The sequence below is a fragment of the Streptomyces sp. NRRL S-378 genome (assembly GCF_000720645.1).
Classification (GTDB): domain Bacteria; phylum Actinomycetota; class Actinomycetes; order Streptomycetales; family Streptomycetaceae; genus Streptomyces.
In genome coordinates this window covers 1-56,369 of the sequence record NZ_JOBX01000033.1, presented here as the reverse complement: position 1 = coordinate 56,369, position 56,369 = coordinate 1, and the positions used below count along the sequence as shown (strand labels likewise).

48 protein-coding genes, 1 tRNA gene, 1 pseudogene and 1 riboswitch (1 of these 51 running past the window's edge) are annotated in these 56,369 nt (G+C 74.2%); of the genes and pseudogenes, 25 read left to right on the top strand and 25 right to left on the bottom strand.

The features are described 5' to 3' along the window. Both IH80_RS0122840 and IH80_RS46155 read left to right on the top strand, forming a co-directional pair. Positions 1-278, top strand: partial view of a sigma-70 family RNA polymerase sigma factor gene (locus tag IH80_RS0122840; RefSeq protein WP_234432349.1) — the end only. It extends 352 nt beyond the left edge of the window; only the last 278 of its 630 coding nucleotides appear in the window; the start codon falls outside the window, past its left edge; the stop codon is at positions 276-278. Between the two features lie 797 nt (positions 279-1,075). After that, positions 1,076-1,795 (top strand): annotated as a pseudogene (locus tag IH80_RS46155) (IclR family transcriptional regulator domain-containing protein); the annotation flags it as partial. A 399-nt stretch (positions 1,796-2,194) separates the two neighbouring features. On the opposite strand, the gene IH80_RS0122830 reads toward IH80_RS46155, so the two are convergent. Further along, a tRNA-Leu gene (locus tag IH80_RS0122830) sits at positions 2,195-2,279 on the bottom strand. A 243-nt stretch (positions 2,280-2,522) separates the two neighbouring features. On the opposite strand from IH80_RS0122830, the gene IH80_RS0122825 reads away from it, so the two are divergent. Further along, entirely contained in the window at positions 2,523-3,707 is a 1,185-nt protein-coding gene (locus tag IH80_RS0122825) for a low temperature requirement protein A (RefSeq protein WP_051809779.1), read from the top strand. On the opposite strand, the gene IH80_RS0122820 is transcribed toward IH80_RS0122825, so the two are convergent. Further along, positions 3,694-4,635, bottom strand: coding sequence for a beta-ketoacyl-ACP synthase III (locus IH80_RS0122820; RefSeq protein ID WP_030962898.1), 942 nt, complete (start codon positions 4,633-4,635; stop codon positions 3,694-3,696). The genes IH80_RS0122825 and IH80_RS0122820 overlap by 14 nt on opposite strands. A gap of 206 nt (positions 4,636-4,841) precedes the next feature. Here IH80_RS0122820 and fdhD point away from each other — a divergent pair, with 206 nt between their 5' ends. Then, positions 4,842-5,669, top strand: a complete 828-nt coding sequence (gene fdhD, locus IH80_RS0122815) for a formate dehydrogenase accessory sulfurtransferase FdhD (RefSeq protein WP_030962896.1) — start codon at positions 4,842-4,844, stop codon at positions 5,667-5,669. Here fdhD and IH80_RS0122810 read toward each other — a convergent pair. Genes IH80_RS0122810 through IH80_RS0122800 form a run of 3 tightly spaced genes read right to left on the bottom strand, consistent with a single transcriptional unit; the run spans position 5,659 to position 7,612 of the window. Beyond that, positions 5,659-6,129: a hypothetical protein gene (locus IH80_RS0122810; protein ID WP_030962895.1), complete on the bottom strand. Its 471-nt coding sequence runs from the start codon at positions 6,127-6,129 to the stop codon at positions 5,659-5,661. The genes fdhD and IH80_RS0122810 overlap by 11 nt on opposite strands. Position 6,130: 1 nt before the next feature. After that, positions 6,131-6,562, bottom strand: coding sequence for a (2Fe-2S) ferredoxin domain-containing protein (locus IH80_RS0122805; RefSeq protein WP_199819294.1), 432 nt, complete (start codon positions 6,560-6,562; stop codon positions 6,131-6,133). 9 nt (positions 6,563-6,571) lie between these two features. Further along, on the bottom strand, positions 6,572-7,612 hold the full coding sequence (locus tag IH80_RS0122800) for a bile acid:sodium symporter family protein (protein WP_030962892.1): 1,041 nt from the start codon (positions 7,610-7,612) through the stop codon (positions 6,572-6,574). 157 nt (positions 7,613-7,769) lie between these two features. Here IH80_RS0122800 and IH80_RS0122795 point away from each other — a divergent pair, with 157 nt between their 5' ends. The 7 genes from IH80_RS0122795 (at position 7,770) to IH80_RS0122765 (ending at position 17,209) form a co-directional block, all read left to right on the top strand. Continuing rightward, positions 7,770-8,621 carry a LysR substrate-binding domain-containing protein gene (locus tag IH80_RS0122795; protein WP_030962890.1) on the top strand — a complete coding sequence of 284 codons (852 nt, stop codon included), beginning with the start codon at positions 7,770-7,772 and terminating at the stop codon, positions 8,619-8,621. A 380-nt stretch (positions 8,622-9,001) separates the two neighbouring features. Continuing rightward, the gene (locus IH80_RS0122790; protein WP_030962889.1) at positions 9,002-10,825 is read left to right on the top strand and encodes an AMP-dependent synthetase/ligase; all 1,824 of its coding nucleotides are present in this window, start codon (positions 9,002-9,004) and stop codon (positions 10,823-10,825) included. 183 nt (positions 10,826-11,008) lie between these two features. Further along, entirely contained in the window at positions 11,009-12,277 is a 1,269-nt protein-coding gene (locus IH80_RS0122785; RefSeq protein WP_030962888.1) for an ABC transporter substrate-binding protein, read from the top strand. Positions 12,278-12,286: 9 nt separating this feature from the next. Then, positions 12,287-14,977 carry an ABC transporter permease subunit gene (locus tag IH80_RS0122780; protein WP_030962886.1) on the top strand — a complete coding sequence of 897 codons (2,691 nt, stop codon included), beginning with the start codon at positions 12,287-12,289 and terminating at the stop codon, positions 14,975-14,977. After that, positions 14,974-15,774, top strand: coding sequence for an ABC transporter ATP-binding protein (locus tag IH80_RS0122775; RefSeq protein WP_420708833.1), 801 nt, complete (start codon positions 14,974-14,976; stop codon positions 15,772-15,774). The genes IH80_RS0122780 and IH80_RS0122775 overlap by 4 nt, the downstream gene beginning before the upstream one ends. Positions 15,775-15,924: 150 nt before the next feature. Then, on the top strand, positions 15,925-16,773 hold the full coding sequence (locus IH80_RS0122770; protein ID WP_030962884.1) for an aldo/keto reductase: 849 nt from the start codon (positions 15,925-15,927) through the stop codon (positions 16,771-16,773). Positions 16,774-16,783: 10 nt separating this feature from the next. Continuing rightward, complete coding sequence (locus IH80_RS0122765; RefSeq protein WP_030962882.1) at positions 16,784-17,209, top strand: RICIN domain-containing protein; 426 nt, start codon at positions 16,784-16,786, stop codon at positions 17,207-17,209. Between the two features lie 27 nt (positions 17,210-17,236). Here IH80_RS0122765 and IH80_RS0122760 read toward each other — a convergent pair whose 3' ends face one another. Then, positions 17,237-18,001: a class I SAM-dependent methyltransferase gene (locus IH80_RS0122760; RefSeq protein ID WP_234432348.1), complete on the bottom strand. Its 765-nt coding sequence runs from the start codon at positions 17,999-18,001 to the stop codon at positions 17,237-17,239. Next, positions 18,001-18,306 (bottom strand): 4a-hydroxytetrahydrobiopterin dehydratase, encoded by a 306-nt coding sequence (locus tag IH80_RS0122755; protein WP_030962879.1) that lies wholly within the window; start codon positions 18,304-18,306, stop codon positions 18,001-18,003. The genes IH80_RS0122760 and IH80_RS0122755 overlap by 1 nt, the downstream gene beginning before the upstream one ends. A gap of 173 nt (positions 18,307-18,479) precedes the next feature. Between IH80_RS0122755 and IH80_RS0122750 the strand changes: the two genes are divergently transcribed. Together IH80_RS0122750 and IH80_RS0122745 are read left to right on the top strand one after the other, a co-directional pair. Continuing rightward, a complete protein-coding gene (locus tag IH80_RS0122750) occupies positions 18,480-20,282 on the top strand; it encodes a hydroxysqualene dehydroxylase (protein ID WP_030962878.1) in 1,803 nt (600 codons plus the stop codon). A 47-nt stretch (positions 20,283-20,329) separates the two neighbouring features. Then, a complete protein-coding gene (locus IH80_RS0122745; RefSeq protein WP_030962876.1) occupies positions 20,330-21,124 on the top strand; it encodes a helix-turn-helix domain-containing protein in 795 nt (264 codons plus the stop codon). Here IH80_RS0122745 and IH80_RS0122740 read toward each other — a convergent pair. Beyond that, positions 21,110-21,526 carry a hypothetical protein gene (locus tag IH80_RS0122740; protein ID WP_030962875.1) on the bottom strand — a complete coding sequence of 139 codons (417 nt, stop codon included), beginning with the start codon at positions 21,524-21,526 and terminating at the stop codon, positions 21,110-21,112. The genes IH80_RS0122745 and IH80_RS0122740 overlap by 15 nt on opposite strands. Positions 21,527-21,784: 258 nt before the next feature. On the opposite strand from IH80_RS0122740, the gene IH80_RS0122735 reads away from it, so the two are divergent. The 4 genes from IH80_RS0122735 to IH80_RS0122720 are packed head-to-tail and all read left to right on the top strand — an operon-like array spanning position 21,785 to position 26,193. Then, positions 21,785-22,807 carry a hypothetical protein gene (locus IH80_RS0122735; protein WP_158943583.1) on the top strand — a complete coding sequence of 341 codons (1,023 nt, stop codon included), beginning with the start codon at positions 21,785-21,787 and terminating at the stop codon, positions 22,805-22,807. Further along, positions 22,804-23,445: a toxin-antitoxin system, toxin component gene (locus tag IH80_RS0122730; protein ID WP_158943581.1), complete on the top strand. Its 642-nt coding sequence runs from the start codon at positions 22,804-22,806 to the stop codon at positions 23,443-23,445. The genes IH80_RS0122735 and IH80_RS0122730 overlap by 4 nt, the downstream gene beginning before the upstream one ends. 16 nt (positions 23,446-23,461) lie before the next feature. Beyond that, the gene (locus IH80_RS0122725; protein WP_107056876.1) at positions 23,462-24,970 is read left to right on the top strand and encodes an NAD(P)/FAD-dependent oxidoreductase; all 1,509 of its coding nucleotides are present in this window, start codon (positions 23,462-23,464) and stop codon (positions 24,968-24,970) included. Further along, entirely contained in the window at positions 24,967-26,193 is a 1,227-nt protein-coding gene (locus IH80_RS0122720) for an MAB_1171c family putative transporter (protein WP_051809775.1), read from the top strand. Before IH80_RS0122725 ends, IH80_RS0122720 begins: the two co-directional genes overlap by 4 nt. A gap of 57 nt (positions 26,194-26,250) precedes the next feature. Here the strand turns inward: IH80_RS0122720 and IH80_RS0122715 are convergent, their stop codons facing one another. After that, positions 26,251-27,096, bottom strand: coding sequence for a bifunctional 5,10-methylenetetrahydrofolate dehydrogenase/5,10-methenyltetrahydrofolate cyclohydrolase (locus IH80_RS0122715; RefSeq protein ID WP_030962867.1), 846 nt, complete (start codon positions 27,094-27,096; stop codon positions 26,251-26,253). A 90-nt stretch (positions 27,097-27,186) separates the two neighbouring features. Next, positions 27,187-27,289, bottom strand: a riboswitch (ZMP/ZTP riboswitch). A gap of 57 nt (positions 27,290-27,346) precedes the next feature. Here IH80_RS0122715 and IH80_RS0122710 point away from each other — a divergent pair. Beyond that, positions 27,347-28,108: a methyltransferase domain-containing protein gene (locus IH80_RS0122710; RefSeq protein ID WP_030962866.1), complete on the top strand. Its 762-nt coding sequence runs from the start codon at positions 27,347-27,349 to the stop codon at positions 28,106-28,108. Between the two features lie 216 nt (positions 28,109-28,324). Beyond that, positions 28,325-29,923, top strand: a complete 1,599-nt coding sequence (locus tag IH80_RS0122705; RefSeq protein WP_030962865.1) for an RNA polymerase sigma factor — start codon at positions 28,325-28,327, stop codon at positions 29,921-29,923. Positions 29,924-29,988: 65 nt separating this feature from the next. Here the strand turns inward: IH80_RS0122705 and IH80_RS0122700 are convergent, their stop codons facing one another. The 5 genes from IH80_RS0122700 to IH80_RS0122680 form a co-directional block, all read right to left on the bottom strand. Beyond that, complete coding sequence (locus IH80_RS0122700; protein WP_030962863.1) at positions 29,989-31,806, bottom strand: DUF2201 family putative metallopeptidase; 1,818 nt, start codon at positions 31,804-31,806, stop codon at positions 29,989-29,991. After that, positions 31,803-32,864, bottom strand: coding sequence for an ATP-binding protein (locus IH80_RS0122695; RefSeq protein ID WP_030962861.1), 1,062 nt, complete (start codon positions 32,862-32,864; stop codon positions 31,803-31,805). Before IH80_RS0122695 ends, IH80_RS0122700 begins: the two co-directional genes overlap by 4 nt. Before the next feature lie 126 nt (positions 32,865-32,990). Beyond that, the gene (locus tag IH80_RS0122690; protein WP_030962860.1) at positions 32,991-34,382 is read right to left on the bottom strand and encodes an amino acid permease; all 1,392 of its coding nucleotides are present in this window, start codon (positions 34,380-34,382) and stop codon (positions 32,991-32,993) included. A 75-nt stretch (positions 34,383-34,457) separates the two neighbouring features. Beyond that, positions 34,458-36,857 carry a phage holin family protein gene (locus IH80_RS0122685; protein WP_234432347.1) on the bottom strand — a complete coding sequence of 800 codons (2,400 nt, stop codon included), beginning with the start codon at positions 36,855-36,857 and terminating at the stop codon, positions 34,458-34,460. 160 nt (positions 36,858-37,017) lie between these two features. Then, positions 37,018-37,422 carry a hypothetical protein gene (locus IH80_RS0122680; protein ID WP_030962857.1) on the bottom strand — a complete coding sequence of 135 codons (405 nt, stop codon included), beginning with the start codon at positions 37,420-37,422 and terminating at the stop codon, positions 37,018-37,020. A gap of 141 nt (positions 37,423-37,563) precedes the next feature. Here IH80_RS0122680 and IH80_RS0122675 point away from each other — a divergent pair, with 141 nt between their 5' ends. Further along, complete coding sequence (locus IH80_RS0122675; RefSeq protein WP_030962855.1) at positions 37,564-38,340, top strand: MBL fold metallo-hydrolase; 777 nt, start codon at positions 37,564-37,566, stop codon at positions 38,338-38,340. A 2-nt stretch (positions 38,341-38,342) separates the two neighbouring features. Beyond that, positions 38,343-38,987, top strand: coding sequence for a DedA family protein (locus IH80_RS0122670; protein WP_051809784.1), 645 nt, complete (start codon positions 38,343-38,345; stop codon positions 38,985-38,987). Here IH80_RS0122670 and IH80_RS0122665 read toward each other — a convergent pair. The 4 genes from IH80_RS0122665 to IH80_RS0122650 form a co-directional block, all read right to left on the bottom strand. Next, positions 38,984-39,952 carry an SMP-30/gluconolactonase/LRE family protein gene (locus IH80_RS0122665; RefSeq protein WP_030962853.1) on the bottom strand — a complete coding sequence of 323 codons (969 nt, stop codon included), beginning with the start codon at positions 39,950-39,952 and terminating at the stop codon, positions 38,984-38,986. The genes IH80_RS0122670 and IH80_RS0122665 overlap by 4 nt on opposite strands. A 347-nt stretch (positions 39,953-40,299) precedes the next feature. Further along, positions 40,300-41,475 (bottom strand): MBL fold metallo-hydrolase, encoded by a 1,176-nt coding sequence (locus IH80_RS0122660; protein WP_078906696.1) that lies wholly within the window; start codon positions 41,473-41,475, stop codon positions 40,300-40,302. 103 nt (positions 41,476-41,578) lie between these two features. After that, positions 41,579-42,796 carry an aminotransferase class I/II-fold pyridoxal phosphate-dependent enzyme gene (locus tag IH80_RS0122655; protein ID WP_030962851.1) on the bottom strand — a complete coding sequence of 406 codons (1,218 nt, stop codon included), beginning with the start codon at positions 42,794-42,796 and terminating at the stop codon, positions 41,579-41,581. Between the two features lie 91 nt (positions 42,797-42,887). Further along, positions 42,888-43,496, bottom strand: a complete 609-nt coding sequence (locus IH80_RS0122650; protein ID WP_051809773.1) for a TIGR03086 family metal-binding protein — start codon at positions 43,494-43,496, stop codon at positions 42,888-42,890. Positions 43,497-43,690: 194 nt separating this feature from the next. Between IH80_RS0122650 and IH80_RS0122645 the strand changes: the two genes are divergently transcribed. Then, positions 43,691-44,521 carry a methyltransferase domain-containing protein gene (locus tag IH80_RS0122645; RefSeq protein ID WP_030962847.1) on the top strand — a complete coding sequence of 277 codons (831 nt, stop codon included), beginning with the start codon at positions 43,691-43,693 and terminating at the stop codon, positions 44,519-44,521. Positions 44,522-44,579: 58 nt separating this feature from the next. Here the strand turns inward: IH80_RS0122645 and IH80_RS0122640 are convergent, their stop codons facing one another. From IH80_RS0122640 to IH80_RS0122630, 3 genes are all read right to left on the bottom strand, one after another. Then, on the bottom strand, positions 44,580-46,550 hold the full coding sequence (locus IH80_RS0122640) for a DUF5107 domain-containing protein (protein ID WP_030962846.1): 1,971 nt from the start codon (positions 46,548-46,550) through the stop codon (positions 44,580-44,582). 58 nt (positions 46,551-46,608) lie between these two features. After that, on the bottom strand, positions 46,609-47,514 hold the full coding sequence (locus IH80_RS0122635) for an arginase family protein (RefSeq protein WP_030962845.1): 906 nt from the start codon (positions 47,512-47,514) through the stop codon (positions 46,609-46,611). Positions 47,515-47,670: 156 nt separating this feature from the next. Next, positions 47,671-47,937 carry a hypothetical protein gene (locus IH80_RS0122630; protein ID WP_030962843.1) on the bottom strand — a complete coding sequence of 89 codons (267 nt, stop codon included), beginning with the start codon at positions 47,935-47,937 and terminating at the stop codon, positions 47,671-47,673. 180 nt (positions 47,938-48,117) lie between these two features. Between IH80_RS0122630 and IH80_RS0122625 the strand changes: the two genes are divergently transcribed. Continuing rightward, the gene (locus IH80_RS0122625) at positions 48,118-49,209 is read left to right on the top strand and encodes a winged helix-turn-helix domain-containing protein (RefSeq protein WP_234432346.1); all 1,092 of its coding nucleotides are present in this window, start codon (positions 48,118-48,120) and stop codon (positions 49,207-49,209) included. Here the strand turns inward: IH80_RS0122625 and IH80_RS0122620 are convergent. Continuing rightward, on the bottom strand, positions 49,181-49,738 hold the full coding sequence (locus tag IH80_RS0122620) for a GNAT family N-acetyltransferase (RefSeq protein WP_030962840.1): 558 nt from the start codon (positions 49,736-49,738) through the stop codon (positions 49,181-49,183). The genes IH80_RS0122625 and IH80_RS0122620 overlap by 29 nt on opposite strands. Before the next feature lie 247 nt (positions 49,739-49,985). On the opposite strand from IH80_RS0122620, the gene IH80_RS0122615 reads away from it, so the two are divergent. Together IH80_RS0122615 and IH80_RS0122610 are read left to right on the top strand one after the other, a co-directional pair. After that, positions 49,986-50,702: a hypothetical protein gene (locus IH80_RS0122615; protein WP_030962838.1), complete on the top strand. Its 717-nt coding sequence runs from the start codon at positions 49,986-49,988 to the stop codon at positions 50,700-50,702. Positions 50,703-50,812: 110 nt separating this feature from the next. Then, positions 50,813-51,871: a vWA domain-containing protein gene (locus tag IH80_RS0122610; protein ID WP_030962837.1), complete on the top strand. Its 1,059-nt coding sequence runs from the start codon at positions 50,813-50,815 to the stop codon at positions 51,869-51,871. 3 nt (positions 51,872-51,874) lie between these two features. Here the strand turns inward: IH80_RS0122610 and IH80_RS0122605 are convergent, their stop codons facing one another. From IH80_RS0122605 to IH80_RS0122595, 3 genes are read right to left on the bottom strand one after another with little or no spacing between them, the layout of a single operon-like run. Beyond that, a complete protein-coding gene (locus IH80_RS0122605; protein WP_030962836.1) occupies positions 51,875-53,878 on the bottom strand; it encodes a prolyl oligopeptidase family serine peptidase in 2,004 nt (667 codons plus the stop codon). Between the two features lie 13 nt (positions 53,879-53,891). After that, the gene (locus IH80_RS0122600) at positions 53,892-55,304 is read right to left on the bottom strand and encodes a M20/M25/M40 family metallo-hydrolase (protein ID WP_420708832.1); all 1,413 of its coding nucleotides are present in this window, start codon (positions 55,302-55,304) and stop codon (positions 53,892-53,894) included. 1 nt (position 55,305) lies between these two features. Continuing rightward, a complete protein-coding gene (locus tag IH80_RS0122595; RefSeq protein ID WP_030962832.1) occupies positions 55,306-56,139 on the bottom strand; it encodes a M55 family metallopeptidase in 834 nt (277 codons plus the stop codon). Between the last annotated feature and the right edge of the window lie 230 nt (positions 56,140-56,369).

Below are 56,369 nucleotides of genomic sequence, written 5' to 3'. Positions count from 1 at the left end.
CCTTCGAGGCGGCCCTCAAGGAGGCGCACGCCGACCAGTACGAGGTGCTGACCGACACCATCCGCTTCTACTCCGCCGTCTCCCGGCTCGCCGAGCGCCAGCGCGACGCCGTGCTCCTGCGGTACGGACTGCAGTGCACCCCGGGTGAGGCCGCCTCCGTGATGGGCGTCGACGAGGCCACGGTCCGCTCCCAGCTCGGCCAGGCCCACCGGCGCCTCGCCCGGCTGCTCGACGCCTCCGCCGATCCGGCGGAACCGGCCGAACCAGCCGGGTCATGAGGCGCCGCGACCGGCTGGAGCGGCCGGACGGCGACCCGGCGCCCCGCTCCCTGGCCGAGTTCCTCGCCCGGGCCGGCGTCCGCGACCGCTACCGCCACTACGACCTCGGCGCGGCCGAGGCCCGGCTGCTGCGCGCCACACCGCACCCGGCCGCCCCGCACCGTGCCCGGCGCCGGGCGGCCCACGGCTGGAGCGACCCGGTCCGGGACCGGCCGCTCGACTCCGAGCGGGCCCGGCGCGACCTCAAGGCGATCTGCCTGGCCTCCGTGTGCGCGCCGGACGCCGCCACGCACCTCGACGCCTTCACCGGACTGCGCACCGACCTGAGCGGCGCCGTCGTCTTCGGCTGCCTGCTGCACCTCGCCGGGATGCGCGAAGGCGCCCGGTTCTGGTGGCAGTTCGCCGCCGCGTCCGGCAGCGCGCGGGCCGCCGCGGCCGCCTACTGCCTCTTCCTCGACCACTCCCGGCGCGGCGAGCACCACGATGCCCGGCACTGGGCGCGCGAGCTGGGCCACCGCGGCTTCCGGCCGAGCGGCCGGCGCGACCTGCGCGAGATCCGGCTGTGCGCGCAGGCCGCCGTGCTTCGCTACGTCGAGCAGTGCGACGACCCCGATCTGGGGCCCGTGCCGTTGCCGAGGGCCGGGCTGTCGGGGGCGCTGGGCGCGTTCCTGCCGCCGCCGCCCGTCACGGTCGTGGCGCCGGTGGCAGCGGTCCGGCCGGCCGCCGGGCCGCTGCGCCACCCCGCGCTGACGGCCGCGGCCCGCGGGACCGTCGTCCAGGGCGGTACGGGCGAGGCACTGGCGGAGGCCCGCCGCGCCCTGGCCGTCGTACGCGTCCTGGAGCGGCACCCGCTGGGAGTCCGGGCGGCCCAGCTCGCACGGGAGTCGGGCCTCGCGGAGGCGGAGCTGCCCGCGCTCCTGGCGATGCTGTGCGAGGAGGAGTACGCGTACCGGCCGGGGGCGGGGGTGTACGGGCGCGGCCCGGCCCTGGACCGGCTCGCCGCCCCCGGCGGCCAGGGTCTGGCCGGGCAGCTCCAGCGCACCCTCGCCCTGGCCCGGGACAGCGCGGGCGCCGCAGTGTACCTCAGCCGGTACGCGGGGGGCGAGGTGCACATCACGCAGATGGCGGCCGGACCGGCGACCCCGCCGGTCCGGGAGTGGGTCGACTTCCGGGACGCCGCGCACGCCAGCGCGGTCGGCAAGTGCCTGCTGACGCAGCTCGACCACGACCGCCGCGCCGATCACGTGGCCCGGCACCGGCCCGCCCGGCTCACCCCGCAGACCATCACCGACAGCCGGGCCCTGTTCTCGGCGCTGGACGCGGTGGCCCCGGGCTCTCCCGTCTTCGACCTGCTCGAATACGCCCCCGGGGTGGTCTGCTCGGCCGTTCCCATCGCCGCGGGCGGCGCCGCGGGGAGCCTCGCGCTGTCCCTGCCGGCGTCCCATGCGCACCGGCTGCGCGCGGCCACGGGGACGCTGCGCCGCAAGGCCGTTCCGGTCCTCCTCGCGCTGCTCCTGACCGGTGCGATCCCCCCGGACCCGCCGGAGGCTGCGGCCGCCCCCGCCGCCGAGCCCGGCTCGGCACCCGAGGGGCAGCCCGAGCCGCAGCCGCTGCGGGCCCCGGTCACCCCGGAAACCCTGCGCCACCTCCGGCGGCTCTTCCGCACCCCGCTCGCCGAGGCCGCGGCGGCGCCCCAGGGCCCGCACCTGGTCAGCGACACCACGTCCGGGGCGGCCTACCTCTTCGACGCCTCCCCCGACGGCGCCGTCCCCCGCCTGTCCCTCCCCCACACCTTCACCTCGGTCACCCCGGGCAGCCTGACCCGCCCCTCGGGCCTGGTGGTCCTGGGCACGTGAGGGAGCGGGGCCGGGGCAACACGAAGAAGAGCCCCACACGATGTGTGGGGCTCCCGCTTGTGTCCGAGGGGGGACTTGAACCCCCACGCCCGATAAAGGGCACTAGCACCTCAAGCTAGCGCGTCTGCCATTCCGCCACCCGGACCGGTGGTCGGCCCCGGTTTCCCGCGGCGACATGGACAACAATAGCAAAGGATCGGCGGGGCTCCGACCACTTATCCGGGCGGCCGTGGTCCGCCACGCCGGGCTGACCTGCGGGCATGTCCGAACGAGAGGTGGCGGGACGGTACGTCTCGCCGCGGCCCGGGCGGCGGATGTGGGGATCCGGGTGGACAGCAGTGGGCCAGGGGCGGTCGGATGGCTGCGCACACATCCGGGGGAGCCGCGCATGGAAACCGAGCACCGCGTCAGCACGCTGGAGCTGTTCTTCGACCTCGTCTTCGTCTTCACCATCACGCAGTTGACGGTGCTGCTGGCGGACGACCTGACCCCGCGGGGCGCCGGGCAGGTCCTGCTCATCTTCACCGTGCTGTTCTGGATGTACGGGGGCTACGCGCACCTGACCAACCAGGTGCCGCCCGACCGCACCGTCCGGCGCGTGCTCCTGATGCTCGCCATGGGCGCGTTCATGGTGTGCGCGCTGGCCGTGCCCACCGCCTTCGGCGCGGGCGGTGTCGCCTTCGGCCTGGGCTACCTGCTGGTCGTCCTGGTGCACGGCGCGCTGTTCACACAGGCGCACGGCCGCGGGGTGCTGTGGTTCGCGCTGCCCAACGTGCTGTGCGCGCTGGCGGTGACGGCCGCCGGGTTCTTCGACGGACTGCCGGCCTGGGGGCTGTGGCTGCTGGCGCTGCTGCTCCAGTTCGTGACACCGATGGTCGTGCAGCGGGTCGCGGCGAGCGGGGCCGCCGCGGAGCCGGAGGTGCCCGAGCAGACGGTCGGCGACCAGCTCGGCGGGATGAACGCCGCGCACCTGGTGGAGCGGCACGGCCTGCTGCTGATCATCGTCTTCGGCGAGTCGGTGATCGCGATCGGCATCGGAGTGGGCTCGCTGCCGCTGTCCGCCGGGATCGCGGGCGGTACGTTCCTGGCGCTGACGATCGCGTCGGCGATGTGGTGGATGTACTTCGTGCGCGACGAGGGCCGGGCCGAGGAGGTCTTCGCGCAGATGCCGCCGGACCGGCGTTTCAAGCTGGCGATGGCGGCGTACTACTACGCCTTCCTGCCCGTGCTGCTGGGCATCGCCGTCTTCGCGGCCGGGGTGAAGAAGACGATCGGGCACCTCGGGGAGCACCTGCACAGCGGTCCGGCGGTGGCGCTGGCCGGCGGGGTGGCCCTGTACCTGGCCGGGAACCTGGTCTTCCGTGCGGCGCTGGGCATCGGTCCGGCCCGCTACCGCGCCACGGCCCTGGTCCTCGCGCTCGCCACGGTGGCCGTGGGGACCCGGTGGACGGGAGCGGGCCAGCTGGTGGCCCTGGCGGTCGTCCTGGTCGGCGCGGTGATCGCCGAGGGCGCCCGCTCCCCCGCCGCGGGGGCGTCGCGGGGAGCGGTCGCGGAAGGCGTCACGGGCAGCTGATGACCTGGCCCGCGTAGGAGAGGTTGCCGCCGAAGCCGAAGAGCAGGACCGGGGCGCCGGAGGGGATCTCGCCGCGCTGGACCAGCTTCGACAGGGCCATCGGGATGCTCGCCGCCGAGGTGTTGCCGGAGTCCACGACGTCGCGGGCGACGACGGCGTTGACCGCCCCGATCCTGGCGGCGAGCGGCTCGATGATGCGCAGGTTCGCCTGGTGGAGGACGACCGCGGCCAGGTCTTCGGGTGCGATGCCCGCCTTCTCGCACACCTTGCGGGCGAGCGGCGGGAGCTGGCTGGTGGTCCAGCGGTAGACGGACTGGCCTTCCTGGGCGAAGACCGGCGGCGAGCCCTCGATGCGGACGGCGTTGCCCATCTCCGGGACCGAACCCCACAGCACCGGGCCGATACCGGCCTCGTCGCAGGCCTCGACGACGGCCGCGCCCGCGCCGTCGCCGGTGAGGACGCAGGTGGTGCGGTCGGCCCAGTCGGTGATCTCGGTCATCTTGTCGGCGCCGATGACCAGCGCGCGGGTGGCGGAGCCGGCCCGGATGGCGTGGTCGGCCGTGGCCAGGGCGTGGGTGAAGCCCGAGCAGACGACGTTGATGTCCATGACGGCGGGGCTGCCGCCCATGCCCAGCTTGGCGGCGACGCGCGCGGCCATGTTGGGCGAACGGTCGATCGCGGTGGAGGTGGCGACCAGGACGAGGTCGATGTCGTCCGGGGTCAGTCCGGCGCCGGCCAGTGCCTTACCGGCCGCGTGGAAGGCCAGCTCGTCGACCGGCTCGTCCGGGCCGGCCATGTGGCGGGTACGGATGCCGACGCGGGAGCGGATCCACTCGTCGGTGGTGTCGACCATGGCCGCGAGGTCCTCGTTGGTGAGCACTTTCGCGGGCTGGTAGTGCCCTAGCGCCACCACGCGTGAACCGGTCATGGGCGGGGTCCCCCCTCGTAGGCAAGTCAGGATCACCCAGCTTTGCCTGCTACCGATGGGTACATATGCGCGTGACCCGACAGGATTCCGGCCCCTGATTTTGGAGCTTCCCGAGGAGCTCCCTGCCCGGGACCAGGTCGGATGCGGAACCGGGAGAATGAGTACGTCGGACTTCGGCGAGAAACAGAAGGGGTGGGCTGATCACCATGGGACGGGTCACCGAGCGCCGTCGCGTCGTCCGGATCCGGAGCGGCGGGGCGGGTGTCCGCCCGGACACCCTGGTGGCCGAGGAGCCGCTGGAGATACGCCTCAACGGCCGACCGCTGGCCATCACCATGCGGACGCCGGGCGACGACTTCGCCCTGGCGGTGGGCTTCCTGGTGAGCGAGGGCGTGCTCGCCGGCGCGTCGGACGTGCAGGCGGTCACGTACTGCGAGGGGGCGACGGCGGACGGCTCCAACACCTACAACGTGGTGAACGTCCAGCTGGCCGCCGGGGTCCCGGTGCCGGACATCACGCTGGAGCGGAACGTCTACACCACCTCGTCCTGCGGCCTGTGCGGGAAGGCCAGTCTCGACGCGGTCCGGACGGCGACCCGGTTCCCGGGGGTCGCCACCGATCCGGTACGTGTGCCCGTGGAGGTCCTGACCGGGCTCCCGGACCGGCTGCGGGCGGCCCAGAAGGTCTTCGACCGTACGGGCGGCCTGCACGCGGCGGGGCTGTTCACGGCGCAGGGCGAACTGCTCGACCTGCGTGAGGACGTGGGCCGGCACAACGCGGTGGACAAGATCGTCGGCAGGGCACTGCAGGCGGGACGGCTCCCGCTGGCGGGCGCGGTGCTGCTGGTGTCGGGCCGGGCCTCCTTCGAGCTCGCGCAGAAGGCCGTGATGGCGGGGATTCCGGTGCTGGCGGCGGTCTCCGCGCCGTCCTCGCTGGCGGTGGACCTGGCGGTGGAGTCGGGCATGACCCTGGTCGGCTTCCTGCGGGGCCCGGACATGAACATCTACGCGGGCGAGGAGCGGATCACCCTGTAGCGACGCGCCGGAACAGCTCCCTGCTGCCGCGTTCGTAGCCCAGGAACGAGGCCCGCACGTCGCTGCCGTCGCCGGTCGTGCCCTCCTTGCCGGTGCCGTGGAGCGTGAACCAGTCGTCGCAGACCTGCACGGCGGGGGTTCCGTAGACCGCGGACTTGATCAGGATCAGGATCCCCGGGTCCTCGTCGGAGTGCCGGTCGATGGTCCAGGTGCCCTCGCCGGTGAATACTGCCGACTGCCGGTCCCGGGCGCATCGCCAGCCTGAGACGTCCGTGAGACGGACCCGGCCGCCCGCCAGCACCTCGAGCCGGCCTCCGCGGTCCCCCTGCCACGTGCCGGTGACGTCCTGCGCCGTCAGCGGCACAGAGGGCTTGCTGCCCTCGATCGAGAAGGCCAGGTCCACGGTGACCGGGACCAGCAGACCGAACAGCACGAGCACCGCGCGGGCCAGGTTCTGCACGTCAGCGCCGTCGGCGGGAGCGGCGGCCGGCGTCGGCCGGGGGTTTCGGGGCCGGCGGGTCGATGCGGTGGAGGTCCAGGGTGGCCGGGAGCGGGGTGGCGCCCGGGCCGCCGGACTCGGCCCAGGCGATGATCTCGTCGGTGGCGGTGTCGTCGAGGGCCCAGCCGAACCAGACCGCGCGGGCGCCGCGGCGGCGGGCCTCGCTGGTGGGCTGGACCACGATGACGTTGGCCTGGGCGCAGGGGCCGAGGCAGTCGCTGGTACGGACGGCCAGGCGGCCCCCGGAGGCGGCCGCGGCCTCGCGCAGCCGGGCGAGCTGGCCCGCGTGGTCGGAGCCGGGGTTCTTGCGGGGGTCGCCGCAGCAGCAGCCGCGGCAGACCACCAGGGTGCAGGGGCGTGGGGCGTGGGCACCGAGCGGGCGTATCCAGGTCACCACCGTACGTTACCGGTGCGGAGAGGACGTCGGTCGGGCCGGGCGGGAGACCTCCGCCACACGGTCGGCGGGGAGTTCGGGCCTCGTGTCCTGGGCGCGGCGCCGGGCGAGTACCGCGCAGACCATCAGCTGCATCTGGTGGAACAGCATCAGCGGGAGCACGGCGAGGCCGGCCTGGGCCCCGAACAGGACGCTGGCCATGGGGAGTCCGGCGGCCAGGCTCTTCTTCGACCCGGCGAACTGGATGGCGATGCGGTCCTCGCGGCCGAAACCGAGGCGGGCAGCGCCGTACCAGGTGACGAGCAGCATGACCGTGAGGAGTACGGCTTCCAGCAGCATCAGCGCGCCCAGGCGCAGCGGGCTCACCTGCTGCCAGATGCCGGCGGCCATGCCCGCGCTGAAGGCCGTGTAGACCACGAGCAGGATCGAGCCGCGGTCGACGTACCCGAGGGTCTTCTTGTGGCGGGTGACGAAGCCGCCGACCCAGCGGCGCAGGGCCTGGCCCAGGAGGAAGGGCAGCAGGAGCTGGAGGGTGATCTTGAGGATGGCGTCGGCGGAGAAGCCGCCCGTGCGGCCGCCGAGCAGGACCGCCGCGAGCAGAGGGGTGAGCACGATGCCGGCCATGCTGGAGAAGGAGCCGGCACAGATCGCGGCGGGGACGTTGCCGCGGGCGATCGAGGTGAAGGCGATCGAGGACTGGACGGTCGAGGGGACCAGGCAGAGGAAGAGCAGTCCGCTCCGGAGCGCGGGCGGCAGGAGGCCGGGGGCGAGGGCGCACAGGGCCAGGCCGAGGACCGGGAAGAGCAGGAAGGTGCAGGCGAGCACGGTGAGGTGCAGCCGCCAGTGGCGCAGGCCGTCGAGCGCCTCGCGGGTGGAGAGCCGGGCGCCGTAGAGGAAGAAGAGCAGGGCCACGGCGGCGGTGGAGGCGACGCCGGCGGCTGCGGCGGCCGCGCCGCGGGCGGGGAGCAGGGCGGCGAGGCCGACGGTGCCGAGCAGGGCCAGGACGTACGGGTCCACGGGGAGCCGGGCGGGGAGGTACGGGCGGCGCATGCGCAGGGTGCTCACTTGCTGTCGGGGCGGTGGGACCGGATGCTCTTCGTCCCTTTCTCGGTGCCCCTTCATGGTCGGCCCCCGCCGGTGATCGGGAAACCCGTACACCGCTCTCACTGTCATCACGGATCGAGATGAGCCGACCTACGATGGGGGCATGTACGACCCGGTGCAGTTGCGGACGTTCCTCACGGTGGCCCAGACGCTGAGCTTCACGCAGGCCGCGGGGCGTCTCGGCGTACGGCAGTCCACCGTGAGCCAGCACGTGCGGCGGCTGGAGGAGGCGACGGGGCGGCCGCTGTTCCTGCGGGACACGCACAGCGTGGAGCTGACGGAGGACGGCGAGGCGATGCTCGGCTTCGCGCGGACGATCCTGGAGGCGCACGAGCGGGCGGCAGCCTTCTTCACGGGGACGCGGCTGCGGGGGCGGCTGCGGTTCGGTGCCTCGGAGGACTTCGTGCTGTCGCGGCTGCCGGAGATCCTCGAGGGGTTCCGGCACGAGCACCCCGAGGTGGACCTGGAGCTGTCGGTGGAGCTGTCGGGCACGCTGCACGAGCGGCTGGACGCGGGCCGCCTCGACCTGGTGCTGGCGAAGCGGCGGGGTCCGGGGGACGAGCGGGGCCGGCTGGTCTGGCGGGACAGGATGGTGTGGATCGGCGCGGAGGGGCTACGGGTGGATCCCGAGCGCCCGGTTCCGTTGATCGTCTTCCCGCCGCCCGGTATCACCCGGGCGCGGGCGCTGGAGGTGCTCGAACGGGACGGGCGGGCGTGGCGGATCGCGTGCACGAGCGGCAGCCTGAGCGGTCTGGTCGCGGCGGCCCGGGCCGGGCTGGGCGTGATGGCGCACACGCGGGGGCTGATCCCGCCCGGGCTGGTGCGGGTCGGCGGGCTGCCCGAGCTGGGGCCGGTGGAGTTCGCCCTGCTGCGCGGCCCGCGTGCGTCGCCCGCGGCCGAGGCACTGGCGGCGGCGGTCCTCTCGGGCGCGGACCGGCTGACCCGCTCCGGCTGACCGTCGCGCACCGCCGGACCGGACGTCGGCCGCTCGCCGGACCGCTCGCCGGACCGTCGAATCACCGGCGGACCGTCTGCGGCCGGCCCCGGCGGACCGTGTCCCCGGCCGCCCGGCAGGGGGCCGTCGCACCACCCGGCGCCCCGGCCCGTGGACGGCATCGGCCCGGCGCCCGGCGGACCGCCCGGCGCATCGGCCCGGCGCCCGGCGCACGGGGGTGGCCACAGGGCGCACGGGGACCGGCCCGCGCCCTGCGAGCCGCACGTCAGCAGCGTGAACGGCGTGATCACTGGGGAGGTCTTGTGGAAGTGTCCGAACGCCCATCAACCCCCCTTGACACTGAGGTACGTTCACCGCGGCGCGCGGAGAGGAGCGGGGCCTTGCGTGAGATCACCGTCCCACCGGTCGTCACGGGCGCGCCCGTCGGCGGCCTGGCCGACGCCGTCTTCCAGCACGCCCGGGAAGAACCGGACCGGGTGGTCCTCGGCCGGAAGACCGACGGGGTGTGGCGGGACGTGACGTCCGGTGAGCTGGCGGCCGAGGTGCTGGCGCTCGCCAAGGGACTGCTGGCCCAGGGGGTGCGCTTCGGCGACCGGGTGGCCGTCATGTCCCGCACCCGCTACGAGTTCACGCTGTTCGACTTCGCCCTGTGGGCGATCGGCGCGCAGCCCGTCCCCGTCTATCCGACGTCGTCCACCGAGCAGGTGCACTGGATCCTCCACGACACCGCCTGCACCGCCTGCGTCGTGGAGAACGAGGACCAGGCCATGACGGTGGGCTCGGTCATCGACCGGCTCCCCCACCTGCGACGGCTGTGGCAGCTGGACGCCGGGGCGGTGGACGACCTCGTCGCGGCCGGCCGCTCGGTGGCCGAGGACGTCGTGCACCGCCACCGCGGCGCGGTGACGCCCGATGCGACGGCCACCGTCATCTACACCTCGGGGACCACCGGCCGGCCCAAGGGGTGCGTGCTCACGCACGCCAATTTCATGTACGAGACGGACACCCTGGTGGCCCGCTGGGAGTCCGTGTTCCAGGGCAGGCAGGGCGACCGGCCGTCGACCCTGCTGTTCCTGCCGCTGGCCCACGTCTTCGGGCGGATGGTGGAGGTGGCGGCGGTCCGGGCGCGGGTCAAGCTCGGGCACCAGCCGGTGCTGGCGGCGGCCGAGCTGATGCCGGACCTCGCGGCGTTCCGGCCGACCTTCGTGCTCGGCGTCCCGTACGTCTTCGAGAAGGTCTTCGCGACCGCCCGCCGCAAGGCGGAGGCGGAGGGGCGCACGGGACCCTTCGACCGGGCCGTGGAGACGGCCGTGCGGTATGCGGAGGCGCGCGAGCGGAAGGCGTTCGGCACCGGTCCGGGCCCCTCGGCGACGCTGCGGATGGAGCACCGGCTCTTCGAGAAGCTCGTCTACGGCAAGGTCCGCGAGGCGATGGGCGGGCGGGTGCGGTACGCCATGTCCGGCGGGTCGGCGATGTCCCGCCGTCTCGGGCTGTTCTTCGACGGCGCGGGGATCACGGTGTTCGAGGGGTACGGGCTGACCGAGTCCTGCGCGGCGGCCACCGCGAACCCTCCGGAGGCAACGAAGTACGGCACGGTGGGCCGGCCGATCCCGGGGAGCACGGTGCACATCGCGGACGACGGGGAGGTCTGGCTGCACGGCGGGCACGTCTTCTCCGGGTACCTGGGCGATCCGCGCGCCACGGAGGCGGTGCTGCGCGGCGGCTGGCTGGCGACCGGGGACCTGGGGCGGCTGGACGAGGACGGCTACCTGGTCATCACCGGACGCAAGAAGGACATCCTGGTGACGTCCAACGGCAAGAGCGTCGCCCCGGCTGCGCTGGAGGAGCGGGTCCGTTCGCATCCGCTGGTGGCGCAGTGCGTGCTGGTGGGCAACGACCGGCCGTACATCGCGGCGCTGCTCACCCTGGACACGGAGGGCATAGCGCACTGGCTGTCGATGCGCGGCAGACCGCAGATGCCGGCCGCGGACCTCGTGAGCGATCCGGAGCTGACGGCGGAGGTCCGCCGGGCGGTGGTGGCCGCCAACACCCTGGTCTCGCAGGCGGAGGCGATCCGCACCTTCCGGGTGCTGGCCGAGCAGTTCACCGAGGAGCGGGGCTTGCTGACCCCTTCGCTGAAGCTCAAGCGCCGGGCGATCGAGAAGGCGTACGCGAAGGAGGTCGCCGAGCTCTACCGGACGTGATCCAGGAATCCGGAGCCGGATCGGGAGCCGGGAGCCGGATCGGGAGTCGGGAGTCGGGAGTCGGGAGTCGAGCACGGGAACCAGCGCATCTGACGGTTCGTCACTTCAGCGCGTCATCGATATTGACCATCCGTCAGGTCGCGCACAGAATGCGGGGATTCCGACCGGAGGGGGATCCCCGACATGTTGCGTCCGATCCGCACCCTGGCCGCCGCGGCAGCGGCCGTCGCGCTCGTCTCCGCCTGCAACTCCGCCTCCACCAACGGCACCTCTCCGGGCGGCTCCGGCGACGCGCCCGCCACCACGCGCGGGGTGACCGCCGACTCCATCAAGGTCGGCGGCATCGTCTCGATGACCACCGCCAGCGGCTACAGCAAGAAGGACACCGACCTCGGCGCCAGGGCCCGCTACCTGAGAGCCAACGCCGAGGGCGGCGTCCACGGCCGCAAGATCGAATACCTCGGCGCGGAGGACGACGGGCAGGACCCCGCGAAGAACATGGCCGCCGCCCGCAAACTCGTCCAGCAGGACAAGGTCTTCGCGGTCTCCCCCATGAGTTCGGTGACCTTCTCCGGCGCCGACTTCCTGGAGCAGGAGAAGGTCCCCACCTTCGGCTGGGGCACCCTGCCCGCCTTCTGCGGGCCCCAGCACATCTACGGCTTCAACGGCTGCCTGGTCCCCACCCCCGGCGGCACCCTGAACCAGACCTGGCCCGAGGGCATCGGCCGGATCCTCGGCGGCGCCCGCGGCAAGTCGGTCGCGGTCATCGCCAACGACAGCGACGCGGGCAAGTTCGGCATCCGGACCTTCCAGCAGGGCTTCACCAGCGCCGGCTTCACGGTCTCCTACGCCAAGGCCTCCGTGCCGGCCACCGCCGTCCCCAGCGACTGGTCCGCCTACGTGAAGGAGATCCTCTCCAGCAACGACGGCAGGGCCCCGGACGCCGTGGTCTCCGTCATGCAGACCCCCAACAACATCGGGCTGTTCACCGCGCTCAAGCGCAGCGGCTACAAGGGCCTGCTCTCCGACCCCACCGACTACGACCCCGGGCTGCTCGCCCAGGACGCCACCCGGCAGGCCCTCGACGGGGTGCACGTGCTGCTGCAGTTCCAGCCGTTCGAGTCGGACGATCCGAACATGGCGCGGTTCAAGGCCGACATCAAGGCGGCTGCGGGCGGCAAGGACGTCCCCCTGAGCATGCACATGCTCACCGGGTACATGTCGGCCGACCTGTTCCTGTCCATCGCGCAGAAGGCCGGCAAGGACCTGACCGTCGAGTCCTTCCAGGCCGCCGCGCAGAGCTTCTCCGACACCGGCACGCTCGTCGGCGACCGCGCGCTGCCCAAGGGGCAGAAGGACAGCTTCGGCTGTGGGGCGCTCGTCCAGCTGAAGAACGGCGCGTACGAGGTCTCCGTCCCGTTCAAGTGCTACGAGCCCATCCCCTTCAAGTAGGACCACGGCATGGGGGATCTGCTCGTCTTCGTCCTGAGCGGTCTGGTCTCCGGCGCCCTGTACGCACTGCTCGCCACCGGGCTGGTGCTCTCGTACTCGGCGTCCGGGCTGTTCAACTTCGCGCACGGGGCCACCGCCTACCTGTGCGCGCTCACCTTCTACGAACTGCACTCCGGGCTGGGCTGGCCGGCGGTCCCGGCGGCGCTGCTCGTGGTGTTCGTCCTCGCCCCCGGTCTCGGCTGGGGACTGGACCGGCTGATGTTCCGGCGGCTGGCGCAGGTCGGTGAGACGGCGCAGATCGTGGCGACCATCGGGCTCCTGGTGGCCCTGCCCGCCGCCGGGCTGTGGGCGGTCGAGCTGCTGGCGGACGCGGGCGCCCCGGTGAAACCGGCCGAGAACCGGTTCGGGCTGCCGGGCGTGGGGCCGAGCCCGGCGAAGTCCTGGCAGCTCATGGAGGGGGTCGGCATCGACTCCGACCAGCTCATCACCTGGCTGGTCACCGCGCTGGTGGCGGTGGCCCTATGGGTGCTGATGCGGCACACGCGGATCGGGCTGCAGCTGCGTGCGGCCGTCGACAACCGCTCGCTGACCGAGCTGCGCGGGATCAGCGCCGACCGGCTGTCGTCGGTGGCGTGGATGACCGCGTCGGCGCTGGCCGGGCTGGCCGGGGTGCTGGCGACGCCGCTGCTGGGGCTGTCGGCGCACGACTTCACGCTGTTCCTGTTCGTGTCGGCCACGGCCGCGGTCATCGGCCGGTTCGCGTCCGTGCCGCTCGCCTTCGCGGGCGGGCTGGGGCTGGGGGTCCTGCAGAACCTGGTGGCGGGGTACGCGTCCTTCGCCGAGTCCATCACCGGCTTCCGTACGGCGGTGCCCTTCCTGATCCTGTTCGGCGGGCTGCTCGTACTGACCCGTAGGGCCCGGACCGCAGGGGTCGCGGCCGTGGACGCCCCGCCGGTGGACCACCTGGCCGGGGCCTCCTGGGGGCGGCGGTGGGGTGTGTGGGCGGCGGGCGCGGGGCTGCTGTGCCTCGCCTTCTACACCGTGACGACACCGTTCTGGAGCGGGCTGCTGGCACAGGGGCTGGCCGTGGCCCTGGTGTTCATGTCCTTCACCGTGGTGACCGGGCTCGGCGCCATGGTCTCCCTCGCCCAGGGCACCTTCGTGACGGGGGCCGCGCTCGTGGCCGGGCTGCTCATGAGCCGCGGCTGGCCGTTCGTGGCCGCGCTGGCCGTGGGCACCTGCGCGGCGGCCGTCCTGGGGGCACTGGTCGCGCTGCCGGCACTGCGGCTGGGCGGCAGGTCGCTGGCGCTGGCCACGCTGGCCCTGGCGTTCCTCGCCGACCAGGTGCTGTTCCAGCTGAGGTGGCTGCGCAACGGCGACACCGGCTGGTCGGTCCCGCGGCCGGTCCTCGGACCGGTGGACCTGGCCGACGACCGGGCGCTCGGGGTGGCCCTGGTGGTGCTCGTCGCGCTGGTCGCCGCCGGGCTGAGCGCGCTGCGCGGATCCCCGTCGGGTCGCGCGATGCTCGCCGTACGGTCGGCCCCGGCCGCGGCGGCGGCCTCGGGCGTGTCGGTGCTGCGCACGAAGCTGCTGCTCTTCACCCTGTCCGCCGGGCTGGCCGGATTCGGGGGCGTGCTGTACGCCTCGTACAACACCCGGATCACGGCCACGGACTTCACGGCGATGACAGGGCTGGTGTGGCTGGCGGTCGTGGTGGCGGCGGGCGTGCGGCGGCCGCAGTACGCGGTGGTGGCGGGGCTGGTGTACGCGGTGGCCCCGCGGCTGCTGTCCGACTACGTGACGGAGTCCGCGCACCTGCCGGTGATCCTCTTCGGCCTGGCCGGGCTGGCCCTGGCCAACGACCCCGACGGGTACTGCGCGGCCGTGCCGGTGCGGCGGGCACGGCGGCGCGCCGCCGCTTCCCGGGGCTCCGCTTCCAAGCGCTCCGCCCCGGCCCCGTCGGGGGCGCCGCGCCCGGACCCCCGCGCCTCGGACCCCGACGGGGCCGATGCCGCCCTGGAGCTGCGCGGCGTCACCGCCGGGTACGACGGCGGGCTCGTGCTGCACGGGGTCGATCTCGTCGTGCGGCGCGGGGAGATCCTCGCCGTGCTCGGGCCGAACGGAGCCGGGAAGAGCACCGCGTGCCGGGTCGCCGCCGGGGCGCTGCCCGTTGCCGGCGGGGAGGTACGGATACGCGGGCGGGACGCCACCGCCGACGGGCCGCTCCGCCGGGCGCGGGCCGGGGTGCTGCTCGCCCCCGAGGGCCGGGGGATCTTCCCGTCGCTCACGATCGAGGAGAACCTGGCCCTGTACCTCCCGGAGGCCGGTGCCCGGGCCGCCGTCTACGACCGCTTCCCGCGGCTCGCGGAACGGCGCCGGGTGAACGCCGGCGCCCTGTCCGGCGGTGAGCAGCAGATGCTCGCGCTGGCCCCGCTGCTGCAGCGGCCGCCCGAGGTGCTGATCGCCGACGAGCCCTCGCTCGGGCTGGCCCCGCGCGTCGCGGAGGAGGTGTACGCGCTGCTCACCGAGCTCCGCGACGCCGGTACCGCGCTGCTCCTGGTGGAGGAGAGGGCCGCGGGGATCCTGGGCGTCGCCGACACCGTGGCCTACCTCTCCCAGGGCCGGGTCGCATGGTGCGGTCCCCGGGACGAGGTCGAGGCCGACCGGCTCACCGAGGCCTATCTGGGGACGGGGACATGAGCGGCGGGGACATGAGCGGCGGGAACCTGAGCGGCTACGTGCTCCACGCGGGCGGTGTCGGCGTGCGGTTCGGCGGCGTCAGGGCGCTGAGCGGGGTGGACCTCGGGATCCGGGCGGGCGAGGTGTGCGGGCTGATCGGCCCCAACGGGGCCGGTAAGACCACGCTGTTCGACGTGCTGTCGGGGATCCGCCGGCCCGACCGGGGGCGGATCCTGCTGGACGGGGCGGACATCACGCGCCGCTCCCCCGTGTGGCGGGCCCGGCACGGGATGCGCCGGACGTTCCAGCGCCGACAGTTGTTCGGGCAGCTCAGCGTGGCCGACAACGTGCTGGTGGCGCAGGAGTGGCGGGGCGGCGGGGGCGGGCCGGCCGCCGACCTCCTCGCCCTCCCGGCCCGGCGGGCCCGGGAGCGGGCCCGCCGGATGCGCGGCGAGCGGGTCCTGGCCGACTGCGGGATCGGTGCGCTGGGGACCTCGTACGCCGGCGGGCTGCCCGTCGGACAGGCCCGGATGGTGGAGCTGGCGCGCGCGGTGGCCGACCCGCCCCGGGTGCTGCTGCTGGACGAACCGGCCTCCGGGATGTCGGCGCCCGAGCGTGAGCGGCTCGCGGCGGTGGTGCGGCGGCTGGCGGCCGAGGAGGGCTGCGCGGTGCTGCTGGTCGAGCACGACGTGGCCTTCGTGATGGGCCTCTGCACGCGGGTCGTCGTACTGGACCTCGGGACGGTGCTGGCCGAGGGCACCCCGGCCGAGGTACGGGCGGACCCGCGGGTCCGGGAGGCGTACCTGGGTACCGCGTGAGCCGGGCGGCCCCGGACCACGCCGGGGGCCCACCCGGGCGTCCCCGCCGGCCGGGTGGCGGGAATACGTCGTGCGGGGGGCCGGTTGTCGCCCCTCGTACGACGCTGTACCACCGCGCACCAACGCGCCGACGTGAGGGAACGACCCGACGTGAACCAGGTCCCGGCCATCAAGCTCAACAACGGCACGCTCATGCCCCAGTTCGGCTTCGGCGTCTGGCAGGTGCCGGACGCGGAGGCGGAGCGCGCCGTGGGGACCGCCCTGGAGGCCGGTTACCGCAGCATCGACACGGCCGCGATCTACGGCAACGAGAAGGGCACGGGCAAGGCCGTCGCGGCCTCCGGGCTGCCGCGCGAGGAGCTGTTCGTCACCACCAAGCTGTGGAACGGCCCGAAGCAGACGTGGGGCCGCGACGCGGTGCTGCGCGCCTTCGACGACTCCCTCTCCAAGCTGGGTCTCGACCACGTCGACCTGTACCTGATCCACTGGCCGCGCCCCATGCGCGAGGACTTCGTCGCCATCTGGAAGACCTTCGAGGAGATCGCCGCGAGCGGCCGCGCCAAGGCCGTCGGCGTGTCGAACTTCCGCCCGCAGGACCTCGACCGGATCGCCGCCGAGAGCGCCCTGGTGCCGGCCGTGAACCAGGTCGAGCTCCACCCGCTGCACCCGCAGGCCGCGCTGCGCTCCGAGCACGCCGCGCGCGGGATCGTCACCGAGGCCTGGTCGCCGCTCGGCCAGGGCAAGGAACTCCTCACGCTGCCGGCCGTCACCGAGATCGCCGCCGCGCACGGCCGCAGCGCCGCGCAGGTGGTGCTGCGCTGGCACCTCCAGCACGGGACCGTCGTGATCCCGAAGTCCGTGACCCCCGCCCGTATCCGGGAGAACCTGGACGTCTTCGGATTCGAGCTGGACGCCGTCGAGATGGCCGCCCTGGACGCCCTGGGCACCGGCGCGGCGGGCCGCCGGATCGGCCCGGACCCGGCCGAATTCGACGTGTGAGGGCGGCCGGGTGAACCTTCCCGAAGGGCTCTACCGGATCCGTAACGTGGACAGCGGGCTGGTGCTCCAGCTGGAGGGCGCCTCCCGGGTGCGGGTCGGCCCGGACGGGCCCCCGGCTCCGGCGGCGGCCCGCCGCTGGCTGATCTCGCCGGTGCACAGCGGCGGCGGGATCTTCCACGTGGTGAGCGAGGACAACGAGCGTCGCCTCGACGTGGCGAACGCGTCGACGGACAGCGGCGCCCGGGTGCAGGTGTGGCGGGCCAACGCCTTCGGCGCACAGGAGTGGATCGTCGAGGAACACCTCGACGATCCCGGAGTGGTGTCCCTGATCGCCTGCATCAGCGGCCTGCTCCTGGAGGCCGACGAGGAGGGCCGGGTCCGGCAGGGTGAGGACACCGACTCCCCGGCCCAGTGGTGGCGGCTGGAGCCCGCGTAGCCTCCGGCCGGGACCCGGCCCCGCGCGTCACACCCGTACGAAGCTCCGCAGGCGGTACGTGGGCTCCGCGCGCGGGGTTTCCTGGTCGGGCAGCAGTTCCAGCCGGGCCGCCAGCTCGTGCGCGGTGATGCCGCGCGGGACGATGCGCGAGGCGTACCGTCCCGCGAGCAGCGCCTCGGCGGAGCCGCGCGGGGTGCGGCCCTGGCCGTGCCCGGTGAAACGGGCCTCGCCGCCGGGGCGCAGGCCCGCCCGGGCCGCGTGCGCCTCGACCTCCCCGGAGGCGTCCGAGGGGGTCGGGGTCAGGTGCGCGGCGAACACGGCGTCGATGTCGCTGCCGACGTCGTGTGCGGAGTCCTTGTCCACGGTGGCGACGAGGACACCGCCGGGCCGCAGCACCCTGGCCGCCTCGGCGAGCACCGCGGGCACCAGTCCCGGCTCCCGCAGCAGGTGCAGCAGCCACACCGCGCTCACCGCGTCCAGGGAGCCCGAGCGCACGGGCAGCCGGGCGGCGTCGGCGAGGGCCACGGGGACGCCGCGGCGCAGCGCCGCGCCTGCCATGCCGTGTGAGGCGTCGGCGCCCAGGACGCGCAGTCCGGGGCGGGCGAGGCGGGCGGTGACGATGCCCGTGCCGCAGCCGAGGTCGAGGAGGGTGCCCACCTCGGCCGGGAGGAGGCTGAGGACCGCCGCGGCGGCGGCCTCGGCGCGGGGGGTGCCGCCGCGGGTGGCGTCGTAGAACGCGGCCTCCGCGTCGTAGTCGAGCAGGGGTTCCGCGGTCGCTGTCGGGGTGGTCATCAGCGCGCACCGTGGGCGGGGGCGAGGGACTCGACGCGCTCGGCGAGGGCGAAGTCGGTCTCCGTGACCACGCCTCCGGCGTCGTGGCTGTTCACGGAGACCCGCACGGTGTTGTAACCGAGCGTCAGATCGGAGTGGTGGTTCAACTCCTCCTGGACGGAGGCGATGTGGGCGACCAGGGCGCTCGCCGCGAAATGCGTGCCCAGTCGGTAGGTACGGATGATCCGGTCGTCCTCGAAGGCCCAGCCGGGGAGTTCCCGCAACCGGTCCTCGATCTCCTTCTGCGACAGCGGTTCACTCGGCATGCACCGGCTCCCTCTTCCGTGACGTGTAGTCAAGGTTCCCACAGTGCACGCCGGATCGAACCTTTCGCGCCATAGTGCGCTCGGGTACTCCTGCACCTTCCGCCCCCGGCGCCCGCCCCTTAGGCTCCTGCGCCGACGTGACTGTTACCAGCGGTAACGAGGGGGCATTCGCCATGGCCGGCTCCGGGAGTTCCAGGCGTACGTTCATCGCGGGCACGGGCGCCGCGGCCCTGTCGGCCCAGGCCCTGGGGGCCCCGGCCGCGGCCGCCGCGACCGCCGCGGCACCGGCCGCACCGCCCGCACCGCCCCCGCCGAGGGGCCGGCGCGTCGCCGTCCTCGGCGGTGGGGTGGCGGGCCTGACCGCGGCCCACGAACTCGCCGAGCGCGGCTACGCCGTCACCGTCTACGAGCGCCGCGCGCTCGGCGGCAAGGCCCGCAGCATGGACGTGCCGGGCAGCGCCCGCGGTGGCCGCAGAGCCCTGCCGGCGGAACACGGCTTCCGCTTCATCCCCGGCATCTACCACAACCTGCCCGACACCATGCGGCGCATCCCCTTCGCGGGCAACACCAACGGCGTGTGGGACAACCTGGTGGCCCCGCCCGAGATGATGTTCGCCCGCGCCGGGGGCCGCGAGGACCTGCGCGGCCCCATCCCCTGGCCCGGGCACTCCCCCGCCGCCCTGACCCCCGACGAGGTGCGGCGCGCCCTGTCCGGCGTCCTGCAGACCCTGTTCCGGCTGCCGCTGCACGAGACGGCGTACTTCGTCGACCGCGTGCTCGTCTTCCTGACCAGCTGCGACGAGCGGCGGACCGAGGTCTGGGAGCACACGCCGTGGTGGGAGTTCACCCGGGCCGACCGGATGTCGAACGAGTACCAGCGCATCCTGGCCGTCGGCGTCACCCGCAACATCGTGGCGACCAAGGCGGAGGAGGCCTCCACCCGCACGGTCGGCACCCTCGGCGAGGCCTTCGTCTTCAACCTGCTCGGCCGCGGGGCCGACGGCCCGCCGGACCGGATCCTCAACCTGCCGACCAACGAGGCGTGGATCGACCCCTGGGAGACCCATCTGCGCTCCCTCGGAGTGGAGTTCAGGATCGGCTGGACGGTACGGGAGGTGCAGTACGGAGCCGGCCGGGTCAGCGGGGTGGCGGTCGAGGGCCCGGACGGCGCCCGGCACACCGTGACCGCCGACCACTACGTCAGCGCCCTGCCCGTCGAGCACGCCCGCCGCACCTGGAGCGCCGGGCTGCGGGCCGCCGATCCGATGCTGGGGCGCTGCGACAGGCTCCGGACCGACTGGATGACCGGCATCCAGTTCTACCTCACCGAGCGGGCCCCGCTGGTGCACGGCCACCTCAACTGCATCGACTCGCCCTGGTCGCTGACCGCGATCCAGCAGGCCGAGCACTGGCCGTCGCGGGACTTCCCCGCCGACTACGGCGACGGGGCGGCGGCCGACTGCCTGTCGGTGGACATCTCCGAGTGGGACAGGCCCGGGATCCTGTACGGGAAGACGGCCAAGCAGTGCACCCGCGACGAGGTGGCGCGCGAGGTGTGGGCGCAGCTGAAGGCCTCGCTCAACGACACCGGGAGGACCCTGCTGTCGGACTCGAAGCTGCACTCGTGGTTCCTGGACCCCGGCGTGGACGGGCTCGGCACCCCGCACCCCACCAACCAGGACGAACTGTTGATCCACCCGGTCGGCACCCTCGGCAACCGGCCGAGCGCCGGCACGCGCGTCCCGAACTTCTTCCTCAGCGGGGACTACGTCGCCGTCGACATCGACCTGGCGACGATGGAGGGCGCCAACGCCTCGGCCCGCGCGGCCGTCAACAGCCTTCTGGACAAGGACGGTTCGGCGGCACCACGGTGCACCGTCCGCCCTCTGTACCGGGCGCCGGAGATGGAGTCCGCCAAGCGGCACGACCGGTGGCGCTACCGCCTCGGCCTGCGCAACGTCTTCGATGTCGGCTGATCGCGGCGCGAGGTCCCGGCCCGGCGGGCTCGGCTACCGTCGGGGCCATGACCACCTCCACGCCCACGGTCGGCTCCCTGCTCCGCACATGGCGGGAGCGGCGCGGCATCAGCCAGCTGGAACTGGCGGGCCGCGCCGACTCCTCCTCCCGGCACATCAGCTTCATCGAGACCGGGCGGTCCCGGCCGAGCGAGGAGATGGTGCTGCGGCTCGCAGATCGCCTCGACGTCCCGATGCGGGAGCGCAACTCCCTTCTGCTGGCGGCGGGTTACGCCCCGCGCTACGCGCAGACCGCACTGGACGACCCCTCGATGGAGACCCTGCGCGAGGGCATCGAACGGCTGCTGACCGGCTACGAGCCCTATCCGGCGCTGGTGGTGGACGCCACGTACGACGTCGTCGCCGCCAACCGGGGCATCGTGATGCTGCTCGACGGCCTGCCGCAGCACCTCCTGACGCCACCGCTGAACGCGATGCGGATCACCCTGCACCCCGAGGGCCTCGCCCCGAGGATCCGCAACCTCGCGGAGTGGCGCGGGCACCTGCTCGCCCAGATGGAACGCCAGATCGCGCTGGCCCGCTCCGAGCCGCTCCGCGCGCTGTACGAGGAGGTCTCCTCCTATCCGGTGGCCGAACGCGCCGACGACGCCCAGCCGCGCGAACCGGTCCCGTACATCGCGCTCCCGCTGGTCATCGAGCACGACGGCCACCTGCTGTCCTTCGTCTCGTCCATCGCGACCTTCAACACGCCGATGGACGTGACCGTCGCCGAGCTGGCCATCGAGACGATGCTCCCGGCCGACCCGGCGACGGTGAAGTACCTGCGCTCACTCGGCGACTGAGCGCAGGGCGAGCTGCTGGAGCACGGCGAAGCCGGCGACGGTCAGGGCCTGCACCGGGATCCACACGGTCCCGGCGACGGTCGGCGAGAACCAGACGACGAGGGCCACCAGGCTCAGCGCGGCCCAGGCGTAGTTGGTCTCGACGACGGCCTTCACGGCGAGCGCCGGGGGCCGGCGGCGCGTGGCCAGTACGCCGACGGCGGCGCCGTAGAGCACCAGCAGGACGCCGAGGGTCAGGAGCAGCTCCTGCCCGACCCCGAGCAGCCGCCCCAGCGGGTCGCAGAAGGCGACGTAGGCGAGGCCGTTGCCGGTGGTGACGACGGAGTCGAGGGCGAGGAAGCGGCGCAGTGCGAGCTGCGGGACGGCGGTACGGGCGAAACCGGCGAGCAGGGTCGCGGACATGGGGAATCAGCCTCCGTCGAGGTCGAACGGCCAGGTGGGAGCCGGGCCCCGGAACCGAGTGCGCGGCCCCGGAACCCGACGCCCCCACTGTGCCGCGCCCTCTCACGGGGGGTCGATTACCTGCGAGGTCATGCCAACGTTTTTTGAGGCGGGCGGCAGGAAACATGGGGGTTCCCGTGGTTCGGCCGGGGGCGGGGGGCTAGGCTTCACGCAGCCCGATCCACTCGAACGCCTTGTCGACATATGGAGATTCCGCCGGTGCGAGCCGCCGCCCGACCCGACCTCGCCGCGATCTGGCGGCGCGTCGGGGCACTCGCCGAGCGGTGCGGCCGGGACCCGGCCGAGGTGCTGGCGGCGGGGCGGCTGAGCCACCTGTCCGGGGTGGAACCCCACTGCATCGAGCGGGTGGTGGCGGGCACGTCCGCCGAAGTGCCGCTGGAACGGCGCGTGCACCAGCGGTTCCGGCTGCTGCGCGCGACCCGCCGCGACAAACACGGCCGGGAATGGCCGCTCGCCGCCATCGCCCACGACTTCGGAGCCCCCGGGGCCTCCCTGGGGCCGCTCAACGCGGGCACCGGGCTGCCGCGCCTGGGCCACGCGGCCGGCGTGCAGCGGTTCTTCGGGGTCTACGCGGGCTTCCTGCTGGCCGACAGCAAGAGCGCGGTCGAACGGGCCCTCGCCCTGTCCGTCACCACCGTCTCGGACGGCCGCGACGACCTGGAGCACCTCTCGTACCTGACCGGCATCAGCCCCCAGGCCGTCCGGCAGACCCTCGACGGACGACCGCCCCGGCTCCCCCTGAAGGAGCAGGTGCACCAGCGGTTCGCGCACCTGCGGCGCACCCGGCTGAGGGAGGACGGCCAGGCCCACTCGCTGACGGCCATAGCCAAGTCCTTCGACGCATCGGGGCAGTCGCTGACCCGGCTCGCCCAGGGCGAGGGCATGCCGAACCTCGCCGCGGCCGCCGGGATCCAGCGCTTCTACGGTGTCGACGGCGGTTTCCTGCTCGCCGACGACACCGAGGCGCTCGCCACGGCACTCGCGCTGATCGAGGGCGAACTGGAGTGCGTGGAACGGGAGCGGGAGAATCCGATGCTGGCCGTGCTGCGTGCGCACGACGTACGGAGCATCGTCACGCGGGCCGGCCGGCTGTCGCCCCAGGGCTGGAAGTCACTGGCCGACCACTTGGACGACCTCCTCGCGCGTGAGGGGCAACTCGGAGTTCCGGGCGCGAAGGGCGGGGCGCCGGACGAGGGCGCCGCCGGGGGAGTAACACCATGAGGACCACACGGGCCGTGCGCGAGCTGGGCTCCGAACTGCTGGAGGGCGCACGCCTGACGCCACCGGCCGGCGTCGCGGAGATCATCGGGGCGCTGTGCGCCGCCTACGCCGAACGGCGCGGCGGAGAGCGGAAGGTGGACTTCCACTTCACCTCGTTCCCTCCCGACACCGCGAGCGGCCTGTGGCTGGAGCTGGACGACGTCGACCTGATCGTCGTCGAGCAGCACACCCGGCCCGAACACCAGCTCGTCATCGCGTGCCACGAGCTGTGGCATCTGGACGAGGGGACCTGCGACAGCGTCGGTCCGGGCATGCTGGTGGCCTCCCGGCTGGCGGGACAGGGCCGCCCCGGCCGCCTCGCCGAACTGCCGGCTTCCGACACCGGCCTGGAGGCGGTCGTACGGCAGGCCGCCGCACGCGCCGACCAGGGGGACCCGGCGGAGATCCCCGCCGAGACCTTCGGCCTGCACCTCGGCACCATCCTGCGCACCTACCTGCCGTCGCCCCGGGAGCAGCAGCTCCCCGGGGCGATCGAGCGCATCAAGTCCTCACTCGGCTGGGGAAGCCCCGTGCCACGCCGTGACCAGCACCAGCCAGTCGCCGCATCCCTCACGCCGATGCCCTCAGCACGGCCCTGACAGAGAGCCCGCCACGATGAACCAGTCCTCCCCGCGCCGCCACGCCGTCGTCATAGGCGGCAGCCTGGCCGGCCTCCTCGCGGCCGCTGTCCTCGCCGAGCACGCCACGGTCACCGTCATCGACGCCGACCCGCTGCCCGACGGGCCGTCCCCGCGCCGCGGACTCCCGCAGGCCCGGCACACCCATCTGCTGTGGTCGGGCGGTGCCCGGGCCATCGAGCGGATCCTGCCCGGCATCACCGACGACTGGACGAAGGCCGGCGCCATCCGCCGCAGCCTGCCCACCGACCTGGTCACCAAGACCGCCCAGGGCTGGATCCCGCGCTGCGGCGAGAAGCAGTTCAACATCTCCTGCAGCCGCGACCTCCTCGACTCCGTGGTCCGCGCCCGCGTCACCTGCCTGCCCGGGGTGACCACCCTCCAGCAGAGCCGGGTCCGCGGCCTGGAGGGCACGGCGGCACGCGTCACCGGCGTCCGCGTCGACACCCCCGAGGAGCAGGACCGGCTGGTGACGGCGGATCTCGTCGTCGACGCCAGCGGCCGCGGCTCACGGGCCCGGACATGGCTCCAGGCGCTCGGCGTGAGCGGCATCCGGCAGGCCGAGGTCGACTCCGGCCTCGTCTACGCGACCCGGATCTTCGAGGCACCCCCCGGCGCGCACGAGATGGGTTTCCCCATCGTCAACGTGCAGTCCGACCCCCGGATGCCCGTGCCCGGGCAGACCGCCACGATCGTGCCCATCGAGAACGGCCGGTGGCAGGCCACCCTGTCCGGCACCCGGGGCGGCCAGCCCACCGGCGACCCCGACGCCTTCATCCCCTTCGCCAAGTCCGTCCGCGACCCGATCGTCGGCGAGCTCCTTGAGCACCGCACGCCGCTCACGGACGTCGCCGTCACCCAGGGCACCGCCAACCGCCGGGTCTACTTCGAGAAGGCCGAGCTGCCGGACGGCTTCTTCGCCGTCGGCGACTCCGTGGCCACCTTCAACCCGCTGTACGGGCAGGGCATGACCGTCGCCGCCCAGGGCCTGCTCGCCGTGCGCACCCTGCTGCGGGACAAGGGCCTGGCCCATCCCGGGATCGGCCGCGAGGCGCAGCGCGTCATCGCGCCCCAGGTCGCCACCGCCTGGGAGCTCGCCACCTCGCAGGACATCCTCTATCCGGGCGCCACCGGGATGAAGCCGCGCGCCGGCACCAACGTGCTCAACGGCTACGTCAACCGCCTGATGACGGGAGCCACCACGGACGAGGCGCTCACCGCCGCCCTGTTCAACGTCCTCACCATGAGCATCGAGCCCACCCACTGGCTGCGCCCGTCGGTGGTCTGGCACGTGATGCGCGCCTCCGACTGGGGCGCGCTGAAGGCGCCGCCGCTCACCGCCGCCGAGCGGGCCGTCGCCGGGCTCGACCCGGCGCCCGGCCCGCGCACCGGCAGCGGCACCGGGGGCGGCACCGGCAGCGCCGCCCCCACCGGCCCGGCGACCGATCCGGTCGGCCCGGCCGACCCCGTCGGACAGGCCCGATGAGCGGAGGGACCGCGCTGCTCCTCCTGCCCGGCTCGCTGATGGTCCTGGCGCTGCTGATCAAGCTTCCCGAGCTGCGCCGGGACTGGGACCAGCCCCTGAACCGCACCGCGTGCGCGCTGCTCGTCGTCGGCGCCCCCATCACCTTCCTGGCGTCGCCGCCCACGATCGCCGCCGTGAACCGCGGCACCGGCGTGGTCAACTTCTCCGCACCCCTGGTCTTCGGCCTGCTCACGGTGTTCTCGGGGCTGTGCGTCGTCCTGGTCCTGCAGTGGCGCGGCGGGCCGCCCGCGGCCGTGCGCCGGGCCACCCGGCTGACCGCGGCCGTGTTCGGCACGGCCACCGCCGCGATCGTCGCCCTGTTCGTGATCGGCGACGCGCCGGTGGAACGGCTCAGGGACCTGGACACGTACCACGCCACGACCCCGTGGATCCGCGAGATGGTCCTCTGCTTCCTGGTCGCGCACACCCTGGGCACCTCGGCGCTGACCTGGCTGTGCGCCAAGTGGTTCGCGCGCGCCGACCGCTCGCTGCGCCCGCTGCGCGCGGGGCTGGCCCTGATCGTGCTCGCGGGGCTGCTGGACCTGGCCTATCTCGTCGCCAAGTGGGCCTCCGTGGCCGCCCGCTGGGCCGGTCGCGACTGGGTGTACCTGTCCACGGACGTGGCGCCGCCCCTGGCCTCGGCCTCCGCGCTGCTGCTCGGCGCCGGGTTCGTCGTACCGCTGATCGGCGGGTCGGCGACGTGGACGGCCTCCAGCCAGTACCGGCGGCTGCGCCCGCTGTGGAAGGCGCTGCGGGGGTTCGCCGCGGCCCAGGGCCGGACCGTCCCGCTGGCCTGGTGGTCCCCGGTGCGGATCCGTCTCGTCCACCGCGAGTCGGTCATCGACGACGGCATCCTGGCGCTGGCCGGATGGTTCGACCCCCGGGTACGCGCCACCGCGTACGAGGCGGCCCTGGGCAGCGGCATGGGCGAGGCGCGGGCCGCCACCGTCGCCGACGCGGCCGTCCTGGCCGCCGCGTGCCGCCTCAAGGGCGCCGCCGACCGGGGGGCCGGGCCGGCTCCTGCCGCGCTGCCGGAGCCGTACCGGCTGGGCCGCTGCCCGCTGACCGCCCTGGCCCACGAGTTCGCCACGTCCGCCGTCGTCGCCGCGGCCCGCGACGCGGCGACGGGCGCGCCGGCCCCGCAGGGGGACCCGGAGCGGGACCCGGCCCCGGCGCAGGCCTGAGGAACGTGCGGCGCCCCGGACCGGGGCCCGGGGCGCCGCGCGTTCCGGCGGAGCGGCTCAGAGGTCCGCGAGGTCCAGCCCGGCCTGCGCGGCCGCGGCCTGCACCGTCTGCTCCAGCAGGACGGCGATGGTCATCGGGCCGACACCGCCCGGCACGGGCGTGATCAGCGAGGCGCGGGCCGCCGCCGACTCGAAGTGGACGTCGCCGACGTTGCCCTCGTTGTAGCCGGCGTCCAGGACCACCGCGCCCGGCTTGATGTCCTCGCCCCGGATGAACTCGGCCTTGCCGACGGCGGCGACCAGCACGTCCGCCTGGCGCACGATCGAGGAGAGGTCCCGGGTGCGGGAGTGGCAGTAGGTGACGGTGGCGTTCTGCTCCAGCAGCAGCATGCCGGCCGGCTTGCCGAGGATGGCGCTGCGGCCGACGACCACGGCGTGCTTGCCGGTCAGGTCCACGTCGTACTCGGCGAGCAGCCGCATGATGCCGCCCGGGGTGCAGGAGACGAAGCCCGGCAGGCCGAAGCCCATGGCCGCGAAGGAGTGCATGGTGACGCCGTCGACGTCCTTGCCGGGGGCGATGGCCTCGAAGGCGGCACGCTCGTCGATGTGGTGCGGGACGGGGTGCTGGAGCAGGATGCCGCTGATCTCCGGGTCCTCGGAGAGGGCCGTGATCGCCGCGACCAGCTCCTGCGTGGTCGTCGAGGCCGGCAGCTCCACGTGGCGGGAGGTGATCCCGGCCTTCGCGCAGCGGTTCTGCTTCATGCGGACGTAGGTGACGGAGGCGGGGTCCTCGCCGACCAGCACGGTCGCGAGGCAGGGCGCGGTGCCGGTGCGCTCGGTGATCTTCGCCGCGAGGGCGGCGGTCTGCTCCGAGATGCGGCGGGCGAGGGCGGTGCCGTCCATCAGCCGGGCGGCGGCGGGGGCGGTCTGCTGGGCAGTCGTCACGGGATCTCCTGAACGTCGCTGCGGTGCGCTGTGCGCGGATCGCGGTTCGCGGTTCGCCCAGGCGCGCGGCAGTCGACGTACGGAAGGTCCTCGGGTACGCCGGGCCGCTCCCCGGTGGTGATCCACCCGAACGCCAGTCACGGCCCGCCGACCACTGTAGTCGACCAAATCGGTGGCCGCCCGGCGCCCGGCCTGCGACGATCGGTGCATGACGCGTACTTTCGACCATCTTGTCGCCGAGGCCGAGTCGGTCTCCGTGGACGGCTGGGACTTCTCCTGGCTCGACGGGCGGGCCACCGAGCAGCGTCCCTCCTGGGGGTACCAGCGCCTGATGGCCGAGCGCCTGGCCCGGGTCCGGTCGGCCCTGGACATCCAGACCGGCGGCGGCGAGGTCCTCGCCGGGTCCGGGCCCCTGCCGCCCCTGATGGCGGCCACGGAGTCCTGGCCGCCCAACGTCGAGCGGGCGACGCGGCTGCTGCACCCGCTGGGCGCGGTGGTGGTCGCGGACTCCGACGAGCCGCCCCTGCCCTTCGGCGACGAGGCCTTCGAGCTGGTGACCAGCCGGCATCCGGTGACCATCTGGTGGGACGAGATCGCCCGGGTGCTGACACCGGGCGGAACGTACCTCTCGCAGCAGGTCGGCCCGTCGAGCGTCTTCGAACTCGTCGAATATTTTCTCGGGCCCCAGCCCGAGGAGGTCCGGCGCGCCCGGCATCCCGACGACGCCGCCGCCGACGCCGCGAAGGCGGGGCTGGAGGTCCTCGACCTGCGCTCGGAACGGCTGCGCACCGAGTTCCACGACATCGGAGCCGTGATCTATTTCCTGCGGAAGGTGATCTGGATGGTGCCCGGGTTCACGGTCGGGCAGTACCGGGACCGCCTGCGCGAGCTGCACGAACGGATCGAGCGCGACGGCCCGTTCGTCGCGCATACCGCCCGATTCCTGATCGAAGCACGCAAAACGAACTAGCGTAGGGGGTGCGACGGATCCACGCCCGATCCGGTTGCCCGGCCGCAGCGTGGCGCAGGTCACTCAATTCAGTGCGTAACGAATCGACTCGGGCAGGCGATGAACCGACAGGTGTCCTCGCGCGGCCCGGAATACAGACCCCCCTCGGGTCTGTTTCCCGAGTTCGCGCGATGATGTCCCGCCCACCCCTTATCTGTTCGCAACGAGAGGCTCCTTGTGTCGCTCAGCCCGTCCCGTACGTTCCCTCCGGAGATCGCCGAATCCGAGGCCCTCGTCGCGCTCGTCGAGCGCGGCCGCGAGCAGGGTCACATCAACGGTGACGACGTGCGCCAGGCCTTCGAGGCCGGCCGCATCCCGGTGGACCAGTGGAAGCGGGTCCTGCGCAGCCTGAACCAGGTCCTCGACGAGGAGGGTGTCGCCCTTCACGTCAGCGCGGCCCCCGCCACCAAGGCTGCCGCGAAGAAGCCCCGCAAGGCTGCCGCCGCCCCCGCCCGTACCGTGGCCAAGAAGGCCGCCGCCGCGCCGCGCCCCATCGGTGCGCGCAAGACCGCGGCCACCACCCCGGCCACCACCGTCACGTCCACGGCCTCGGCGATATCCGCTCCGTCGGCCGCCGCGGCTGCGGAGGCGGCGGCGCCGGCCGAGGCCGCCGCCGAGCCGAAGAAGCGCACGGTCAAGAAGACCGCCGCCAAGAAGACCGCCGTGAAGAAGACCGCGGCGGCGAAGAAGACCAGCGCCAAGGACGCCGACGAGGGCGAGAACCCGGTCGTCGAGGGTGAGGACTGGGCCGCCGAGGACCTCGTCGACGAGGCCGAGGAGGAGGCCCCCAAGGCCGGCGCCCAGGGCTTCGTGCTGTCCGACGAGGACGAGGACGACGCTCCGGCGCAGACGGTCATGGTGGCCGGGGCCACCGCCGACCCGGTCAAGGACTACCTCAAGCTGATCGGCAAGGTGCCGCTCCTCAACGCCGAGCAGGAGGTCGAACTCGCCAAGCGCATCGAGGCCGGTCTCTTCTCCGAGTACAAGCTCGAAGAGGAGGAGGACCACAAGCCCGCCTTCAAGCGCGAGCTGGAGATCCTCGTCGAGGACGGCCGCCGGGCGAAGAACCACCTGCTGGAGGCCAACCTCCGCCTCGTGGTCTCCCTCGCCAAGCGCTACACCGGCCGCGGCATGCTCTTCCTGGACCTCATCCAGGAGGGCAACGTCGGCCTGATCCGCGCCGTGGAGAAGTTCGACTACACCAAGGGCTTCAAGTTCTCCACGTATGCGACGTGGTGGATCCGGCAGGCGATCACGCGTGCCATGGCCGACCAGTCGCGCACCATCCGCATCCCCGTCCACATGGTCGAGATCATCAACAAGCTCGCCCGTGTGCAGCGCCAGATGCTGCAGGACCTCGGCCGGGAGCCCACTCCGGAGGAGCTGGGCAAGGAGCTCGACATGACCCCCGAGAAGGTCATCGAGGTCCAGAAGTACGGCCGTGAGCCGATCTCCCTGCACACCCCGCTGGGTGAGGAGGGCGACAGCGAGTTCGGTGACCTCATCGAGGACTCCGAGGCGGTCGTGCCGGCGGACGCGGTCTCGTTCACCTTCCTCCAGGAGCAGCTCCAGTCGATCCTGGGCACGCTCTCGGAGCGCGAGGCGGGCGTGGTCTCCATGCGCTACGGCCTCAACGACGGCCAGCCGAAGACCCTCGACGAGATCGGCCGCGTGTACGGGGTCACCCGTGAGCGCATCCGCCAGATCGAGTCGAAGACCATGTCGAAGCTCCGCCACCCGTCGCGCTCGCAGGTCCTGCGCGACTACCTCGACTGATCCGGCTCCCGTACGAAGCCCCCGCTCCGCCGTCCGGCGGTGCGGGGGCTTCGTCGTGACGGCCGTCAGGTGAGGCGGAAGACCGGGCCCCTCGGGGTGAAGGGGAGCGAGGCGCCCTGGGGGATCAGGTAGGCGTGTTCGCGGCGGATGCGCAGGGTGTCGCACCAGCCGTCGGTGATCACCAGGAGCGGCGCCGCCGGCGGGAAGTCCTCGGCCCGCTGCAGCAGGTCGATGCCCGGCTGGAGCACCGTGCCGCCCCGGCCGCGGACCCGGACCCGGCCGGCGATCTCGGTCGGTGGCACGTAGCCCGCGTCGTACGGCGCCGCGTCGCAGAACACCACCCGCGCCGCCGGAACGTCGCGGGCCTCGGCGTACGAGGCGATCGCGCCCAGCGCCTTGCCGAGCAGGGCGGCGTTCATCGACCCCGAGGTGTCCAGGACCACGCCGAAGGTGCAGCGGGCGGTCTCCTCGGGCGGGAAGTACCGGCCCGCGCGCGGGATGTCCGGGGTCGACGCCTGGCGGCGCGCCGGGCGGGCGTAGGACCGTACGGCCTCCGGCCTCGGCACGTACTCGTCGAACCAGCGGGCGAGCCGGGCGTCCCAGGGCACGGGCGGGTGGGCGAGGGCCCGGATCTCCTGGACGAGCCCGGCGGGCAGCAGGCCGCGCCCGTCGCGGACGTGCAGGTCGAAGCCCTGGACAAGGCCGCGCCGGTAGAAGTCGTCGAGGTCCGCGTAGGGGCGCCCGGCGCCGTGCGCGAGGGGCTCGCCCAGGATGTCCCCGGCGCCCTTGCCGCGCAGGGTGGCCAGGCGCCGCATCCGGCGCAGGTCGCCGGCGATCCGGTCGTACACCTCCTCTACGGAGAGCCCGCGCAGTGCCGGGTCGTGCAGCAGCCCCTCGGGCATGCTGCCGATCCGCATCTCCACCAGCCAGTCGTTGACGACGTAGTCCGCGGCGACGTTGTGCAGGTACGGGTCGCGGCCGCCGCGGCGCTCACCGTGGCGCAGGGCGGCGTGGAGCATCTCGTGGGCCAGGATGAACCGCCACTCGTCGTCCTCGAAGGTGCGCAGCGGGTTGATGTAGATCTCTCCGGCGGTGGCGCTGACGGCGGCTATGGAGATGTCCTGGGCGCGGGCCAGCTCGGCGTCGGCGACCACGGTCAGGCCGGCGGCGAGCCCGCCGAGGAGCGGGTAGGAGGACACGAACCAGTTCAGGGCCCGGTCCCAGGGGCGCTGCTCCACCCGCTCGCCGGTGGTCCGGTCGCGGCGGCCTCCGGCCACGTCCATGGCGGCGGAGACGCTGCGGGTCAGGGCGGCGGCGAAGGCGGTCTGCCAGTCGGGGACGGCGGTGCCCCAGGTCCGCCAGGTGGTCAGGACCTGGTCGGGGGCGCGCCCGGCGGTGCCGCAGTGCTCGTAGGCGGCCGGGATGCCGTCGCGGCGCCAGCGGGCGGCGAGCTCGTCCTCGTCGCCGCCGGGGTAATCGGCGGGCAGGTGGTCGGGGGCGCGGCCGACCGGGAAGGTCAGCAGGAAGCGGTTGACGACCGCGCAGCGGGCGGCGAGGTCGAACGGGTCCGGCTGGGCACGGTCCTCGTCCTCGGCGGCGGGGACGTGACCGAAGCCGAGGTGGAGCAGGGCGTGGGCGATCGTCCACGCCCATTCGCGGGGTTCGGCCCGCCGGGTGGGGTGGACGTGGACGACGCCGTTGGAGGTGACGGTGGCCAGGCCGTGGGCCGGGGACTGCGGGCAGCCGGGCTCGCGGCAGATCTTGCCGTCGAGGGCGCCGAGGGCCGGGTTCTGCTTGACCAGGGCGAGGCCCTCGGCGAAGGCCTGGGCTGCCGGATCGGGCTTGGCGGCGGCCTTCGCCCGGGCCTTGCCGCTGCGGCTCACCGGCGGGCCTCGACCAGCCGGGGCATGTCCCGGGCGGCCTCGATCAGGAACCAGCCGGGCAGCACGGGCAGGCCGTCGGCGTCGTCGGCGATGACGGTCTGGGCGACCTCGACGGAGATCTCGGCGAGCTGGACCAGGAGCGATTTGAAGCGGTAGGTGTGCTGCCGCAGGGCGGGCGAGACGTGCTCCTTCTGCGCCGGGAGCTCCTTGAGCAGGCGGCCCCGGAAGGCTTCCGCGAGGTAGTAGAGCAGGTCGCGGTCCTGCAGCCGGGCGGGCCAGGAGGCGTCGCCCTTCAGGATGGCCTCGATGCCGAAGGTGTGGCGGACGATCTTGGCGTAGCCGCAGAAGGAAACGGCGTGCGCGGGGGTGAGGGTGCCGTGCGCGACGACCTTGAGGGTCTGCTCGTCCAGTTCCGCGCCGAAGGAGTGCAGGGCGTCGGACAGCATGTGCCAGGAGCGCGGGGTGGAGAAGGGCTCCTCGGTCTTCGGCGGCTGCGACCAGAGGTGGTCGGGGCGGTCGGTGAGGTAGTCGGTGACCCACGGGTGGATGCCGTGCTCGCCGGCCCACACCAGCCAGTCCTGCGCGGACGCCTGGAGGTGGACGTGGGTGAGGCGGTTGACCAGGGCCGAGGCGATGGGCCGGGCCAGCGCGTTGTCCGTGGCGCGGTTGCCGGCGCCGATGACGATGGAGCCGGCGGGCAGCTCGTAGGAGCCGATCCGGCGGTCGAGGATCAGCGAGTAGAAGGCCTTCTGCACGTCCGGGCCCGCGGCGTTGAGCTCGTCGAGGAAGAGGCAGTACGGCTCGTCGCGGGCGATGGCCTCGGGCGGGCAGAAGACGGAGCGGCCGTCACGGATCTGCGGTACGCCGATCAGGTCCTCGGGGGCGAGCTGGGTGCCGAGGAGGCTGACGCACTCCAGGCCGAGGGAGTCGGCGAACTTCCGCACGAGCGAGGACTTCCCGATGCCGGGCGCCCCCCAGAGGAAAACGGGCCGCACGGTGGCGAGGCCGAGCAGCAGTTCGGGGATCTGGGCGGGGGTGACGGTGACGGCAGCCTGCACGTGCGGGAACGTCCTTAGGGGTGGTGCGGTGTGGTGCGCCCAGTGTGGACGCACCGCGCACCGCCCGGCATCCGGTTTTTCCGGGTCCCGGGCCCGGCACCCCGCCCAGGAGTACCGCCCCGCGGGTCAGGCGGCCGAGCGCTGCCTGCGGGCGGCCATCGCCGCGTGGACGGCGACGCCCGCGAAGAGGAAGAGCACGCCCTGGTAGACGGCGGCATATCCGGAGCCGGCCGCCAGCCACATGGAGAAGCCGAAGGCCAGGACGGCGAGGGCGCCGTCGCGGACCAGGCGTCCGCGCCGGACGCGCTCGCCCTGGCCGGAGAGCAGGAAGTAGATCTGCGCGGCGGTGGAGAGCAGGTAGGGAACGGTCGCGGTGAAAGTGGTGATGAGGACCAGGATCTCGAAGACGCCCTCGGAGCCGGCCGTGTAGTTGTAGACGGTCAGGGCGGAGGCCAGGGAGGTCGTGACGACGACGCCGACCACCGGGACACCGCGCTGCTTCTTCTCGAAGGCCCGCGGGAAGAGCCCGTCCTTGGCGGCGGCGTACGGGGTCTGGGCGCTGAGCAGGGTCCAGCCGTTGAGGGCACCGGCCATCGAGATCACGGCGGCGCAGGCGACGAGCGTGCCGCCCCAGGTGCCGCCGAACATGGCGTTGACGGCGTCGGTGAAGGGGGCTTCGGAGGCGACCAGCTTCTCGTGGGCGACGAGACCGAAGACGGAGAGGGTGCCGAGCAGGTAGACCACGGCAGCACCGGCGGTACCGAGGATCGTGGCGCGGCCGACGTTGCGGGCCGGGTCGCGCACCTCCCCGGCGCTGACGGCGGCCGATTCCACGCCGAGGTAGCTGAAGAGGAGGATGGCCGCGGAGGCGGAGAGCGCGCCGGCGGGGCTCTGGCCGGTGGCCTGGAACGGGCCGAGGTTGGCGGGGTCGAAGAAGAACAGCCCGCCCACGGCGACCAGCAGCAGAGGGGCGAACTTCAGCACGGTGGCGACGAGTTGGACGGCGCCGACGTAGCGGGTGCCGGCCAGGTTGGCGAGCGCCGGGAGCCACTGCATGGACAGGGCCGCCAGGCACATGGACCACTTGTGCTCACCAATGGCCGGGAAGAGCACGGAGAGGTAGCCGACCGACGCGACGGCGAGGGCCGCGTTCGACACCCAGGAGGTGATCCAGTAGCTCCAGGCGGCGAGGAAACCGGCGAAGTCGCCGAAGGCGGCGCGGGCGTAGACGTACGGGCCGCCGGTCTGCGGGTGCCGGTGGGCGAGGCGGCCGAAGACGAGCGCGAGGGCGATGGCTCCGAGGGTGAGGACGGCGAAGGCGACGAGGCTGATGGTGCCGAAGGGAGCGACGGAGGCGGGGAGGAGGAAGATTCCGCCACCGATGATGTTGCCCATGACCAGACAGGTCGCGATGGGCAGGCCGAAGCGTCGGGCGTGGGGGTCGCTGTCCTGCTCGGGGGATGCGGTGGCCTCTGGGGGTGCGGTGGCCTCTGCGGGCAGGGCTGCGGTGCTGGTCATCGGTGGTGCGCCTCGGGTCGTCTCACATGGTGGTCGGGTCGACACATGGTCGGCCACCGTGCGGGACGTACCAAATCAGCGGGTTTCGTCCCGCGCGGGCACGCCATCGGAAGGAAGGATTCCGCCGATGGGGCCCTCCGGCGGGGAATCCTGCGGCACCCCACGCGGGGCCCGCGCACCCCGGCCCGACGCGGGCGGCCCACCGGCCGCCGCCGCGAAGCCGTCCCCGACCGGTTCTCCCGGGCCTGCGGCACCGGCCCCGGCTGTGGCCCCGGCACCGCGGCCGCCGGACTCCGGGCCGAGGCGCCTCCGCCCGGCCGCGGTCTGCCGGGCGGGCCCGGCACGCGGCCGGTCCGGCACCTCGCCGATCGCCGCGACCGGCGCCGCGGACTCCTGCTCCGGCCCGCCCCCGGACGCGCCCATCGGCCCGGCCGCAAGCTCCGACAGGGGCGCGGACACGGGGATCTGGGGGCCGTCCGCCTCGGCGAGCCAGCGTCGCAGGACTCCGTGCACCGCCTCCGCGCCGGCCAGTTCCTCCCCCGGGTCCGACAGTTCCGTGGGCCACATCAGGAAGGGGCGGCCCTGCTCCCCGCCCAGGCCGCCGTGCGAGCCGATCTGCTCCTCGAAGGCGTGCACCGCCCCCGTGGCCGGGTCGTACGCCGAGTTGACCATGATGTCGGCCACGTGCGGGAAGGAGTCGGTCCGGCGGACGGCCGCGGCCGCCCCCGGGCCGAAGGCCGCGAGCAGCTGCTCCGCCTCGCCCGGCACGTCCAGGCGGGCCTCGGCGCCGCCCGGGCCCAGCACCACTCCGTCCACCAGCAGGAAGCCCACACCCGGATGGTTCGCCAGGGTCGCCAGCAGCGCGGGGTGCGCACGCTCGATGCGGGCCCGGGATGCCCGGCCGGGCACGTCCGGGAAGGAGATCAGCGCGAGGTTGCCGGAGGCCAGCACCACCGGGTCGGAACCCGGCCCCGGAAGGACCTCCTCGTCCTCCTCCACCGGCCGGTGCAGGGCCGCGAGCACCGCCGCACGGGCCTCGGCCCCGCTGTGGGTACGGCCCGCCCTGCGGGAGACGGGCAGTCCGCAGCCCGCCCGCACCAGGTCCTTGAGGGTCAGCCCGTACCGGGCCAGGAAGGTCTCCCCCGGGCTCTGCCCGTGGTCGGAGAGCAGCACGATCCGGTACGGGCGGGGTGCGTGCTCGGCGACCCGGGCGATCAGCGCGAGGCTTCGGTCGAGACGCTCCAGCACCTGGTCGGTGTCCTTGCCGCGCGGGCCCGAGTGGTGCGCGACCTCGTCGTAGGCGACGAGGTCGGCGTAGACCACGGCGCGCCCGGCGAGCATGTCGCCGATCACCGCCGCCACGACCACGTCCCGTTCGACGACGGTCGCGAAGGCCCTGATCAGCGGATAGAGCCCGCCGCGCGAGACCCGGGGCCGGTCCCCGCGGATCCGCGCCCGCAGCGACTGGACGATCTCGCGGACCGTGTCGGCGACGAAGGACAGGGCCGTGCGGACGGCGTTGGCCGGGTCGGAGAAGTAGGCGAAGTAGCCGGCGCGGGACCGGTTGGCCCGGCCGCGCCGCGCCGAGACCGAGAGCACGAGCGCCAGCTGGTCCGCCCCGCCGCTGAAGAGGTTGCCCCGGCTGGCGCCGTCGAGCGTGAGCAGCCCGCCGTCGCCGGTGCGCGCGATGGCCCGCCGCTGGAGTTCCGCGGCGCTGGTCGGCCGGTTGCAGACCATCACCTCGCCGGTGTCCTTCTCGTACCAGCGGAAGGCGGGCACGTCGAAGGTGGAGCCGTGCAGGATGCCGAGCTGACTGGCGCCGGTCTGGCTCGACCAGTCCGTACGCCAGGAGGTGATGCGGTGGCCGTGCTCCAGCCAGCCGGCGACGGTGGGCATCAGCGCGCGGTTGCAGGCGTCGCGCAGCACCTCGTAGCCGACCCCGTCGAGCTGGAGGACCACCAGCCCGGGCGCGGCCGCGCCGGTCCGGGGCGCCGCCTGGCGGCCCTGACGCCGCCGTCGGCGGCGGTCGGCCAGCCGGTAGAGCCTGCGCCGGTAGGCCTCGTCGTCGCGCACCGCGAGGGCGGTGGAGGTCGCGGAGGCCACGGCGGACATCACGGCGGCGACGACGACCGCGGTCTCGGGGGCGGCCTCGCCCCGCCCGTCGGGGATCAGTCGGAGCGCGAGCAGCAGCAGCGAGCCGTTCAGGAAGAAGACGAGCAGCCCGAGCACGAGGGCGGGCACGAGCAGCAGGGCCCGTACGAGCACCGGCCAGACCACGGCGCTCAGCAGGGCGAAGGCTCCGGCGCCCCAGGCCGCCGTGAGGCCGATCTGGGTGATGCTGTCTCCGTCGTCGGACTGCAGCCGGAAGTCCGGGAGGATCCCGGCCAGGGCGAGCATCGTGAGGGTGGACACCACCCAGACGAGGATCACCCGCACCAGGGCGTTGCCCGTGCTCCGCCACCGTCGTCGCCGCACCGTGCCACCCCCTGGGTCGTCTCCCGCCTCCAGGCTCGCACAGCGCGGGCGGCCAGGCCGGGCGACGGCGTACGGGGAGGGGCGGGGTGGAGCGAGGTGGGTCGGTGGGGGTGAGGGGCGGGGCCGGAAAGGTGCGCGCCGGGGGCGTCGTGTCCGGCCGTCAGGTGCCGTCGTAGCCCGCCGTGGGCATGGACAGCCGGCGGTGGACCTCGGCCTTCATCGCGGAGGTGTACCGGGGCTCTTCGCCCCCGGCGGTCTCCAGGCGCACGCCGCGCCGCTCGCACTCGGCGGTGAACTCCTCGACGCAGCGCAGCGCCCGGGACAGCACCCGGTGGTTGGCGGCGACGAACAGGTCGACCCGCGCGGCGGATATCTCGGACCAGAACCCGCAGTGGTCCGCACGCATCCCGTAGACCAGCAGCTGCTGGGTCACGACATAACCGCGGTCGGCCGCCCAGCGCGCGCACACGGCCTGCTGGCCGCGGGTGTCCACGGCGAAGGGGTCGGCGTCCAGGTCTTCGAGCGGGGCCAGGCTGGCGATCGCGGCCACGCGCAACTCTTCCATGCCGCCGGACCCTACTCCGATCCGCCGCCCGAGAGGAGGGGCCGCCGGGTTCTGGTTCCCGCGCGGTGGCGGGAGCCGCCGGCCCGGCATGATGGGTAGGACACCCCGAGGCTGGCGGGACGGCGAGGGAGGGAGTGCCTGGTGCCGGTGGACATCACCTGGTGGGGCCATGCGACGTGCACCGTCGAGGATTCCGGGGTGCGGCTGCTGACGGACCCGTTGTTCGCGCGGCGGCTCGCGCACCTGCGGCGGCGCCGGGGGGCGCTCCCGCCGCCCGAGGCAGCGGTGGCCGACGTGGTGCTGGTGTCGCACCTGCACGCGGACCACCTGCACCTGCCGTCCCTGGGGCGGCTCGCGCCCGGAACCCGGCTCGTGGTGCCGCGCGGGGCGCGGCGGGCGGTGCCGGGCCTGGCCCGGCTCGCCGGGCTGCGCGGGCTGACGGTGACGGAGGCCGCGCCGGGCGAGGAGGTCCGCGTGGCGGAGGGCGTACGGGTCCGGGCGGTCAGCGCCCGGCACGACGGCCGGCGGCTGCCGTTCGGACCGCACCGGGCGCCGGCGCTCGGCTACGTGGTCCTGGGCGCCGCGCGGACGTACTTCGCGGGGGACACCGGGCTGTTCGACACGATGGCCGAGGAGGTGGGGCCGGTGGACGTGGCCCTGCTGCCGGTGGGCGGCTGGGGCCCGTACCTGGGGCCCGGGCACCTGGACGCCGCGCGGGCGGCGCGGGCTCTGGCGCGGCTGGCGCCGGCCGCTGCGGTGCCGGTCCACTACGGGACGTACTGGCCGGTGGGGCTGGACGCGGTGCGGCCGCACGAGTTCCACGCGCCCGGCGAGGAGTTCGAGCGGCATGCGCGGCGGTCGGCGCCGAAGGTGACCGTGCGGGTGCCGGGGCACGGTGAGCGGGTGCGGCTGCCGTGACGCTGCGCGACCTCACCGCGGTGGCCGTGGCGGCGGTGGCAGTGGGGGCCGGCCAGGTGTCGCCGGAGACCACCCAGCGGGCGGTGGGCTACCCGGCGCTGTTCGTGCTGGTGGCAGTGGGTGCGCTGGTCCCGGTGATTCCCACGGGGGCGCTGGTGAGTTCGGCGGCGGTGGTGGCCTTCCATCACCAGTCGCCGCCGTACGGGGTGTTGCTCGTGGTCGCGGTGTCGGCGCTGGCGGCCTTCACCGGGGACCTGGCGCTGTACTGGCTCGGTCAGCGCGGGGTGCGGTCGCGCAACGGCTCGCGCCGCCTGGAGGCGCTGCGCGCCCGGGCCACGCCCGAGCGGCTGGAGCAGGCGCAGACCAAGCTGGACGAGCACGGGGTCATGGTGCTGGTGCTCTCCCGGCTGGTCCCGGCAGGCCGGATCCCGGTGATGCTGGCCTGCCTGCTCGCGGAGCTGCCGCTGCGCCGGTTCGCCCGCGGCGACGGTCCCGCGTGCCTGGCCTGGGCGGCCACGTACGGGCTGATCGGCATCCTGGGCGGCTCGCTCTTCTCGGAGCCGTGGAAGGGCGTGGCCGTGGCGGTCGCCCTGACCCTGCTGATCAGCGCGGCCCCGGCGATCCGGCGCCGCCTGCGGCGGTCCTAGGGGATGCGCGCGGGGCCGTGGGGCGGGCGGGCGGTCGGGGGCGGGAAGGCCAGGCCCGTCGGTGTGTTGAGGCCGGTGGAGGGGAGCGTGACCTGTTCGCCGCCGGTCTCCCGGACCCGCACCACGCGGTTGTTGAAGCCGTCGGCCACGTACAGGCGGCCGGACCCGTCGAGCGCGAGGCCCAGCGGCGAGCTCAGGCCGGTGGTGGGCACGGTGGTCTGCGGGCCGCCGCCCGCGGGCACCTTCACGACGCGGTTGTTGCCGCTGTCCGCGACGTAGAGGTCACCGGCGGCGTTCAGGGCCAGCCCGGTCGGCTGGGAGAGGCCGACGGTCGCCACGGTGGTCTGGCCGCTGCCGTCCGCGGCCACCTTCACCACGCGGTCGTTGACGAAGTCGGAGACGTACAGACCCCCGTCGGGCGCGATCGCCAGCCCCCAGGGGTGCAGCAGGCCGGTGGTGGGGACGACGGTCGGGCCGCTCCCGTCGGCGGCCACCCGCACGATCCGGTCGTTGAAGCTGTCGGCGATGAACAGGTTCCCGGCCGGGTCGACGGCGAGCCCCAGGGGGCGCGAGAGGTCCCCTGCGGGAACGACCGACTGTTCCCCGCCGTCCGGGGGCAGGACGACCACCCTGTTGTTGCCGGTGTCGGAGACGTAGAGCCGGCCCGCCGCGTCCCAGGCGAGGCCGGTCGGCCGCAGCAGGCCGTCGAGGGGCACGGTGCTCTGGTCGCCGTCGGCGGGCAGGGTGACCACGCGGTTGTTGCCGTAGTCGGAGACGTACAGGGGCGGACCGGCGGGGGAGCCCGCGGCGCCGGGCTGTGCGGCGCCCGCCGCCCCCACCGGGAGCGCGCACAGGACCAGCAGTCCCACCGCGGCGGCCAGCCGGCGGGTCCACCGCCGGGCGGCGGTGCGGCCCGCGGGCGCCGGGGGATCGATCGTTCGCGACTCGGCCGTCTTGCGTTCCACGACTCACCCACCTGATCTGGACGGTCGGCCCGGTGCCGTACCCCCGCCGACCCTAGGAACCGCCGCCCGCGGGCGCGGGAGCCACGCCACCGGAACGTGTTCCGGCCACTCCAATGCCCGCCCCCGTGGGCCGGACCTCACGTGCGGTCGGGTTCGCAGGGTCGTGATCGCTGCGGACCTGCACGGCCGACGGGAGGTGGATCGCCTACGACGCGGCCGTCACCCGCACCCGGGGTGCGCTCACCGGGACGAGCGGCACGAGGGCATATCGGACGAGGAGGACCTGACCACCCTCGAGGTGCTGCGGCGCTTCGTCCTCAACACGGGCGGCGGGCGGCCCGGCACTCCTACTGCTGTGGGCTGTCCGCGCCGGGACCGGCGTCGCGTCCCGGCTCGGGATCCGTGGCCGCGGCCGTAGCCGTGCCCGGGGCGGCGCCCGTGCCGGGGGCCGGGTCGGGGGCGGGCAGGGTGCGCGAGGCTCCGACCGGGAGGTCCCAGAGGTCTTCGCGGGGCAGCGCCGCCCGCGACCAGGCGGCCAGGGTGCGGTGCAGGGGCTCCATGACCGGTTCGGCGGAGAGCACGAAGGCGGCCCAGTGCATGGGGGCCATCCGCCGGGCTCCGAGGTCGAGACAGGCCTGGACGGCTTCCTCCGGGTCGGCGTGGACGTCGCCCAGCCACCAGCGCGGGGCGTAGGCGCCGACGGGCAGGAGCGCGAGGTCGATCCCGGGGTGGCGGCGGCCGATCTCACGGAACCACCGGCCGTAGCCCGTGTCCCCCGCGAAGTAGACCTTCCTCGGGACCGGGCTCAGGGTGTCGGTGAGGATCCAGCCGCCCCACAGGGACCGGCAGGTGTCGGTCAGGGACCGCTTCGACCAGTGGTGGGCGGGGACGAACTCGAAGCGTACGCCGTCCAGTTCGGCTGCTTCCCACCAGTCGAGGTCGGTGACCCTGGTGAAGCCGCGGCGGCGGAACCAGCCCGCGAGGCCCGCCGGGACGAAGAGGGCGGTGTCCCGGGGCAGCCGCCTGAGGGTGGGGGCGTCGAGGTGGTCGTAGTGGTTGTGGCTGATCACGACCGCGTCCACCGGCGGCAGGTCCTCCCACCGCACCCCTACGGGCGTCATCCGGGCCGGGGTGCCGAGGATCCGGCGGGACCAGACCGGGTCGGTGAGCACGGTCAGCCCGCCGGTCCGCACGACCCAGCTGGCGTGCCCGGCCCAGGTGACGGATACCTCACCGGCAGCCGTCACGGGCAGCGGACCCGGCGCGTACGGCAGGTCCGGGATGCCGCGCAGGCCTTCGGGGCCGGGCCGGAAGGCGCCCTCGCGGGCGAGCCGGGCGAAGGCCCGGACGCCGGGGAGCGGGGTGGTCAGCCGGTCGGCGAACGAGCGGGGCCAGCGGCGGTGTGCGCCGAGCGGCCGCGGGGCGGACGGGCGCGGCGCCGCCCGGGTGACGGCCGGGCGGACGGCCCCGTCGGAGGGGGCGGCCGGGGCGGGGGCGGGGGCTGCGTCCGTCCGGTCCCTCATCGAGAAGTCTCCGTTCACCGTGGTCGGGGGCGGGACGGGCCGGTGCGGTCCGTCCGGGGGCAGCGGAAGGGGCCGGCCCGGGAGAGGGGAGCCGGCCGGGAGGTCAGGCCAGCCCGGCCAGGACCGATCCGAGGAGGTCCAGCGCGCTCCGCACGTGCGGCAGTTCGAGGGGATCGCGGGCGGTGAGCGCGGCCAGCCGTTCCTCGGGGGTGGCGCCGAGCAGCGGGCCGGTGGACAACCGGACCCGCAGGGCGCCCAGTTCGTCCGCGAACCGCTGTCCGCCGGGGGTGGGCGCGCCGAGCCGGACGCCGAGCCAGTCCTCCAGTTCCATGGCGTCGCCGACCCCGTACCGGGCGAGCCCGGCCCGCAGCGGGCCGAGGTCGGCGTAGAGGTGCCGCCCGGCCTGCGGGGGCCGGGCCAGGGCACCCACCGCGCGGAGCTCGCGGTGCGCGGCGTCGGCCACCCGGCCGTGCAGGCGGGCGGCCGCGCGGGCGCGCGCGGCGACGGCGTCGGGTTCGTCGAGGGCGTGCGCCGCGGCCCCGGCGACGGGCCCGGCGATCATCGCGCCGGTGGCGGTGAGGACGTCGAGCGTGTGGGCGCGCAGCAGGGCCCCGTGCGGGGTGTCCGGGAACCGGACCACGGCGGCGGGCCAGCCGGCGGGCAGCAGCGCGCCGGACAGGTCGACGAGGACCGCCGTCCGTTCGGGCAGCATCTCGGCGGGGCTCAGGACGAGGTCGTCGTGGGGCCGGTGGACGGTGTCGCGCCAGCTCTCGTCGCTGACGACGAACAGCCCCGCGCTCTCGGCGGCTTCGCACGCCTCGCGCACCAGCTCCGGCGGGGGCACGGTCGCGGTCGGGTCGTCGGCCACCGACAGCAGCAGCACCCGCGGATCGCCGCCCTCGGCGCGTACCCGCCGTACGGTCTCCAGCAGGGCGTAGGGGTCCGGTACACCGCCGCACTCGGCCGGGGTGGGTACGTGGTAGGCCCGCCGTCCGAGCAGTCTGATCTGCGGGGTCCACCAGGCGGGGCAGGGCCGGGGCAGCATCACGTCGCCGCCGTGGGCCCCGAGGAGGGCCAGGAGCAGCGCCGGGGCGCCGGGGCCGGCCGCCACGTGGTCGGGGGAGGTGGCCAGCCCGCGCCGGCCCCAGTACCGGCAGGCGGCGTCGCGCAGTGGGGCGTCGCCGCCGGGGGGCTGGGGGGAGGCGCGCCCGGCGGCCGCGCCGAGGACGGAGATCAGCTCGGAGAGCACGGGCAGGCCCGGCTGCGGCGCGGGCGGGCCGTAGCGGACGGGGCCGCGGCCCTCCGCCGTCGTGCGCTGCATCCCCGCCACCGCTGCCCGCCTTCCGCGTCCGTCGCGCCGCACTCCGCCGACCCTGACCTTTATACGATTATTTGGCCGCACATGCCCGTTATCAGGCGCCGTCCGCCGGTGGTCCGGCGTCCCCGCCCCAGCCCTGGCGCCCGACCATCGCGAGCAGCCGGGTCTGCGCGTCCGCGCCCGCCGGGACCTCGACCGGCTCGGCGAACATGCCACTCGCCGCGAGTCCGTCGGCGTAGGGCATGACCTCCTTGATCGAGAACTCGACGAGGGCGTCGGGGAGCCGGTCGTCGACCCCGATGCCGCGGCAGAGGTCCCAGGTGTGCACGACGCAGTCGGCGGTCAGCTCCGAGCAGTACGCGGAGCCGCGCGCGGGCCCGTAGGAGAGCTGCACGGTCCGCTCCAGCGCGCCGGCCGCGGCGAAGGCGGCGTGCGCGGCGCCCGAGGCCCTGTCCCACGCCGCGACCGGGTCGTCACCCAGCACGTCCCCGGAGAAGGCGTCACCGAGCTCCTCGACGGTGCGGCCCTCGGTGATCAGCGGCGGGATCCAGAGCTGCTCCCCGGTGACGTGGTTGACCAGGTCCCGCACGGTCCACTCCGTGCACGGGGTGGACGCGTCCCACTGCTCGTCCTTGATGGCGCGCACGCGCTCACCGAAGAGCCGCAGCGCCTCGGCATGCCGTTCGAGCAGCGCGTCGGACATGGCTCCCACCGTCCTCCACCAGGGGCGACTCCCCCTGGAGCCACTCTCCTCGCACCCGAATCGCCGTGCCACCGACCCGGCCGGCCGCCTTGGCCAACAAGGCCAGTGTCCACATGTCAAAACGCACATCTCAAATGGCGAACTGATCCTTTACGGTGGTGGCAACGCTTCGACGAGGAGGGGCAGGTACCGCCATGGACGCCACGCACGCCGCCAGGGAGACCGCCGTCTACACGCACGGCCACCACGAGTCGGTCCTGCGCTCGCACCGCTGGCGCACGGCCGAGAACTCCGCCGCGTACCTGATCGGCGAGCTGAGCCCCGGGATGGCGGTGCTGGACGTCGGCTGCGGCCCGGGCACCATCACGGCGGACCTGGCGGAGCTGGTCGCACCGGGCGGGCGGGTCACCGCCGTCGACGCGGCCGAAGGCGTCCTGGCGCAGGCCCGGGCCCACGTGGCGGAGCGCGGGCTGGACGGCGCCGTGTCCTTCGCCGTCGCGGACGTGCACGCGCTGGACTTCCCGGACGACTCCTTCGACGTGGTCCACGCCCACCAGGTGCTGCAGCACGTCGGGGATCCGGTACGGGCGCTGCGCGAGATGCGGCGGGTGTGCCGGCCGGGCGGGATCGTCGCCGCGCGCGACGCGGACTACGCGGCGATGACCTGGTACCCGGCGACGCCGGGCCTGGACGGGTGGCTGGACCTGTACCGGCGGGTGGCCCGCGCCAACGGCGGCGAGCCGGACGCGGGCCGCCACCTGCGGGCCTGGGCCCGGCAGGCCGGTTTCACCGACGTGACCTCCTCGGCCACGGCCTGGTGCTTCGCCTCCCCGGAGGAGACGGCGTGGTGGTCCGCCCTGTGGGCCGACCGGACCAAGGCCTCCGCGTACGCGGACCTCGCCGTCCGGGGCGGCCACGCGTCGACCGACGACCTGACGGCCGCCGCCGGGGCCTGGCACACCTGGGGCGCCTCGCCGGACGCCTGGTTCGCGGTCCTGAACGCCGAGATCCTGTGCCGGGCCTGACCCCACGGCACCGGCCGGGCCGTCTCCGGCAAGCGGTACGTGCTCTGCCTCGACGGGATCACGAGGTGGCCGGCCGCATGCGGAAGTCGTAGGGGGCCGGCAGGGGGCAGTCGGTGAGGGCGGACCACAGGTCGGACAGGCTTTCCTCGCCCTCCCGCAGGTCGGGGAGTTCGAAGCCGTCCTCGAAGACCCGGCGGGCCGCCCGCACATGGCCCTCCGCCGCGAGCAGCCGGGCCGCCAGCAACCGGAAGCGGCCCTGCTCGCGCAGGCCCGGCCGGAGCCGGTCCCAGACGGCGCGGGCCTGCGGCAGCCGGCCCGCCGCCAGGAGGGCGGCCATCGCCTCCCGGCCCAGCGCCGACTCCGCCGCCGTCCACGGACCGCCCCCGCGGCTCTCCGCGGCCAGGTCCTCGAAGGCCGCCGCGAAGCCGTCCGCGGCCCGCGCAGCGTCACCCGCCAGCGCGTCCGCCACCGCCAGACAGCGCAGCAGCGGCCAATGCGAGAGGGCGAGCGCCAGCCCGCGCTCCCAGCTCCGCACCGCCTGGGCGGTGTCCCCCGCGTGCCACTGGGCCACTCCCAGGTGGTACTCCGTCAGCGGGTCCGCGGGGGCCGTCTCCAGCATGTCCCGCCAGTGCGCGGCGACCAGGCTCGGGCCCGGCGGCACCACCCGGCGCGGAGCGGGCAGGACCCCCGTGCGCCACAGTTCCAGCCACGGCTCCTGTTCCTCGCCCAGCGTCGACTCCTCGAAGGGCGTGCCCGGCAGCCGGTGCCCCGCGCACAGCACCTCCAGCGCTCCCCACCCCGAGCCGACCGCCAGCCGCTCCCCCGGTTCGGTGTCGGCGCAGCCGCGCCACGCCTCGTAGGCCGCGTCCACCCGCTCCCGGGGCAGTACGGCGTCCAGCGCGTCCTGGGCCGCGCCGCGGGCCGCCGCCCAGTCCGCGCCGTGCACCGCCGACGGTTCGGCCGCCAGCGGCCCGTACGCCTCCAGCCAGCTGAACTCCGCCCCGCCCTCCAGCCGTACGTGCTCCAGCTGGGTCCGGGCCAGCCCGGCCTGGATCTCCGCGTAACCGCCCGTGCCCGGCTCGGTCAGCCATTCCTGCCAGCGCCGCCCGCCACCGCCCGCGCCCCACACGAACAGCTTGCGCCCCCGCAGCCGTGCCGTGGAGGTCTGCACGAGGCCCTCCCCGGCGGCGTCCAGGGAGGCGATCCAGGGCCGGTCCCCGTCCCGGACCTCGTAGAAGAAGTCGGCCGGGTACTCACTGCGCAGTGGGTACGTACGGTCCGCGGCCTCCCACTCCGGCACGGGGATGCGGCGCAGGGTGCGCTCGTAGCCGAAGTGCCAGGCCTCGTCCGCGGGGGCCAGGACACGGCTGCCCGGGTCCTCGGGGACGGCGGTGTTGGACCACCAGTACACGGGTGCGGGCCGCTCGTGCGGGTTGCGCACGCGGACGCCGACGTACAGGAACCGCGAGTCCTCCGGCAGCCACAGGTCCACCTGGAACGGCAGGTCGCGCAGCCGCTCCCACTCCCACAGCCGGACCATCACGCCGCCGTCCGGGGCCGGGACGAGGGCGGCGTGCAGCGGGGCGCAGGAGAGGGTGGTGTGGCCGGTCGCCCCGGTGTTCCACTCGATGCCGCCGGAGAACCAGGCGCCGTTCAACGCGAAGTTGGCGGGCTGGAACACCGGGTTGCGGTAGAGCAGTTCGCGTTCGGTCGGCAGGTGGACCAGCGAGTGGATCCGTCCGCCCAGGCCCGGCAGCACGGTGACCCGCACGTGCTCGTTCTCGATGACGACGGCCTCGAACTCCCGCTCCGCGCGCTCCCGCCCGTACCCGTCGCGGATGCGGACGGGCAGCAGCGAGCGCAGCGGCTCGTACCCGATCTGCCGGGCCATGTCGCGCGGCAGGCCGTCGCGGGAACGCTCGTCCAGGACGTGCACGCCGTCGGGCGCGCGCAGGGCGGGCAGCGGGTTGTCGGAGCCCAACGAGGCTGCGGGAAGGGTCAGTACGGCGCGTCGGACGGTGGTGGCCATGAGGAAATGGAACACGCCACGGCGGCCGGTGCACAGGGGTTCCGCGGATCACCACCGGTCAGGATGACGCAAAGGCCCCCGCCACCAGGTCCGCGAGCAGCGCGCCCGCACGGCCGTCCGGGTCGAGGTCCGGGTCGTAGATGGTGACGTTCAGCCCGACGCACCGCGGTGACCCCACCAGGACGCGCAGCAGTTCGGCGACCTCCTGCGGCAGCAGGCCCCCGGGGTCGGGGCTGTCCACGGCCGGCATCACCTCGGGGTCGAGCACGTCGGCGTCCAGATGGACCCAGAACCCGTCGGTGACGGGCGGGTGCAGGCCGTCCAGCGCCGACCGGGCGACGACGGCTGCGCCCCGGCGGCGGATCTCGCCGACGGTGGCGGCGAAGATCCCGGCCTCCGCCAGCTCCGGGAGGTCCGCGTCCCCGTCGCGCATCCCGAACAGCCGGACGTCCTCGTCGCGCAGGTACGGCGCGAGCCCTTCCAGGTCGCTGAGCGAGGGCTGTCCGCGGCCGGTGGCCAGGGCCAGCTCCTCGCCGCCCGCGGCTCCGACGGGACCGTTGACGGCGGTGTTGCCGGGGTGGCGGAAGTCGGCGGAGCCGTCGACGGCTGCCAGGCCGTAGCGGCCGGTCCGGCGCATGGCGAGCGAGGCGCCGAGCTGGATGGAGCAGTCCCCGCCGAGCACGACGGGGAACTCCCCCGCCCGCAGGTGGCGTTCGATCCGGTCGGCGAGGGTGACGGTGTAGGCGGCGAGGGCATCGGCGTTGAAGACGCCGTCGCCCTCCACCCAGTCGCCGCGGTCGTAGCGGGGCGGGACCACGACGCCTCCCTCGCGCGCCCCGAGCCTGCTCAGCAGGCCATGGTCGCGCAGGGCGCCCGCGAGCTTGTAGACCCCGGGGACCGCCCCGGGCGCGGGCGGCCGCAGACCGAGGTTGGACGGGGCATCGAGCAGTACCAGGGTGCGCATCCCCTCATCCTGCGCGATCCGGCGCCGCGGCGGTGGCGATTGTCCCGCAAGAACCCGCAGCACGCCGGTCCGGCCCCGGCGGACGCGCCGCCGGGGCCGGACCGGGCCCGTACGATCAGCGGGACCCTCCCGCGCAGTCGCGGACCGCGGGCAGGCTCACTGCCAGACGTAGAGGTCGTAGAACCCGCCCGCGTTGCGCTCGCACTTGGCGCGGCCCGCGTAGGAGTCCCGCAGGGACACGCACTCCCGCTTGGAGTACTCGCCGAGGAACACCCACCCCGTGGCATCCGCGGGTGACCGGTGGGCCGGCGCGACGGCGACCTCGCCCGGTGCCGCGGCGGCCGAGGCCCCCGCAGCGCCCGTCACGAGGACGGCCGCACCGGCGGCGAGCGTGGCGAGGACCCGTACCACTGTGGTGCGCATGCTCTCTCCCTTGTCGTTGTCCGTGTCCGCCGGGACGTTCCCTCGTCCCTGGAGGCCGAGCGGGAAGCACCGCTCGCCGGACAGGATCCGCTCGGCGCGACACGGAAATCGACTCGATTCGGGCTGCCCCGAAACGAGCACGGCGGGGAGCATTCGACACGGGCGGGTGAGGAGGCCGGTGTGCTGCGTCTGCACTTCACCGTGGAGGACCTGGGACGGGTACGGGTCGAGGTCCTGGGTCCGCTCGCGGAGACGGTCCTCGGACTGTGGAACCTCCAGCGGCGCGACGCAAAGGCGCTGTTCGGCGGCTGGCGGGCCCGGACCGGGCCGCTCGTCACGGGCGACGGCCCGCACATCGCACGGTTCCTCGGCTCTCCCGCCGGGGGGCTCGTGGACCTGTTCACCCTGGTCGGCTCCGCGGGCTGCCTGGGCGAGGGGCTGGAACGGCTGGCCGGCGCCCCGGCGGACCGCCTGTGCGAGGAGTTCGCCGTGTGCGCGGGGACCGACAGGGTGCGGGCCCGGTGGCTGGCCGGGCTGGCGGGGGCCGACCGGCGGTCCGTGGGGCGCCTCGCCCAGGCGCTGCGGGACTGCCACCGGGTGGCGGTCGCCCCGTACTGGGGGAGCATCCGCCACCACCTGGACGGGGAGGTGGCCCGCCAGGGGCGCCTCATGGTGGGCGGCGGGGTGGCGGCCCTGCTGGACGGCATGCGCCCGATGGCCGTGTGGAAGCCGCCCGTGCTGGAGGTCCCGGACTACCGGCCGCTCGTCCACCCCGTCGCCGACTACCACCTGGGGGGCCGCCCGCTGGTGCTGGCGCCGTCGGTGTTCTGCGGGCCGGTCCCCCAGCTGTTCGCCGGCCCCCGGGCCGATTCCGTGGTCATGGTGTATCCGGCCCTGCGCGATCCGGTCGACGCCGCCGCGCTGTGGGCACCCCCTGCGGACGCACGGCGGGCCGGCGCACCGGTGCCGCCGGCCCTGGCAGCGCTCCTGGGGCGTACCAGGGCGATCGTGCTGTGCGTGATAGCCGACCATCCCGCGTGCACGACGACACAGCTCTCCCGGCGGGCGGGGATCTCACCGGCGAGCGCCAGCGAGCACGCCGCCACACTGCGCGGTGCCGGACTGACCCGTCTGGCCAGGGAGCGGAAGAACGCCCTTCATTCGCTGACCCGTCTCGGTGCCGTCCTGCTCGACGGTGTCGGCGGCGACGGCAACGGCGCCGACGGCCACTGCGACGTCGACGTCATCGGGCGCGCGGCATCTCGGCGGTGACGGCCCAGCGTTCGTGGTCCCGCCAGGCACCGTCGACGTGGAGGAAGTCGGGCGAGAGGCCCTCCAGCCGGAAGCCGGCGCCGCGGACCAGCGCGATCGAGGCGGCGTTGCCGGGCTGGACGTTGGCCTCGAGACGGTGCAGGCCGAGGCCCTCCCCGGTGGGGGCGAAGGCGTGGTCGAGGACGAGGCCGAGGGCTTCGCGCAGGAGTCCTCGGCCCGCGGCGTGCGCGAAGGCCCCGTAACCGAGGGCCCCGCACCGGAAGGCGCCCCGCACGATGTTGTTGACGTTGACGAAACCGGCCAGGGCCCCGGTGCCGAGCTCGCACACCAGGAACCCGGCGCGGGCGTCGCCCTCGGTCAGCCGGGTCGCGTAGGGCTCGTACTCCTCGATGGTGGCGGGCGGGAACAGCCAGGGGCGGTGGAGGTCACAGCTCTCGCGCACGCGCGCGGTGAACTCGGGCCCGTCGGCGATCCGGTAGGACCGCAGGCCGACGCGGTCGCCCTCCCGGACGTAGCTGGAAGAGGTCATCGCCCCAGGCTAGGGGGTGTCTTGGCGGTCCGGCCGGATCAGGGAGCGGGGCCCGTGCACCGCAAGGCGGACGAGGGAGGCTACGCGGAGCGTCGCCGACCGAGGACAACGCGGCGAGGCGTGGCCGGCGCCGCCATCACGGCTGCCGCGATCTTGGTGATCGGCCGCAGGGGTTGCCAGGGCCCGCGAGCCCGGCCTGACCGGCACGACACACCCCTGGGGGCTGTGACACGATCAGATCGTGATCATGGACGAGACGAGTGCGGCGCTGCGCCGCCGGGCGGCGCTGAACAACGCCGGGTGGTGCGACGCCGTCTGCCGCGCGCACGGCCTGTCGCCTCGGTACGCCGGCGGAGACCTCTGGCTGAGCACGGTACGGACACCGCCCCTGTACCCCGATGCCGTGACCCTGGACCCGGGCGTCGAGGCGGCGGAGGTGCTGCCTCCGATCGACACCGGCTCTCCCGGCTGCTCGGTGAAGGACAGCTTCGCCGCCCTGGACCTGTCCGGGCACGGCTTCGAGGTGCTCTTCGAGGCCCAGTGGATCCACCGCCCGGCCGGGGTACCGGTCCCGGCGGCACCGTCCGCGCCGGAGTGGTCCGAGGTCGGCGACGCCGCGGAGCTGGCGGCCTGGGACGCCGCGTGGGACGGCGAGGAGGCCACCGGGCTGTTCCGGCCCTCCCTGCTCGGCGGTGACACCGCCTTCCTCGCCGGCCGCATCGGGGACCGGATCGTCGCCGGGGCCGTTGCGCACACCTGCGCCGACGCGGTCGGCGTCTCCAACCTGTTCGCCCGCGACGGGATCGGCACCGACACGGCCTGGGCGGGCGCCCTGACCGCGATCGCCGCCCGCCGCCCCGACCTGCCCGTGGTCGGCTACGAACACGGCGAGGACCTGGACAGCGCCCTCCGCAGCGGATTCACCGCGATCGGCCCGCTGCGCGTCTGGCTGCACACCGCCTGAGGCTCCCCGCGGCGCCCCTTTCACCGCTGATCGTCCGTCAAGCTCCTTTGTCAGTGGCTCCCCATAGTGTGAACGCATCACTCGGGGAGCTTCGGAAAAGGAGCACAGTCATGTCCGCACACAGGATCCAGCACAAGGTGAACCACGTCGCGCTGGTAGTGGACTGTTCGGGTTCCATGCGTCCGCACGAGAGCCAACTCATCCGTGTTGTGGACGAGTTCGTGGCGGGTTTGAAGGCCGAGTCGGACAGCCTCGGGCATGAGACCCGGATCAGTCTCTATTCCTTCGACCACCGGGTGGAGAATCTGGTCTGGGACATGGACGTGAAGCACCTGCCGTCCATGCGGGGCCTCTACACCGTGAAGAACGGCGCCACCGCCCTCATCGAAGCCTCCCTGAAATCCCTGGACGACCTCGGTCACATCTGGGAGGAGTACGGCGAGCACAGTTTCCTCCAGATCGTGGTGACGGACGGCGAGGAGAACGCCTCCGGCGGCGACCGGCGGCACGACGGCGACATGAGCATCCTCGGCCCCTGGCTCGACCGGATCACGGCCCGGATGGGCGGGCTGCCGGACCACTGGACCTCCGCGATCCTCGTGCCGAACTCCCTGGCGAAGCGGACCGCCCAGAACTACGGCTTCCCGGCGGGGAACATCGCCATCTGGGACGCGGACTCCCAGGAGGGCGTCAAGGAGGCGATCGGCACCGTGCGCGCCGCCGCCACCAGTTTCCTGCGCGGCCGCGAGAAGGGTGTGCGCGGCACGAGGAACCTGTTCGCGGTCGGCCAGGACCTTTCCGTCGACGACGTACGGGCGAACCTCGAACCGATCGCGGCCGACAAATACCGGCTGCTGCAGGTCGATACGGACATGAACATCCGCTCCTTCGTCGATGCGCATCCCGAGGTGAGCTATGAACGCGGTTCCTGCTATTACCAGTTGGGCACCAGGGTCCAGGTCCAGGCGAACAAGGAGGTCATCGTGGTCGAGAAGGACACCGGCCGCGCGTACACGGGCGACGCGGCACGCAGCCTGCTCTTCGGTACCGGAATCCAGGGAACCGTCTCGGTGAAGGCCGGCCACAATCCCGCATTGGAGGTCTACGTGCAGAGCCGCTCGGCGAGCAGGAAGCTCAAGGCACGGACGCGCCTGCTCGTCCTGCTCTGAGATTCACGAAGAGGTTTCCAGGGGAAGCCTCGGGACATCGGTGCGTTCGCATCCGAAGACCTGCGCGTACAGCGACAGTTCGGCCTCCAGCGCCCGCACCATGGTCTCGGCGCGGCGGAAGCCGTGCCCCTCGCCCTCGAAGGCCAGGTAGGCGTGCGGCACCGGCCGGCCCCGCATCGCGGCCAGCAGCCGTTCCGCCTGGGCCGGCGGGCAGACCGGGTCCTCCAGCCCCTGGAGCAGGACGAACGGCGCCGTGATCCGGTCGGCCCGGGCCACCGGGGAGCGTTCGCGGCACAGGACGGCGAGGGTCTGCGGCGGCCCCGCCAGGCCGTCGATGTAGCGGGACTCCAGATCGTGGGTCTCCTCGGCGAAGCCCAGCAGGTCCAGCACCGGGTAGATGATCGCCGCGCAGGCGTACAGGTCGGTCGCGGCCAGCGATGCCGCTGCCGTCCAGCCGCCCGCGCTGCCGCCGCGGATGGCCAGTCGGACGGGGTCGGCGGTCCCTTCGGCGGCCAGCGCCCGGGCCACCGCCGCACAGTCCTCCACGTCCACCACGCCCCACTGTTCGCGCAGCCGCTCCCGGTAGGCGCGGCCGTAGCCGGTGGAGCCGCCGTAGTTCACCTCGACCACGCCGATCCCGCGCGAGGTGAAGTAGGCGATGTGCAGGTCGAGTACGGGCGGCACGTGGTCGGTGGGCCCGCCGTGCGCCCACACCACGTACGGGGGCAGTTCGTCGGCGGGGGCCCGGCAGGCCGGATGGTGCGGCGGGTAGACATGGGCGTGGATCTGCCGGTCGTCCGGGCCGAGGAAGGTGCGGCTCTGCGGCTCGGGGTAGTAGGCCGGGTCCACCGGGTCCGCGCCCTGCGCGCCGACGACCCTGGCGTGTCCGCTGGCGGTGTCCAGCTCGACCACCTCGTAGGCGCTGCGCGGGCTGGCGGCGACCCCGTAGACCCGGCTGCCGTGCACGGCGAGCGTCGGCTGCCAGGCCGTCCACGGACCGGCCGCGTCCACCAGGTCGCCGCTCTCCGGGTCCAGGATGCCGAGCACCGAGGAGCCCTGGCCGTGCAGCACGGCGACGAGCCCGTCGGGGAGCGGGGCGAACCAGCGCAGTCCGGGCTTCCACAGCGCTCCCCCGAACTCCTCTTCCCGCAGGCACAGGTTGACGGCCCACCCCGTGTCCGGGTCCACCCGGTACGGGTTCCACCAGCCGCCGCGGTCGCTGACCGCCAGGAGGGCTCCGTCGGCCGTCCAGTCCACCTGGGCGACGGACTCGTCGGGGCCGCCGAAGACCGTCCGCGCACCGGACAGCTCCCCCTCCGCGGTGACCTCGGCCAGCTGCAGCTCGGTGCCGTCCCAGGGCATCAGCGGGTGGTCCCACACCAGCCAGGCCGCACGCCGGCCGTCCGGGGAGAGCCGCGGTCCGGTGGTGAAGCGGTGCCGGCCGTCCGTCAGTTCCCGTACGGCCGCACGGTCCCCGGCCGCCGACCCGTCCAGGGGTACGGCGGCCAGGACCCGGCGCACATCGGTCGGCCCGGGCCCGGTGAACTCCTCCAGCACGCACCACACTTCGTCCCCGCGCAGCACCGGGTCGGCCCATCGCAGCCCGCCGCCGGTGCCGGACACCGGGGTGAGGGGGCGCGGCTCCGGGGCGCCCGGCGCGTCCGGCTCGTACGCGTACAGCCGCTGGTCGGCGAAGTGGACGAAGACCAGCAGGGGTCCGCCCGCCGTCCGCTCGGCCCCCGCCCAGGGCAGGCCGCCGTACTCGGTGACCCGGCTGCGCACGTTCCACGGCGCGGGCAGCTCACTGACCTCGCTCCCGGCCCCGGACCCGGCGGGGCGGCGGCGCACCAGGGTGCGGCGGCCCGCCTCCTGCGGCCGGGGCTCGGTCCACCAGACTTCCGGGCCCACCGTGCCGACGTACTCGGGCCGGCCGTCGCGGGAGGCCGCGAGTCCGGCGTCGATGGGCGAGGGCCAGCTCCCGTACGGCAGGGTCTGCGCGGCGGACATCACCGGGCCCCGCTCACAGGGTCCGCAGCGCGCGGTCGAGGACGCGGACGCCGAAGTGGAGGGCCTCGACGGGGACCCGCTCGTCCACGCCGTGGAAGAGGGACCAGTAGTCGAAGCCGGGCGGCAGTTTCAGCGGGGAGAAGCCGTAGCCGGTGATGCCGAGCCGGGAGAACTGCTTGGCGTCGGTGCCGCCCGCCATGCAGAAGGGCACCACGCGGCCGTCCGGGTCGAACCGCTCGACCGACTCGCGCAGGACGGCGAACGTCCGCCCGTCCACGGGAGCTTCGAGAGCGACCTCCCGGTGGTGGAACTCCCACGTGACGTCGGGTCCGGTGAGCTCGTCGAGGGTGGCGATGAACTCGGCCTCGCCGCCGGGCAGCATGCGGCCGTCGACGAAGGCGGTGGCCTCGCCGGGAATCACGTTCAGCTTGTAGCCGGCGCTGAACATCGTCGGGTTGGCACTGTTGCGGACGGTGGCCTCGACGAGGGCGGCGGCCGGGCCGAGCTTGCCGAGGACCGCGTCGAGGTCGAAGCCGCGGCGCCGCGGGTCGGCGGACAGCCCCTGGAGGGCGGCGAGTTCGGTGATGCAGGCGGCGACGGTGGCGGTGAGCCGGACCGGCCACTCGTACGCGCCGATCCGGGCGACCGCGGCGGCCAGCCGGCTGACGGCGTTGGCCCGGTTCGGCTTGGATCCGTGACCTGTGGTGCCGCGTGCGGTCAACTTCAGCCAGGCGGTGCCGCGTTCACCGGCGGCGATGGGGTAGAGGGACCGGCCGGGTCCGGTGTGGACGGTGAAGGCGCCGGATTCGCTCAGGCCCTCGGTGCACCCCTCGAAGAGCCCGGGGTGCTCGTCGGCGAGGAAGCCGGAGCCGTCGACGGCGCTGTCCTCCTCGTCGGCGGTGTAGGCGATCACGACGTCCCGGCGCGGGCGGACCCCCGCGCGCGCCCAGGCCCGTACGACGGCCAGCACCATCGCGTCCATGTTCTTCATGTCGACGGCTCCGCGCCCCCAGACGACACCGTTGCGGACCTCGCCGGAGAAGGGGTCCACGCTCCAGTCCGCGGCCTCGGCGGGGACCACGTCGAGGTGGCCGTGGACGAGGAGCGCGTCGGCGGCAGGGTCGGTTCCCTCGATCCGGGCGACGACGTTGGTGCGGCCCGGGGTGCGCTCCAGCAAGAGCGGTTCCAGGCCGGCGGCGGCGAGCCGTTCGGCGACGTACTCGGCGGCGGGCCGCTCGCGGCAGTCGCCGCCGCCCCGGTTGGTGGTGTCGATCCTGATGAGGTCCGAGGTGAACCCGACGGCCTCGTCGAGGGCCACCGCGTCCACCACGTCCGCCGTGTTCACCCCGTCCGCCGCGTTCGCCCTGTCCGCTGCGTCCACGGCGGCGCCGGTGTCGGCGGGAGCGCCGGTGTCGGTTGTGCGCATGTCAGCCATACTGCTCCTCCACGGCCGCCGAGACGACCGTCGTGACCGCCTTGAAGCTGCGGATCCCCTCGTACATCGTCGCGCTGGTGTACGCGACCCTGCGTTCGCCGCTGCGCCGGACCCCCGGGACCACCGTGGCGGACATGGCCAGGTGTTCGGCGTCGAACTCCAGCTCCACGGTGTACGGGCCGCCGGGCGCGGGCTCGTAGCGGACGGCGAGCGCGGTGGCTTCCTTGGCCGCGGCGCGGATGTCGGCGGCGGTCCGGGCCGGGGTCCGGCAGACGGCGGCGTAGCGCGAGACGTGGTCCTTGACGGCGACGGTCACCGCCTCCGGGGCGTAGCCGGCGGCGTCCACGCAGGTCAGGTCGTCGCCGGTGACCAGGATGACCGGGACGCCGTACTCGGCGACGACGTGGGCGTTGAGCAGCCCCTCGCTCGCCCGGGTCCCGTTGAGCCAGACCCCGGTGATGGAGTTGGCCAGGTAGGTGTGGGCGAGCACGCCTTCGGTGCCGGCGCCCGTGTGGTAGCCGACGAACGCGACGCCGTCGACGTCGCCGCGCTGGACGCCCTCGACCATGGAGAGGGCCTTGTGGCGGCCGGTGAGCATCTCGGCCCGGGCGTCGAGGCGCTCCAGCAGCAGGTTGCGCATCGTCCAGTGGGCCTCGTTGATGACGACCCGGTCGGCGCCGCCGTCGTAGAAGCCGAGTACGGCCGCATTGACGTCGGAGGTGAACATGGAGCGGCAGCGCTCCCACTGGGGTGTGCCGGGCAGCACGTCTGCGGGCCAGGTGACGCCGGTGGCGCCTTCCATGTCGGCGGAGATGAGGATCTTCATCGGGCCCCCGGGCGGTCGGTTGCGCGGTCGCGCGCGACGCGGGCGGCACGCACGGCGCCCAGCCTACGGGCTGTCCCCTCGTCCGGGGCGGATCAGCGCGCGGGCGCGCGGCCCGGGTGACCGGGGCGGCCGGGCGGCCGGGCCGGAAAGTCCACCCGAACCGGTGAGGGGGCCCGGCCCGACCCGGCCCGACCCCGCCCGACCCCGCCCGACCCCGCCCGACCCCGCCC

Coding starts and splice junctions, on each gene's coding strand:
- IH80_RS0122655 (WP_030962851.1), bottom strand. CDS start 42,796: ATGCAGCGCACGACGGCGGAGGGCCGCGGCCCCGTCCGCTACGGCCCG.
- IH80_RS0122795 (WP_030962890.1), top strand. CDS start 7,770: ATGTACGACCCGGTGCAGTTGCGGACGTTCCTCACGGTGGCCCAGACG.
- IH80_RS0122595 (WP_030962832.1), bottom strand. CDS start 56,139: ATGAAGATCCTCATCTCCGCCGACATGGAAGGCGCCACCGGCGTCACC.
- IH80_RS0122760 (WP_234432348.1), bottom strand. CDS start 18,001: ATGACCACCCCGACAGCGACCGCGGAACCCCTGCTCGACTACGACGCG.
- IH80_RS0122610 (WP_030962837.1), top strand. CDS start 50,813: ATGTCCGCACACAGGATCCAGCACAAGGTGAACCACGTCGCGCTGGTA.
- IH80_RS0122710 (WP_030962866.1), top strand. CDS start 27,347: ATGACGCGTACTTTCGACCATCTTGTCGCCGAGGCCGAGTCGGTCTCC.
- IH80_RS0122740 (WP_030962875.1), bottom strand. CDS start 21,526: ATGTCCGCGACCCTGCTCGCCGGTTTCGCCCGTACCGCCGTCCCGCAG.
- IH80_RS0122755 (WP_030962879.1), bottom strand. CDS start 18,306: ATGCCGAGTGAACCGCTGTCGCAGAAGGAGATCGAGGACCGGTTGCGG.
- IH80_RS0122825 (WP_051809779.1), top strand. CDS start 2,523: ATGGAAACCGAGCACCGCGTCAGCACGCTGGAGCTGTTCTTCGACCTC.
- IH80_RS0122730 (WP_158943581.1), top strand. CDS start 22,804: ATGAGGACCACACGGGCCGTGCGCGAGCTGGGCTCCGAACTGCTGGAG.
- IH80_RS0122660 (WP_078906696.1), bottom strand. CDS start 41,475: ATGAGGGACCGGACGGACGCAGCCCCCGCCCCCGCCCCGGCCGCCCCC.
- IH80_RS0122745 (WP_030962876.1), top strand. CDS start 20,330: ATGACCACCTCCACGCCCACGGTCGGCTCCCTGCTCCGCACATGGCGG.
- IH80_RS0122800 (WP_030962892.1), bottom strand. CDS start 7,612: ATGCGCCGCCCGTACCTCCCCGCCCGGCTCCCCGTGGACCCGTACGTC.
- IH80_RS0122820 (WP_030962898.1), bottom strand. CDS start 4,635: ATGACCGGTTCACGCGTGGTGGCGCTAGGGCACTACCAGCCCGCGAAA.
- IH80_RS0122750 (WP_030962878.1), top strand. CDS start 18,480: ATGGCCGGCTCCGGGAGTTCCAGGCGTACGTTCATCGCGGGCACGGGC.
- IH80_RS0122785 (WP_030962888.1), top strand. CDS start 11,009: ATGTTGCGTCCGATCCGCACCCTGGCCGCCGCGGCAGCGGCCGTCGCG.
- IH80_RS0122780 (WP_030962886.1), top strand. CDS start 12,287: ATGGGGGATCTGCTCGTCTTCGTCCTGAGCGGTCTGGTCTCCGGCGCC.
- IH80_RS0122690 (WP_030962860.1), bottom strand. CDS start 34,382: ATGACCAGCACCGCAGCCCTGCCCGCAGAGGCCACCGCACCCCCAGAG.
- IH80_RS0122605 (WP_030962836.1), bottom strand. CDS start 53,878: ATGTCCGCCGCGCAGACCCTGCCGTACGGGAGCTGGCCCTCGCCCATC.
- IH80_RS0122640 (WP_030962846.1), bottom strand. CDS start 46,550: ATGGCCACCACCGTCCGACGCGCCGTACTGACCCTTCCCGCAGCCTCG.
- fdhD (WP_030962896.1), top strand. CDS start 4,842: ATGGGACGGGTCACCGAGCGCCGTCGCGTCGTCCGGATCCGGAGCGGC.
- IH80_RS0122635 (WP_030962845.1), bottom strand. CDS start 47,514: ATGCGCACCCTGGTACTGCTCGATGCCCCGTCCAACCTCGGTCTGCGG.
- IH80_RS0122620 (WP_030962840.1), bottom strand. CDS start 49,738: ATGACCTCTTCCAGCTACGTCCGGGAGGGCGACCGCGTCGGCCTGCGG.
- IH80_RS0122775 (WP_420708833.1), top strand. CDS start 14,974: ATGAGCGGCGGGGACATGAGCGGCGGGAACCTGAGCGGCTACGTGCTC.
- IH80_RS0122600 (WP_420708832.1), bottom strand. CDS start 55,304: ATGCGCACAACCGACACCGGCGCTCCCGCCGACACCGGCGCCGCCGTG.
- IH80_RS0122645 (WP_030962847.1), top strand. CDS start 43,691: ATGGACGCCACGCACGCCGCCAGGGAGACCGCCGTCTACACGCACGGC.
- IH80_RS0122630 (WP_030962843.1), bottom strand. CDS start 47,937: ATGCGCACCACAGTGGTACGGGTCCTCGCCACGCTCGCCGCCGGTGCG.
- IH80_RS0122680 (WP_030962857.1), bottom strand. CDS start 37,422: ATGGAAGAGTTGCGCGTGGCCGCGATCGCCAGCCTGGCCCCGCTCGAA.
- IH80_RS0122650 (WP_051809773.1), bottom strand. CDS start 43,496: ATGTCCGACGCGCTGCTCGAACGGCATGCCGAGGCGCTGCGGCTCTTC.
- IH80_RS0122720 (WP_051809775.1), top strand. CDS start 24,967: ATGAGCGGAGGGACCGCGCTGCTCCTCCTGCCCGGCTCGCTGATGGTC.
- IH80_RS0122715 (WP_030962867.1), bottom strand. CDS start 27,096: ATGGACGGCACCGCCCTCGCCCGCCGCATCTCGGAGCAGACCGCCGCC.
- IH80_RS0122615 (WP_030962838.1), top strand. CDS start 49,986: ATGGACGAGACGAGTGCGGCGCTGCGCCGCCGGGCGGCGCTGAACAAC.
- IH80_RS0122725 (WP_107056876.1), top strand. CDS start 23,462: ATGAACCAGTCCTCCCCGCGCCGCCACGCCGTCGTCATAGGCGGCAGC.